Origin of the sequence: Streptomyces mangrovisoli, assembly GCF_000974985.2 — a bacterium.
In the GTDB taxonomy this organism is placed as follows: Bacteria; Actinomycetota; Actinomycetes; order Streptomycetales; family Streptomycetaceae; genus Streptomyces; species Streptomyces mangrovisoli.
The window spans coordinates 1-47,819 of sequence record NZ_LAVA02000089.1 but is presented as its reverse complement, the minus strand read 5'-3'; the positions used below and the strand labels follow the sequence as shown (position 1 = coordinate 47,819).

At 72.2% G+C, this 47,819-nt stretch carries 41 protein-coding genes and 2 pseudogenes; 19 read left to right on the top strand and 24 right to left on the bottom strand.

The genetic code is table 11. The annotated features are described in order from the left end of the window. Positions 1–278: 278 nt before the first annotated feature. On the bottom strand, positions 279–1,640 hold the full coding sequence (locus tag WN71_RS30990) for a glycine cleavage system protein T (RefSeq protein ID WP_046584375.1): 1,362 nt from the start codon (positions 1,638–1,640) through the stop codon (positions 279–281). A gap of 291 nt (positions 1,641–1,931) precedes the next feature. Here WN71_RS30990 and WN71_RS30985 point away from each other — a divergent pair, with 291 nt between their 5' ends. Beyond that, positions 1,932–2,843, top strand: a complete 912-nt coding sequence (locus WN71_RS30985) for an ADP-ribosylglycohydrolase family protein (protein ID WP_046584376.1) — start codon at positions 1,932–1,934, stop codon at positions 2,841–2,843. A 526-nt stretch (positions 2,844–3,369) separates the two neighbouring features. On the opposite strand, the gene WN71_RS30980 is transcribed toward WN71_RS30985, so the two are convergent. Next, positions 3,370–4,335, bottom strand: a complete 966-nt coding sequence (locus WN71_RS30980; protein WP_046584377.1) for a zinc-binding dehydrogenase — start codon at positions 4,333–4,335, stop codon at positions 3,370–3,372. A 96-nt stretch (positions 4,336–4,431) separates the two neighbouring features. On the opposite strand from WN71_RS30980, the gene WN71_RS30975 reads away from it, so the two are divergent. Next, positions 4,432–5,070, top strand: coding sequence for a TetR/AcrR family transcriptional regulator (locus tag WN71_RS30975; protein WP_107469820.1), 639 nt, complete (start codon positions 4,432–4,434; stop codon positions 5,068–5,070). A gap of 126 nt (positions 5,071–5,196) precedes the next feature. Here the strand turns inward: WN71_RS30975 and WN71_RS30970 are convergent, their stop codons facing one another. Then, positions 5,197–7,197, bottom strand: coding sequence for an N-acetylmuramoyl-L-alanine amidase (locus WN71_RS30970; protein WP_046584379.1), 2,001 nt, complete (start codon positions 7,195–7,197; stop codon positions 5,197–5,199). Positions 7,198–7,375: 178 nt separating this feature from the next. On the opposite strand from WN71_RS30970, the gene WN71_RS30965 reads away from it, so the two are divergent. Both WN71_RS30965 and WN71_RS30960 read left to right on the top strand, forming a co-directional pair. Then, positions 7,376–7,801 carry a MarR family winged helix-turn-helix transcriptional regulator gene (locus WN71_RS30965; protein ID WP_046584380.1) on the top strand — a complete coding sequence of 142 codons (426 nt, stop codon included), beginning with the start codon at positions 7,376–7,378 and terminating at the stop codon, positions 7,799–7,801. A gap of 11 nt (positions 7,802–7,812) precedes the next feature. After that, positions 7,813–8,382, top strand: a complete 570-nt coding sequence (locus WN71_RS30960) for a YbhB/YbcL family Raf kinase inhibitor-like protein (RefSeq protein ID WP_046584381.1) — start codon at positions 7,813–7,815, stop codon at positions 8,380–8,382. Positions 8,383–8,578: 196 nt separating this feature from the next. On the opposite strand, the gene WN71_RS30955 is transcribed toward WN71_RS30960, so the two are convergent. Beyond that, the gene (locus tag WN71_RS30955) at positions 8,579–10,072 is read right to left on the bottom strand and encodes an APC family permease (protein ID WP_046584382.1); all 1,494 of its coding nucleotides are present in this window, start codon (positions 10,070–10,072) and stop codon (positions 8,579–8,581) included. A 182-nt stretch (positions 10,073–10,254) separates the two neighbouring features. Here WN71_RS30955 and WN71_RS30950 point away from each other — a divergent pair, with 182 nt between their 5' ends. Further along, complete coding sequence (locus tag WN71_RS30950; RefSeq protein ID WP_046584383.1) at positions 10,255–11,778, top strand: PucR family transcriptional regulator; 1,524 nt, start codon at positions 10,255–10,257, stop codon at positions 11,776–11,778. A 186-nt stretch (positions 11,779–11,964) separates the two neighbouring features. Here the strand turns inward: WN71_RS30950 and WN71_RS30945 are convergent, their stop codons facing one another. From WN71_RS30945 to WN71_RS30930, 4 genes are all read right to left on the bottom strand, one after another. Further along, the gene (locus WN71_RS30945; protein ID WP_046584384.1) at positions 11,965–12,774 is read right to left on the bottom strand and encodes a class I SAM-dependent methyltransferase; all 810 of its coding nucleotides are present in this window, start codon (positions 12,772–12,774) and stop codon (positions 11,965–11,967) included. 18 nt (positions 12,775–12,792) lie between these two features. Beyond that, on the bottom strand, positions 12,793–13,467 hold the full coding sequence (locus WN71_RS30940) for a winged helix-turn-helix transcriptional regulator (protein WP_046584385.1): 675 nt from the start codon (positions 13,465–13,467) through the stop codon (positions 12,793–12,795). 80 nt (positions 13,468–13,547) lie between these two features. Then, positions 13,548–14,339, bottom strand: coding sequence for a class I SAM-dependent methyltransferase (locus WN71_RS30935; RefSeq protein WP_046584386.1), 792 nt, complete (start codon positions 14,337–14,339; stop codon positions 13,548–13,550). Positions 14,340–14,445: 106 nt separating this feature from the next. Next, complete coding sequence (locus WN71_RS30930) at positions 14,446–14,934, bottom strand: GNAT family N-acetyltransferase (protein ID WP_046584387.1); 489 nt, start codon at positions 14,932–14,934, stop codon at positions 14,446–14,448. A gap of 212 nt (positions 14,935–15,146) precedes the next feature. Between WN71_RS30930 and WN71_RS30925 the strand changes: the two genes are divergently transcribed. From WN71_RS30925 to WN71_RS30910, 4 genes are all read left to right on the top strand, one after another. Then, the gene (locus tag WN71_RS30925) at positions 15,147–15,533 is read left to right on the top strand and encodes a GntR family transcriptional regulator (protein WP_046584388.1); all 387 of its coding nucleotides are present in this window, start codon (positions 15,147–15,149) and stop codon (positions 15,531–15,533) included. Continuing rightward, a complete protein-coding gene (locus WN71_RS30920; RefSeq protein ID WP_046584389.1) occupies positions 15,530–16,438 on the top strand; it encodes an ABC transporter ATP-binding protein in 909 nt (302 codons plus the stop codon). Before WN71_RS30925 ends, WN71_RS30920 begins: the two co-directional genes overlap by 4 nt. Continuing rightward, positions 16,435–17,376 (top strand): ABC transporter permease, encoded by a 942-nt coding sequence (locus WN71_RS30915; protein WP_046584390.1) that lies wholly within the window; start codon positions 16,435–16,437, stop codon positions 17,374–17,376. Before WN71_RS30920 ends, WN71_RS30915 begins: the two co-directional genes overlap by 4 nt. Positions 17,377–17,737: 361 nt before the next feature. After that, on the top strand, positions 17,738–18,046 hold the full coding sequence (locus tag WN71_RS30910) for a hypothetical protein (protein WP_046584391.1): 309 nt from the start codon (positions 17,738–17,740) through the stop codon (positions 18,044–18,046). A 78-nt stretch (positions 18,047–18,124) separates the two neighbouring features. Here WN71_RS30910 and WN71_RS30905 read toward each other — a convergent pair whose 3' ends face one another. Both WN71_RS30905 and WN71_RS30900 read right to left on the bottom strand, forming a co-directional pair. After that, positions 18,125–18,538 (bottom strand): S1 RNA-binding domain-containing protein, encoded by a 414-nt coding sequence (locus WN71_RS30905; protein ID WP_046584392.1) that lies wholly within the window; start codon positions 18,536–18,538, stop codon positions 18,125–18,127. Positions 18,539–18,794: 256 nt separating this feature from the next. After that, positions 18,795–19,712, bottom strand: a complete 918-nt coding sequence (locus WN71_RS30900; RefSeq protein ID WP_046584393.1) for an NADP-dependent oxidoreductase — start codon at positions 19,710–19,712, stop codon at positions 18,795–18,797. Between the two features lie 375 nt (positions 19,713–20,087). On the opposite strand from WN71_RS30900, the gene WN71_RS30895 reads away from it, so the two are divergent. Genes WN71_RS30895 through WN71_RS30885 form a run of 3 tightly spaced genes read left to right on the top strand, consistent with a single transcriptional unit; the run spans position 20,088 to position 25,635 of the window. After that, entirely contained in the window at positions 20,088–20,933 is an 846-nt protein-coding gene (locus WN71_RS30895; protein ID WP_052742994.1) for a hypothetical protein, read from the top strand. Beyond that, complete coding sequence (locus WN71_RS30890) at positions 20,933–23,356, top strand: protein kinase domain-containing protein (protein WP_046584394.1); 2,424 nt, start codon at positions 20,933–20,935, stop codon at positions 23,354–23,356. The genes WN71_RS30895 and WN71_RS30890 overlap by 1 nt, the downstream gene beginning before the upstream one ends. Next, positions 23,356–25,635 carry a bifunctional serine/threonine-protein kinase/ABC transporter substrate-binding protein gene (locus WN71_RS30885; protein WP_046584395.1) on the top strand — a complete coding sequence of 760 codons (2,280 nt, stop codon included), beginning with the start codon at positions 23,356–23,358 and terminating at the stop codon, positions 25,633–25,635. The genes WN71_RS30890 and WN71_RS30885 overlap by 1 nt, the downstream gene beginning before the upstream one ends. 33 nt (positions 25,636–25,668) lie before the next feature. Here the strand turns inward: WN71_RS30885 and WN71_RS30880 are convergent, their stop codons facing one another. After that, positions 25,669–26,487: a YwqG family protein gene (locus WN71_RS30880; protein ID WP_052742989.1), complete on the bottom strand. Its 819-nt coding sequence runs from the start codon at positions 26,485–26,487 to the stop codon at positions 25,669–25,671. A 182-nt stretch (positions 26,488–26,669) separates the two neighbouring features. On the opposite strand from WN71_RS30880, the gene WN71_RS30875 reads away from it, so the two are divergent. Beyond that, positions 26,670–29,486 carry a SpoIIE family protein phosphatase gene (locus WN71_RS30875; RefSeq protein ID WP_079178242.1) on the top strand — a complete coding sequence of 939 codons (2,817 nt, stop codon included), beginning with the start codon at positions 26,670–26,672 and terminating at the stop codon, positions 29,484–29,486. Between the two features lie 85 nt (positions 29,487–29,571). Here WN71_RS30875 and WN71_RS30870 read toward each other — a convergent pair whose 3' ends face one another. From WN71_RS30870 to WN71_RS30860, 3 genes are all read right to left on the bottom strand, one after another. After that, positions 29,572–30,099 carry a hypothetical protein gene (locus WN71_RS30870; RefSeq protein ID WP_206300185.1) on the bottom strand — a complete coding sequence of 176 codons (528 nt, stop codon included), beginning with the start codon at positions 30,097–30,099 and terminating at the stop codon, positions 29,572–29,574. 110 nt (positions 30,100–30,209) lie between these two features. Next, on the bottom strand, positions 30,210–30,776 hold the full coding sequence (locus tag WN71_RS30865) for a dihydrofolate reductase family protein (protein ID WP_046584397.1): 567 nt from the start codon (positions 30,774–30,776) through the stop codon (positions 30,210–30,212). Positions 30,777–31,090: 314 nt separating this feature from the next. Beyond that, the gene (locus tag WN71_RS30860) at positions 31,091–31,633 is read right to left on the bottom strand and encodes a YrhB domain-containing protein (protein ID WP_046584398.1); all 543 of its coding nucleotides are present in this window, start codon (positions 31,631–31,633) and stop codon (positions 31,091–31,093) included. Between the two features lie 87 nt (positions 31,634–31,720). Between WN71_RS30860 and WN71_RS30855 the strand changes: the two genes are divergently transcribed. After that, positions 31,721–32,122 carry a YunG family protein gene (locus WN71_RS30855; protein WP_046584399.1) on the top strand — a complete coding sequence of 134 codons (402 nt, stop codon included), beginning with the start codon at positions 31,721–31,723 and terminating at the stop codon, positions 32,120–32,122. A 178-nt stretch (positions 32,123–32,300) separates the two neighbouring features. Further along, positions 32,301–33,512, top strand: a complete 1,212-nt coding sequence (locus WN71_RS30850; RefSeq protein WP_046584400.1) for an FAD-dependent monooxygenase — start codon at positions 32,301–32,303, stop codon at positions 33,510–33,512. Between the two features lie 24 nt (positions 33,513–33,536). Here WN71_RS30850 and WN71_RS30845 read toward each other — a convergent pair. The 3 genes and pseudogenes from WN71_RS30845 to WN71_RS30835 form a co-directional block, all read right to left on the bottom strand. Then, a pseudogene (locus tag WN71_RS30845) lies at positions 33,537–33,749 on the bottom strand (MBL fold metallo-hydrolase); the annotation flags it as partial. Then, positions 33,746–34,267: a hypothetical protein gene (locus tag WN71_RS30840; protein WP_046584433.1), complete on the bottom strand. Its 522-nt coding sequence runs from the start codon at positions 34,265–34,267 to the stop codon at positions 33,746–33,748. The pseudogene WN71_RS30845 and the gene WN71_RS30840, both read right to left, overlap by 4 nt. Positions 34,268–34,495: 228 nt before the next feature. Further along, positions 34,496–36,415, bottom strand: a complete 1,920-nt coding sequence (locus WN71_RS30835; RefSeq protein WP_046584401.1) for a peptidoglycan recognition protein family protein — start codon at positions 36,413–36,415, stop codon at positions 34,496–34,498. 361 nt (positions 36,416–36,776) lie between these two features. On the opposite strand from WN71_RS30835, the gene WN71_RS30830 reads away from it, so the two are divergent. Further along, positions 36,777–37,208, top strand: a complete 432-nt coding sequence (locus WN71_RS30830; protein ID WP_046584402.1) for a DUF8189 domain-containing protein — start codon at positions 36,777–36,779, stop codon at positions 37,206–37,208. 179 nt (positions 37,209–37,387) lie between these two features. Here the strand turns inward: WN71_RS30830 and WN71_RS30825 are convergent, their stop codons facing one another. Next, positions 37,388–39,700: a helix-turn-helix domain-containing protein gene (locus tag WN71_RS30825; RefSeq protein ID WP_107469818.1), complete on the bottom strand. Its 2,313-nt coding sequence runs from the start codon at positions 39,698–39,700 to the stop codon at positions 37,388–37,390. Positions 39,701–40,012: 312 nt separating this feature from the next. On the opposite strand from WN71_RS30825, the gene WN71_RS30820 reads away from it, so the two are divergent. After that, entirely contained in the window at positions 40,013–40,714 is a 702-nt protein-coding gene (locus WN71_RS30820; RefSeq protein WP_046584403.1) for a DUF4232 domain-containing protein, read from the top strand. 160 nt (positions 40,715–40,874) lie between these two features. Here WN71_RS30820 and WN71_RS30815 read toward each other — a convergent pair whose 3' ends face one another. Next, positions 40,875–41,654: an isocitrate lyase/PEP mutase family protein gene (locus tag WN71_RS30815; protein WP_046584404.1), complete on the bottom strand. Its 780-nt coding sequence runs from the start codon at positions 41,652–41,654 to the stop codon at positions 40,875–40,877. A 189-nt stretch (positions 41,655–41,843) separates the two neighbouring features. After that, entirely contained in the window at positions 41,844–42,740 is an 897-nt protein-coding gene (locus WN71_RS30810; RefSeq protein WP_046584405.1) for a LysR family transcriptional regulator, read from the bottom strand. Positions 42,741–42,909: 169 nt separating this feature from the next. On the opposite strand from WN71_RS30810, the gene WN71_RS30805 reads away from it, so the two are divergent. Beyond that, entirely contained in the window at positions 42,910–43,275 is a 366-nt protein-coding gene (locus WN71_RS30805) for a YybH family protein (protein ID WP_046584406.1), read from the top strand. 65 nt (positions 43,276–43,340) lie between these two features. Here the strand turns inward: WN71_RS30805 and WN71_RS30800 are convergent, their stop codons facing one another. The 3 genes and pseudogenes from WN71_RS30800 to WN71_RS42980 all read right to left on the bottom strand — a co-directional run. Further along, a complete protein-coding gene (locus WN71_RS30800; protein WP_240529826.1) occupies positions 43,341–45,248 on the bottom strand; it encodes an FHA domain-containing protein in 1,908 nt (635 codons plus the stop codon). A gap of 394 nt (positions 45,249–45,642) precedes the next feature. Further along, a complete protein-coding gene (locus tag WN71_RS30795) occupies positions 45,643–45,948 on the bottom strand; it encodes a hypothetical protein (RefSeq protein ID WP_420856544.1) in 306 nt (101 codons plus the stop codon). Between the two features lie 222 nt (positions 45,949–46,170). Then, positions 46,171–46,344 (bottom strand): annotated as a pseudogene (locus tag WN71_RS42980) (universal stress protein); the annotation flags it as partial. 123 nt (positions 46,345–46,467) lie between these two features. On the opposite strand from WN71_RS42980, the gene WN71_RS30785 reads away from it, so the two are divergent. Further along, a complete protein-coding gene (locus WN71_RS30785) occupies positions 46,468–46,689 on the top strand; it encodes a hypothetical protein (RefSeq protein WP_052742990.1) in 222 nt (73 codons plus the stop codon). 105 nt (positions 46,690–46,794) lie between these two features. Here the strand turns inward: WN71_RS30785 and WN71_RS30780 are convergent, their stop codons facing one another. Then, complete coding sequence (locus WN71_RS30780; RefSeq protein ID WP_240529825.1) at positions 46,795–47,592, bottom strand: hypothetical protein; 798 nt, start codon at positions 47,590–47,592, stop codon at positions 46,795–46,797. Positions 47,593–47,819: the final 227 nt, after the last annotated feature.

The window sequence follows — 47,819 nt, the reverse complement described above, 5'->3', positions numbered from 1 at the left end:
GCGACCGGAGGGCGACCGGAGGGCGACCGGACACGGGCCGGGCGAAACGGATCGACGTGCCGGGGCCCCGCGTGTGGACGACGGGCCGCCCGTCGTGGCGGGCTGCTCGCCGGCCCGGTTCGCAGCCCGGTTCCGGCAGTTGCTGCCGGAACCGGACGACGTGCACACACCGCCGACGGAGGACGCGGGGCGTCAGGTTGGTCCGTCCGAAACGGCGGCGTGTGTCATGGGGAACCCGCCCGGCCAGGGGCGCGGTTCGAACTCGGTGCCCTGTCGGCCTACTTGGACCGGTAGGCCTCACGGGCGAACTGCACATAGGGGGCGGGCGCCACGGTGGCACGGATCTCGACCTGACGGTGCGCCTCGACGCCGGGCTTCGCCGAGTTGGGGTTCTCCCCCCACACCACCGTGACCTGGGTGCCCGCTTCGCTGTGGGCGAGGTCGACGGTGGCCAGGGAGACCATGGACCGCTCGTTGGCGATGTAGCCGACATCCATCGAGATGCCCACCAGTTCCCCGTCGCGCAGGACCTTGTCGCTCTGGTGGAGGGCGTAACGCGCCTTGGGGAACTCCACGAACTTCGCGGGGAGTTCGTCGCGCCGGTACAGCGAGCCGATCGCGGCGGCGACGTCCTCCGCGTGCCAGACAAGCGTGACCTTGACCCGCGGGGGATTCTGCGTGATCTCCTCCAGAGCGGCCCGGCCGACGAATTCGTGGTCGAACTTCACGATCGATCCGTAACCGACGTCGTAGGGGGTGACGTAGTAGTCCTCGATGTCGGCGGAGTCCATCGAACCGCCGAGCGAGCCCATCGCGGGGGTCTTCAGCCACTCGCGATAGCCCTTCATCCTCTCGCCCGAGAAGACGGCCGGTATCGGTGCCGGAACCCAGGCCGACTCGAGGTTGGCCGTGGAGTATGCCTTCGCCCCCACGCGCACCAGATCGAAGGCCTCGCCCTCCGCCAGGATCGCCTCGCGGACGGCGTCGCCCTCCTCCCAGGGGCCGAAGAGCTCGAAGCCCGGCTGTCCGGCCATGCCGTGGCGCAGGCCGCGGACCCTGTGCCCCGCGATCGTGAAGTCCGCCATGTGGAAGAAGCGGGTCTCCGGCACGGGCACCCCCGTCACCTTCTCCAGCAGCGCCACCGCGTTCGGTCCCTGGAGTTCGTACCGGTAGACCTTCGGCGGACCGGACACACGGTCGTAGGAGTTGTCGTCGCGTTCCGTGGTCGCGTCGTAGTCGCCGGTCTCCAGGTTGTACTGCACCCAGTCCAGCACCGGGGGGTGACCGACGAGGTCGTAGACGTCCTGCTCCAGGTGGAAGAGGACGGCGTCTCCGATCAGCTGACCGTCGTGGTTGACAGCGACGTACTGCTTCGCGCGCCCCGGGCCGAAGTTCTTGAAGCTGTTGACCCCGAGGTCGGAGAGCAGCCGCGAGGCGTCCGGACCCTGGATGTACAGATCCGTCATGTGGTGCGACTGGTCCAGCAGCGCCACCGACTCCCGCCAGGCCCGCTGCTCGGAACGCCAGTTCGTGAACTCGGCCTGCACCGGGAACGTGTGGGGCCGGATCGGGGAGTTGCGCAGCAGCTGCACAGCGGTGCCCGCCCGCTGGATGGCCTGCTCGACACTCTCCTGGCTCATGTCTCACCTCTCTGTACGAGTCCGCACGTCCCGGCCGCCCGGCTCAGGCGAGCGTGGGAAGTACGGTCCCCAGTCGTTCGTCCCAGCCGACCGGGGTACCTCAGCACACCCGCTCCGTCTGTTGTGCAGACTGTTCGTCTGTCCAGCAGAACGCTAGGTGGGCCGTCACGCGAGCGCAACACTCCGCGGCGAAAAAGTTCGGGCATCCGGCAGCCGAGGCCCCGATCAGAAGCCCGTCCACTTCCGAAAAACGGAACGCGCATCGACCGTCCCAGCTGCGAAACTGGCCCGATGATCACCGCGCCCACTGCCGCCCTGGACTCGTTGCACGGCCTCGCGTTCGGCGACGCCTTCGGTGACCGTTGGTTCGCCGTCCTGCGCCACGACGGCCTGGCAGCCCTGGAGCAACGAACGCTGCCCCGCGAGCCGTTGTGGCGGTGGAGCGACGACACCGCGCAGGCCCTCGTCCTGGTCCGGGAACTCGTCGACGGCGGCGGCATCGTCGACCAGGACCGTCTCGCCCTGCGGTTCGCCGAGGCCTACGCCGACGACACGCACCGCGGGTACGGAGCGTCCATGCACGACGTGCTGCGCCGGATCGGCGCGGGCGAGCCCTGGCGGGAGGTGGTCTCCGGACAGTTCGGCGGCCAGGGGTCCTGGGGCAACGGCGCGGCGATGCGCGCCGCCCCGCTCGGCGCATGGCACGGCGCCGACCTCGACACGGCCGCCGAACAGGCCGCCCGCCAGAGCACGGTCTCGCACCACCACCCGGAGGCGGTCGCCGGAGCCGTGGCCGTCGCCGTCGCCGCGGCCCTCGCCGCCCACAGCCGCGGCGGACCGGCCCCGAGCCGGACCGACCTCCTTCAGGCCGTCGCCGCACAACTCCCCGACTGCGACGTCCGGTCCGGGCTGCGCATCGCCGCCCGGATGCCGGAGCACACCTCGGTCCGGCACGCGGCGAAGGTCCTGGGCTCCGGCTACCAGATGTCAGGTCCCGACACGGTCCCGTACGCCCTGTGGTGCGCGGCAGGACACCTCGACGACCTGCACGAGGGCATGTGGTTCACCGTTGCCGGGCAGGGCGACATCGACACCACCTGCGCGATCGCCGGCGGCGTGATCGCCGCCCGCACCGGCGTGGCCGGGCTCCCTCCCGCCTGGCACGCGGCCCGTGAACCCTTGCCGGCGGTGGCGATCGGGTAACCCGGAGGGCCACGAGCACCTTGCAAGATGGTGCAGCGCTCCCATTTGGTACGACGCTCCAACGCCGAGTTCACGCGGCTCGGCCAGGGCCGGCCCACCGAGGTCTCGCCGCTCGCCCTCCCGCCCCTCGACCTCGGCGTCCAGCCGGGCCATTGCTGCGCGCCGGTCGACCGCACCCACGGCCTGCTGACCGATGGCCTGACGCGCCGGGTGGAGACAGCGTGCCGCGCGTCCGGCGGAACCCTGCTCGCCGGACTCCTCGCCGCGACGGCCGCCTCGGTACGGGACGAGGGCGGCCCCGACACCTACCGGGCCCTCATGCCCGTCAACCGATGCGGGCCGGACCGGTTCTCCCACTCGGCTGGTTCGTCAACGCCGTACCCATCGAGATCCCCGCCCCCGCGACGCGCCCCCCTCGACACCCTGCTCGCCGGGGCACACCAGGGCTACGCGGCGGGACGCCGAGGGGCCACCGTGCACTGCACGGCGGGACGCCGACAGGCCGCCGTGCCGGGAGCACACGGGGCTACGGCGTCAGCACGATCCTGCCGAAGACCTCACCCGCGTCCATCTTCCGGTGTGCCAGCGCGGCCTGGTCCAGCGGCAGCAGCTCGTGCACCACCGTTTCGATCTCGCCGCGGCTCGCTGCGGCGAACTGCTCGCCGCGCAGGGCGCTCAGCTCGGCCGGGGCGACGGTGGCCGCGCTGAAGGCGGCGAAGGACAGCGACTTCTGGAACGCGGCCATGATCTTCGTGCCGAAGTCCGCGGGCGGCTGACCCGCGACGGCGCCCACGGCCACCATGCGGCCGTTCGGGTTGAGCCGGTCGAAGAACGACGGCATGTCCGCACCGGCCACCACGTCGATGATGACGTCATAGCCCGCCGGAGCAGCCCCGCCGCCTGCGTCGCCGGAGCGGTCCAGCACGTGGGTCGCGCCGAGTCGGCGCAGCCGCTCGCCGCGCTCGGCCGACGATGTCGTGACCGCCACCGCGGCGGCGCCACCGCGGCCCGCGAGCTGCACGGTCATGATCCCGATACTGCCGGCCGCGCCGCGTACCAGGACCGTCTCCCCCGGAGCGAAACGAGCTCGGCGGAGCCCGAAGTGGGCCACCGCGCCGGAGCTGCCGAGCGTGACCGCGGCAGCGGCGGACAGGCCGGCGGGCAGCGGAAGAACCTGCTCGACCGGCACGGCGGCCTGTTCGACGTAGCCTCCGCCGGTGCCGGTAAAGGCCCACACCCGCAGGCCGATCCACGACGCGTCGACGCCGTCGCCGACCGCGGTCACGGTGCCCGCCACCTCGCCACCCGGGATATGGCCCTCCGTGAAGCCGTAGGCGGCCAGCGCCCCGCTCCGGATCACGGTGTCCACTCCCCCGACGCCGACCGCCTCGGTGGCGATCAGTACCTGCCCGGCGGCAGGTTCGGGTACCGGCAGGTCGACGACGGCCAGACCGTCAGGACTTCCGAACCGCTGGATCGAGATTGCCTTCACTGTGGCCTCCAGGTTCTCGGGCCGCCCGAGCGCGTGGGTCTGCGTACGTCCCGGACGGTAACGGACGGCCCCGTCCGCTTGGCTAAAGTGAGAGCGGTGACCGACCGTTTGCCTCACCCGCTGCGCTCCGACGCGCTGGACAACCGCGAACGCATCCTCGACGCGGCCCGGGCGCTGTTCTCCACCGAGGGCATGGACGTGCCGATGCGGGAGGTCGCACGGCGTGCCGGGGTGGGGCCCGCGACGTTGTACCGGCGCTTCCCCACCAAGCAGCTGCTGGTCGCCGAGGCCTTCGCGGACCAGCTGGACGCCTGTCGCGCCATCGTCGACGAGGGGTGCGCCGATCCTGATCCGCGGCGTGGCCTGTGCCTGGTGATCGAGAGGATCTGTGAGCTGCACGCACGCGATCGGGGCTTCACGGAGGCATTCCTGTCGGCCTACCCGGGGGTGAAGGATGTCGCCGCGGGCCGCGAGTACACGGTGAAGGCGGTCGCCGGTCTCGCTCAACGAGCCAAGGAGACAGGGCACTTGCGGTCCGACTTCGTGCTGGACGACCTGATTCTCGTACTCATGGCCAACAAGGGCATCCACGCCGCGTCGGCCGACGAACAGGTCAAGGCCTCCCGACGCTTCGCGGCACTGGCGATCCAGGCACTCGAAGCCTGCCCCCGGCACGCGTCACTGCCACCGGCGGCACACCTGACGTCCGCGCCACCGCACGGCCGGCCGCGGTGAGTGCCGGGGTCGCCTCACGCGCGGCGACGACACCGCGCACCGGCTGGTGAGGGCGGGCCAGGCGGACGACCGTGGTGGGCCGGCTCGCCCCGGCGGCCGCGCCGCTCGGCCGCCGAGGCGGACAGCTCACCCGCTCGTGGCGGCCTGGGCGGCGGTCGCCTGGACGTCGGCGGCCTTCAGGAAGGCTAGGCGGTGGTTGTAGCGGATCGAGTAGTAGGTGTCCTTGCCGACCACGAGGGTCCGGTCGTCCGGTGCGTCGCCGTTGATGTTCTCGTCGTAGAAGTAGTCGGCCGGATGCGCCACCGGGTCGCCCGCCACGTAGGCCTGCCCGGCCGGGATCGTCGCGTCCAGCGGCTCCACGGCCGGGGCCTTGATGGCGGGGTACGGAGTGTAGGCGGCGGCCTCGGGAAAGGCGCGGCCGTAGACCGGGATCGAGGCGAGTCCGGCGCGCGGGGTCAGCACGACCGGGCCGCCCGGCGCGTCGCCCGGGTGGGTGCGAGCCGTGTGCCCGCCCGCGTTGAGGAACCAGGCCTTCTGGCCGTCGTACCAGATGGCCGTCCAGTCGCCCTGCTGCTCGGCGACCACGTAGCGGGTGCCGGTGACCGCCTTGTCGCTCCAGTCGTCGGCCTTGGTGGTGCCGTCGTTGATGAGCGGGGCGTCGGCGGCCGGGCGGGTGCGCAGGTAGACGAAGTTCTCCGGCCGGGCCGCCACCCCGCTGACCTGCGGCTGGTTGGTCGCGTCGAAGGGAGGGGCGATGGTGACGGTGTCGCCCGGCCGGGGCGGGGTGCCGGAGCCGGCCGGGATCGGCGCGCCGAGCAGCTCCAGGTAGTGGCTCCAGTCCCAGAAGGTCCCCGGGTCCCAGTGCATGTCGGAGATGGCGCCCTGCGTCGGGCCGGGCACGTCCTCGTGGCCGATGATGTGTTCCCGGTCCAGCGGGACGCCGAAGCGGGCGGCGAGGTAGCGCACCAGCTCCGCGGAGGATTCGTAGAGCTGCTCGGAGTACCAGGTCGGCCGGTCGGTGGGGACCGCGAAGCCCTCGTGCTCGATGCCGATGCCGTGCATGTTGACCGTCTTGTTGCCCGCCTGCCAGGCGATGTCCTTGGTGTGCACGAGCTGGGTGACATGGCCGTCGCTCGACCTGACCAGGTAGTGCGCACAGGCCTGTTCGCGCGGGTTCTGGAAGGAGGCGATGGCGCCGTCGTAGTCGCTCTCGGTGTCGTGGATGACGATGTAGCGGATCGTCTGACCGTCCGCGGGGCGGTTGGCCGGGTTGTAGTTTCCGTACGAGGTGGGGTCGTCGGGGTCGGTCAGTGCGTACGCGGCCGGCGTGAAGTCGCACTCGAGCCCGGCCGGGCATTCGGGGGTCTGTCCTGCAGCCGCCTGGCCGGACCCGGTGCCGAGCCCCAGCGCGTCCTGGTCCGGGGGCAGTTCGGAGTGGGGACGCAGCACGATCAGCTGGCCGTCGGACGTGGTCCGGGTGACCCCGTCCCGCAGTGTCGCGTACACCCGGTGGGCGAAGACCCGGCCGGTCCCGGCACCCTCCGCGCCGTCCTGCGGCAGGCCGCCACGCCCGAACCGGGCCACCGCCGCCCTCCAGCGGGCCGGGTCCGCGGACGCCGGTGCGCCTTCCTCCCGCTGGTAGCGGGCGAGCAGCGCGGCGGCGCCACGGATGTTCTGCGCACTGTCGGCGCGCAGTTGCCGCGCCGGCCGGCCGATCAGCCGCGCGGCGGCATCGAGCAGGTGCAGCGCGGGCGAGTCCGTGACGGGTCGGGCGGCCGGGGCCCCCTGCTCAGCGGCCACTCCCGGCGGACGTACCCGGTGCGTGGCCCGCGCGGCGTTCAGGTCAGCCTTGGTGACCCCGGTCAGGCCGAAGACGCCGTAGTTGCCCGTCGTGCTCGGGCGGCCCTGGTGGGACTCCCACCGGCTCTCCTGGTAGGAGACGGCCAGCAGTACGGCGTCCGGCACGCCGAACTCGGCGGCGGCCGCGTCGAACTGACGCTGCAACCGCCGCCCGTCCGCCGTGGCGGTACTGGCCCCGGCCGGCGCCGTCATCCCAGCCGTCGCGGCCATGGCCAGGGCTGCCGACGCGGCCACCATGCGCAGCCGTCGATCCAAGAGCTTGGTCATGTCACGGTCCTACAGGGCCCGCCGACCCCCTGGTCCGCAGACACGACCGGCGGCCCACGCCACCACCAGTACGGCCGAAGGATCGCTGGTCGTGGTGGTGTGCGCGTGCTCGGCCATCCCATTTTTCTAAGTAATACTTAGTAGATGCTAAGGTCTACTAAGTAATAGGAGGTGCGCTGTGAGCGGGGACGTCGACGAGGTGGGCGCCGAACTGCGGCGAGCGGTGGTGCGGCTCTACAGCCGATTCCGCTCCGAACGCGCGGAGGGGGAGGTGCCGGACGCATCCCTGCTCGTGCTCGTCGCTCTCGACAAGCAGGGCCCCCTGAGCCTGAGCGACCTTGCCGCGTTCGCGAAGGTCACGCTCGGATCGATGAGCCAGACGGTGCGACGGCTCGAACAGCAGGCGTACGTCACGAAGTCCCGAGGGGTCGAGGACCGGCGCAAAGTGCTGTTCACCCTGACCGAACAGGGCCGGGAAGCCTCCACCGCGTCGCGCCGCCACCGGCAGGACTGGCTCAACGACCGTCTCGCCGAACTCACCCCCGCCGAACGCGCCGACCTCCTGCGCGTCGCCCCCCTGCTCCTCCGCCTTGCCGACTCCTGAACAGGAACACCATGCACCCCGTAGAGGTCCTTCTCCTCCCGGTCGGCCGACTGCTGCGCAACCGCCGTCCCGACGAGGCCGCGAGCATCGCCAACGCCCCCGGACTCGCGACCGAGAACCGCATCACGCTGACCTCACCGGCCTTCCGGGACGGGCAGGTCGTACCCGCCAAACACTGCGGGCAGTTCATCGGCGACGACACCTCGCCCGCACTCGCGTGGAGTCCGCTTCCCGAGGGAACGAAGGGCCTGGTCCTCGTACTCGAAGACCTCGACGTGCCGACCGCCGCACCCGGCATCCATACGATCGCCGCATTCCCGGCCGTCGACGGCGGTCTGGCGGAAGGAGCGCTGACACCGGACGATCCGCGCTTCCACTTCCTTCCCAACCGCCGCGGCCAGGCCAAGTACGCCGGGCCGCGACCGCTCCCGGGCCACGGCACGCACCGCTACCGCTTCCACCTCTACGCCCTGGACACCGACATCGACTTCACCAAGGTCGCCGACATGCAGGCCGTGCCGGCCGCTCTCGCGGGACACGTCCTGGCCTCCGGGACGCTCACCGGCACGCGGACGAGCTGAGCACCGCGATCCCGCATCACTCCTGATGTACGCCTGCCCTCTGACGACACCGCCTGCGGCGTCGAGCACGCCGTGCGCCTGGCGCTGGAAGCGCTGCATCCTCGATGCACCGGCGCCGACGCGGGCGCACCTCGACCCGACGGCGGCCAGGTCATCCAGCGCGGGGGCACCGCCGAGGTGGTGCCCCCGCCGACCGTCAGCCGGGGATGGCGTCGCCCGCCGGGGCGTCGCTGCGCTGGTCCGGCTTGGCCACGAACAGGTAGACCAGGCCCAGGCCGACGACCAGCACCGCCGAGATGATCACCAGGTAGTTGTCGTACCAGGCGGCGTCCGGGGTGCGCGGCCAGGCCATGTTGACCGCGGCCGCGACACCGTAGACCAGAGCGGCGATGTTCACCGGCAGCCCCCACCTGCCGAGACTGAACGCGCCGCTGGGGCGCCAGCCCTTCAGCCTGGCCCGCAGGGCCGCGAACACCACCATCTGGAAGCCGATGTAGATGCCGAGCGCGGCGAAGGAGACGATGCGGGTGAGCGCGTCCGCGGAGACCGTCGAACCGACGATCACCAGCGCGGGCAGGATCGCCGTCACGGCCAGCGCGTACGGGGGCACGTGCCGGGCCGAGGAGAACTTCGCCAGGTAGGAGCTGCCGAAGATCATGCGGTCGCGGGCGTACGACTGCAGCAGACGGCTGCCCGCAGCCTGCAGGCTCAGGGCGCAGGAGAGGAACGAGATCAGGACGACGCACAGCACGATCCGCGTGCCCACGTCGCCGAACGCGTTCTGCAGGACGGTGTACACGGGGTCGGCGTCCTTGCCGCTGATCACCGCGCCGAAGTCGGGCACCGCCAGCAGCAGGGCGACCGCCACGAACGTCGCGGCGGCGCCGCCGACGTAGATCGTCATGCGCATCGACTTGGGGATGCGCCGGCTCGGGTCGCTGACCTCCTCGGCGACATCGCCGCAGGCCTCGAAGCCGTAGTAGAGGTAGAGGCCGACGAGTCCGGACGCGAGGAAGGCGGAGGTGTACGAACCCGCTCCCCCGGCGCCGAAGGTGTGGAAGATGACGCCCAGGCCGTGCTCGCGGTGCGCGGTCAGCAGCCAGATCCCGACGACGACCGCGCCGGCCAGTTCGGCGGCGAAGCCGAAGATGGCGGCCGACGTCATGACCCTGGTGCCGCCGAGGTTGAGCAGGGTGGCTATGAGGATGACGGCGAGGGCGCACAGGACGGTGCTGGTGGTTCCGGGTGTGAAGCCGAGGATCAGCGCGACGAAGGGTCCGGCGCCGTAGCTGACCGAGGCGATGGTCGCCAGCAGCGCCAGCGCGTACACCCAGCCCGCCATCCATGCCCAGCGGCGGCCCCACAGTCTGCGCGCCCAGGGGTAGATGCCGCCGGAGACCGGGAACTGCGAGACGATCTCGCCGTACACCAGCGAGACGAGCAACTGGCCCACCCCCGCGATGACCAGGCTCCAGATCATCGGCGGCCCGCCGGTGGCGAGGGCGAAACCGAACAGGGTGTAGACGCCGACGACGGGCGAGAGATACGTGAAGCCGAGGGCGAAGTTCCCCCACAGGCTCATCTCCCGCTTGTACTCGGACGTGTAGCCGAGGGCGGCGAGGGCGGCGGCGTCATCGCCCGGAGGAGAGGACTCCGCGTCGCCCGTGCTCAATGCGTTGGTTTCGGCCATCGGTGCTCCCAGGTCTGTTCTTGGGGGCTCGACAGAAGGCTTCGCAGCCCGTTCGAGTGGGCTCATGCTAGGTTTTCGCCACTCGGCGGCAGCCACGCCGAACCGTTGAGATTCAGCCGCGCCGCCGCTCCAACCTGTCCAGGCCGTGGACGCCCTGGATCCGTGATCCCCGGAGCACCCACATGCCGGTGACCGTCGCCGACCTCCTCAACCGTCCCGGCATGGACCTCCGCCTGCTCACCGGGGACCCGAAGCGGGCCGTACGGTGGGCGCACGCCGTGGAGTTGACCGATCCGGCGCCCTGGCTGGAGGGCGGCGAACTGGTGCTCACCACCGGCCTGCGGCTCGGCCGCTCCGCACAGGCGCAGCGCGCGTACGCCGACCGGCTGGCCGCCGCGGAGGTCACGGGGATCGGCTTCGGCACCGGGCTCGGCTACGACCGGGTGCCCACCGCCCTGGTCCGGCAGTGCGCGGCGCACGGCCTGGTGGTGGTCGAAGTCCCTTTGCCCACACCGTTCCTGGCCATCGTCCAGGCGGTCGCCGACGCGCTGGCCCAGGAACAGAACGCCGCCATCAGACGGGTCCTCGCCCACCAGCACCAGATGACCAGGGCCGCGCTCGGCAAGGGCATCCCCGGCATCCTGCGCCACCTGGCCACGGCGCTGCACGCCGAGGCCGTGGTGACCGACCCGCACCACCTGGTGCTCGCCGCGGCGCCCGGGGACGGTGTCGCCCTCCTCGAACGGGTACGGGCCGAGGTCGGCGCCGACGGCGGCCGCGCCGCGGGCCCGCTCGGGCTGCGCGTCTCCGACGGGAGCCGGCACCTCATGGTCCAGTCGCTCGGCGTCACCGGAGCCCGGCGCGGACTCCTCGCGGTCGCGGCCGACACGGAGTTCGGCCCCTTCGACCAACTGCTGCTCACCCACGCCGCCTCGCTGCTGTCGCTGGAACTCGAACGGCCGCGGGAGGTGGTGGAGGCGCACCGGGCGCTGCGCGCGGCCGTACTGGGCACGCTCCTCGCCGGCGGGCTCACCGCCGAAGCCGCGCACCGTTCGCTGCGGCACCTGGGTTTCGCCCCCGAAGAGCGGCTGGTGGTACTGCTGTTGCTCCAGAGCCGGTACCAACGGCTCGCCCTCGCCCAGCGGGTCGCCCGCGACCTCGACGCCCTGAACGGCTGCCCGTTCCTGCTGCGGGAGGACGAGGAGGACGGCGTGGTCGTCGTGATCCGTGCCGTGGACCTGGACACCGCGCTCGCCGCCTTGGACGCCCTGGACGAGACGGACTCGGCGGACGCCGGGGACATGACCGTCGGGGTCAGCGCCGGTGCGGCACCGGACGAGCTGCCCTCCGCGCTGCGCGGCGCGCGTTACGCGGCCGCCAAGGCGAAGGCCGAGGGCCGGCGGGTCGCGCACTTCGACCGGCTGCGGCTGCCGGCCCTCCTCGCGGACGCGCCCGTGCGCGCCGCCGTGGACCGGCTGGCCGACGATCTCCTCGCGCCGCTGGAGGCGTATCCGGTGCTCCACGAGTCACTGGAGGCCTTCCTGCACCACAACGGCGGGTGGGAGCCAGCCGCCCGCGCGCTGGGCGTGCACCGGCACACCCTGCGCCACCGGATGGAGCGGGTGTCCGAACTCACCGGTCTCGACATCGAATCCGCCCAGGACCGGGCGGCGCTGCTGCTGGCGGTGCTGTCGCGGCGTCTGTAGGTTCGCCGGTCCTTTTGGCGCCGGGGTCTGCCCTGCCGTGGCCTGCCGTGCCGGTGTCTGCCGTACGGTCGCCTGCCGTGCCGGGGTCTGCCGTCGCGTGGCCTGCCGTGCCCTGGCCTGCGGTACGGTCGCCTGCCGTACGGTGGCCTGCCTTCGGCCCGGCGTCCGGCGCGCAGGCGCCCCCGGTCACACCCCGGCGGTGAACACCCCGCGCTGCACGGTCACGGCGCCCGTCGCGACCGCCGCCGCGTAGTTGAGCATGCGCGTGGGGCCGTCGGCGAGCAGCGCGGGGAGGGTCGCCGGGACCGCCCCCGCGAGGAGTTCGCGGCCGAGGTCGTCGAACCAGCGCCGCGTCCAGGCGCTCTCGTCGGCCCACTCCACCGGCGTGAAACCGCTGGACCGGATCGTGTCACGCAGCTCGTCCGCGGTGACGAGGTGGCTGTCGGTACCGTCGAGGGACCAGGGCAGGGGCAGGGCCGGCTCGTCGCCGACGCCTCGGGCGACCTCGAAGACCGCGAGCCGTGCTCCCGGGCGCAGCAGTCGGGCGATCTCGGCGTAGAACACCTTCTTGTCCGCGATGTTCATCTGGACGTGCACGGTGTAGGCGGCGTCGAACCCGCTGTGGACGGACTCACCCACGTCGGTGCGGCCGAACTCGCCGATGTCGCTGTGGACGAACCTGGTCCGCTCGCTCAGCCCCGCGGCGTCGCTCAGGGCCTGCGCGGCCGCGACGTAGGCGGGGGTGATGTCGACCCCGATGACACGGCAACCGGCGGTCCGGGCCACCTGCCGTGCCGGACCGCCCAGGCCGGACCCCACGTCCAGCACCGTCGACCCGGGGGTCAGCGCCAGATGCGGGATCAGGCGCTCGATCGCCTCGGGACCGCCCGCGTGGAACTGGTCGATGCCGTCCAGCTGTGCACGGGACAGCGCGGAGAGGCTGGTTCCGGTGAGCCTCTCGACAGTGGCGATGATGTCGGCTTCGGCGTAGGTCATGACACGTCTCCTCCTGGGTCAGTCGGGGCGCGTTGCGGGCGTCGCGTCGACAAGGTCGTGCAACAACTGCCGTCGGCCGGTGATCCGCAGGCCTTGGTCCTCCGCCTCGCCGGGGCTCAACAGACCCGACAGGACGGCACCGATCGGCTGCGCCGCGCCGGTGAGCGTGACGTCGGCGGCCGGATCCCTGCCACGTCGGATCCAGAACCCGCCCGGCCACAGGATCACCCGCAGGTCCTCGCCCTCGCCGCCCTCGCCCTCGCCCTCGCACCCGATGCCCACGACGGCTTCGGTGCCCGGAGCCAGGCGGTCGGACAGCATCAACCCGCCGAGCAGGGCTGCCCATTGGGGCTGTACGGCGTCCTCGGGGGCGGGTCCGGACGTCATCCGGCGCAGCCCCCACTGGGCCAGTGCGAGCAGCACGCCCCGCAGCTCACGGCCGGTGTCGGTCAGCTGGAACAGCACGGCCGCCACCGGCGGCGGCGCGTCGTAGCGCTCGACCAGACCCTCGGCCTCCATGGCCCGGAGCCGGTCGGCGAGCAGATTCGTCGCGATGCCGGGCAGGCCGCGCTTGAGATCGCTGTACCGGCTCGGTCCCAGGGCCAGCAGCTCACGGACGATGAGCAGCACCCACCGGTCCCCCACGACATCCAGCGAGCGGGCGACCGCGCAGTACTGCCGGTAGCTCTTCACATCTCCAAGCTACGCCTGTGGTTGATTTTTTCAAGCCGAAGCTTGAAAAACGGTTGCCGATCAGGCCCCTCGCCGCCGGGTCAGCCCGGCTTGACCGCCAGCGTCGCGAAGTAGTGGGAGAGGTAGGGAGCGGACGCGTTGGACTGGTGCGGCGCCTCCGTGAAGCCGGTGACGAAGAACCCCGCGGCGAGTTGTCCGCCGATCTGGTCGGTGAGGGTGTGGCTGTACTCGAGCGGGGCATCCGCGCCGAATTTCGTGGCGCGTTCCTCGGCGGAGTAGTGCGTGACGTCGCTGTAGGGGAGCTTGTGCACGACGATCAGCTCGCCGCGCTCGTCGAGCGCCTCATGGTCGAACAGGTACACGTCAGGGTTGAGGAAGCCGGCGAGCAGAGTTCCGCCCGGTCGCAGGACGCGGAAGCACTCGCGCCACACCGCTGCCAGGTCCGGTACGAACAGGTTGGACACCGGGTGGAACACGACGTCGAACGTCGCGTCGCCGAAGGCGCCGAGGTCGCGCATGTCGCCCAGGACGGTATGCAGCTCGAGTCCGTCGCGCGCCGCGACCATCCGGTCCTGGCCGAGCTGGCGGGGCGAGTTGTCGAACACGGTGACCCGCGCTCCCGCGGCGGCGAGGATCGGACCCTGCTGGCCGCCGCCGGAGGCCAGGCACAACACGTCCTTGCCGGTGAGGTCCGCCGGCAGCCAGGAGCGGTCGACGGGCTCATGCCCGATGAGGACGATCGACCAGTCGCCCCTGCGGGCGCGCTCGACATCCCCCGAACTCACCGGCGTCGACCACTCGTTGCCCTCCTGGACGTACTTGTCCCAGGCTGCGCGATTGTGGGCAACGGGGTCGACACCTATGTCCTGCACGTTTGACTCCCTGCTACGGCTGAGGGGACACCTGGAGTACCGACAGTAGGCAACGGCACACTGCACACCGGCGCCCACCGGGCCGCCGGGCCACCGGGCCACCGCGTCATTCCGGAGGGACGCGGAACTCGAACTCGGGGCGGTCCCACGGCACGGCGGGCGGGTTCGCGGGCACGGTCCCGGTCCGCACCGCTCCGGCGCGGTGGTAGAACCCCTCGGCCGGAACATGCGACACGACCTTGACCCGGTCGAGCCCGGCGGCACGGGCCTCAGACTGCATGTGCGCGACGAGCAGCCGTCCGATACCCCGTCCCTGCGCTTCGTCGGCGACGAACAACAGGTCCAGCTCCGGCGGGGCGAGGACGAGCGAGTAGAACCCGAGGACGCGGCCTCCGTCCTCGTCCGCGGCGACGGCCACGAAGGTGCGATGGGCCTCGATGTAGTCGGGCCCGACCCGGTAGCCCGCGACCGCGGCCGCGTACTTGCCCGCGTAGGCGCCTGAGCCACGCACGAGCCGCGTGAGCCGCTTGGCGTCCCCCGCGACGGCCCTCCGTATGGTGACCGGCCGACCGGCCGGGGACCTGCGTGAACTCATCAGGACAGTATCCCGCACCGGGGCGCACCGTCGCGCGGCGGGTCGGCCCCCTCCCCGCCCGCGCCGGAGCGGCACGGGTCGCGAGAAGCGCCGAGGAGCCGCGAGAGACCTCCACCACTGGTCCCACGGCGGGCAATTGACCGTCTCCGCTTGACATGAACCCCGTCACCTCACCATCATTTCACTACTTGATTAGTGAAAGGGTGGTTGCAGTGATCGAATACCGGATCGACCGGGGTACCGGCGTAGCCACCTACCTGCAGATCGTCCAGCAGACGAAGCACGCCCTGCGGCTGGGCCTGCTCGAACCGGGTGACCGGTTGCCGACGGCCCGCGAGGTCGTCGAGGCCACCGCCGTCAACCCGAACACCGTGCTGAAGGCCTATCGCGAGCTGGAGCGCGAGGGCCTGGTGCAGGCACGACGCGGCCTCGGCACGTTCGTGACGAAGTCGCTGGGGGCGGCCGCGGCCCAGTCGCCGCTCGCCGACGAGCTGGCCGACTGGATGAAGCGCGCCCGCACGGGCGGACTCGCCCGCGAGGACGTCGCCGCACTGTTCAGCTCCGTTCTGGAGCACGAGTTCACCGAGGGAGAGCAATGAGCAGGGAACCCGCCGCGCTCGAGGCGCGAGGGCTCGTCATGGGCTACGGCCGTCGCCGCCGTCCGGTCCTGCGGGACTGTTCCTTCCGGCTGCCCACCGGCCGGATATGCGCACTGGTCGGCCCGAACGGCGCGGGCAAGTCCACGCTGCTCGCCCTGGCGGCGGGCGTGCTCCGCCCGACAGGGGGCACGCTGCGGGTGCTCGGGGCCGGCCCGGCCGAGGCGCGGCCGCGGATCGGCTACGTGGCGCAGAACCGTCCCCTGTATCCGCAGCTCACTGTCGCGGCCACCCTTCGGCTGGGCGCCGAGCTCAACCGGGGGTGCTGGGACCGGGAGTCCGCGGAACGTGTCGCGTACGGCGCCGGCCTTGACCCGAAGGCCACGGTCCGCAGCCTCTCCGGCGGTCAGCGCACCCGGGTCGCCCTCGCGCTGGCGCTGGGCAAACGCGCCGAACTGCTGCTGCTGGACGAGCCGATGGCGGACCTGGATCCGGTCGCGCGCCACGAGCTGATGTGCGCGCTTCTGGCCGTGGTCGTCGAGCGCGACACCACCGTGGTCATCGCCTCCCATGTCCTGGGCGAACTGGCCGACGTCTGCGACTACCTGCTGCTGCTCGAAGAGGGGCAGATCAAGCTCGCCGGGGAGAGCGAGGACCTGTTGACCGCGCATGCCCGACTCACCGGCACGTCGCCCGACTTCGCGCCGCACACCGTCGTGGAGTCGCGCGCGACCGGCCGCGGCCACACCGCGCTGGTGCGTGTGCAGGGTCCGCTCGACGAGGTCTCGCGACTGGTCGAGCGGCCCTCCATGGAGGAGCTGATCCTGGCCCATCTGCGCAATCCCGGCGCTCCCGCCCTGTTCACCGGGAGCGCCTCGCCCGCACCGAGCCAGGAGGCCGCCGCGTGACCACTCTCCCCTTCCAGCCCCGCGGCCTGACCTGGACGGTGCTGCGGTTGCACCGACTGCCGCTGTGGATCTGGGCCGCGTTGGTCGTCGCCGGTTCGGGCGGCCTGCTCTGGCTCCATCAACTCGGACAGGACGCGGCCGCGTACAGCGGGCACTGCGCGGTGGGCGGAACCGGGACGCCGCAATGCTCCGCAGGACTGCGCTACGCGGGCGACGAACTCGACTTCGCCCAGCTCCTCGCCTGGATCCCGTTCGGCGCCGCCTGCGCCGGCGCCGCGCTGATCGGCCGCGAACTGCAGCACGGCACCTCCGTCCTGGCGTGGACCCAGTCCGTGTCCCCGGCCCGCTGGCTCGCCGCCAAACTGGCCGTCCCGGCGGTGGCGCTCCTCGGCGGCACGGCGGCGCTGACCCTGATGTTCCGGTGGGCATGGACGTCCGGCCCCGACAACGGGGTCAACCGGTGGAGCGGCACCTACTTCAATGCCGCCGGAACGGTGGGCCTGGCGTACGCGCTCCTCGCCATCGTGCTCGGAGCGCTGGCCGCGACGCTGACGCGCCGTACCCTTCCCGCGGTCGTCCTGGCCCTGGCCGGCACCGCGCTGGCGTACACCCTCGGCGCGGCAGTGCGGCCTCACCTCTGGCCGGCGAGCGAGGTGCGGGGCCCGTGGGGCGCGGCACTCAACCATGTCTACCAACTCGACCTCGGGATGATCACGAGATCCGGGAAGCATGTCAGCGGTCTCGACTGCTCCGACCAGGCCGTCCCCGGCGACCTCAACACATGCCTGTCGGACCACAACGCCGTCGACTTCTACGCGAAGATCCACCCGACCGCGCACTACTGGCCGATCCAACTGGTCGAGACCGGCGTCGTCCTGGCGCTGGCGGCCGCCGCGGTGGCGGCCGCGTTCTGGGCACTACGACGCAGGCTTCCCTGAACCGAGGTCATGACCTGTGGGCCGAACTCACGCCCTGTGGGCCGAAGTCGAATCCCGTAGGCCGAACTCGAACCCTGTAGGCCGATTTCAAGACCTACGGCCGGACCAGCCCGCCGCACCGCCTGGCCCGGCCGGCACGTGAGTGAGTGTCAGGTCCATCATGCCTGGTCAAGCAAGCTTTCGGTAGGACCAAGCGCACGCCCGTGCGGCCTTGTTGCGGGTGGTGCCGTGCCCGCAGACTCGTCGTCATCCACTCTCCGGCCACCGTGCCGGCATCCGTCATCGGCTGCCGGGGCGTTCGCCGTGCTGTCTCACCGTGTGACATGCACGGGCCGGGGAGGGGCGGAGACGAAGGGGATCGATGGACCGGGACATGGTCGTGCTGGCGAAGGTCAGGCTGCTCAGCGCCAACAGGCGGGTGGTGCGGGGCGTCGAAGGGCTGTGGATCTACCGTCTGCTGACCCAGGTCGACCCTGAGGTGTACGGATCGAAGCTGGCGTACGTCCTGGTGGAGGAGAGCGGCTCGTCCCTGGTGCGGGAGTTGCCCGAACGTCAACTGGCCCTGCTCGACGAGGCCGTGGAGGTGGCCACAGCGCTCAGCCCGGCGAACCCGTACCGGGAGAAGGTACTGACGAGGGCACTGGCCGCGAGGGCCCGGCTGCTGCCGTAGCCGAAAACGGGGGCCCGGCACAGGCCGGGCCCCCACCCCCGGTTCGCGCCCCTGCAACCGCCCCACCCGCGGCGACTCTCACGCAAAGCCGGTCGGCGGACCGTCGGGCCGCAGCGCGGACCGCATCTCGTCGGAGGTCAGGGGCTCCGGATCAGGAACCGACCGACCCACCTCGGACGACCAGTTCGGACGGATGCGCTCGACGAAGTCGGTGAAGTCGCTTCGCAGATGGCGAGGGTCCGTCGGCTTCAGCCGGATCTGCCGGCGGCTGTCCGCCCACCAGATCTCGAAGTCCGCGACCGTGCCCTCCGTCGGCCAGGCATCGCTTCGTTCCGGGAGCAGCAGGACGTCGACGAAGCCTCCGACGCCCAGACCGATGTCCACGAAGATCCCGACCGCACCGGGTCGGGGAACTTTCACGACCGTGCCCTCGAAAACCTGGCCGTAGCGCAGCCCCCGCCGGATCCGCGTCCACTCGGCATCTGTCACCACGAAGGCATCATCGCAGCCTCGCCCGGATCAACGGCACCACCAACGGGAGGGCCGATCGGCAGGGTTCAGTCGGCCGCGCTGCGGGAGCGATGACACTCGGGGGCGCCGTCGGCGGCAAGGCGGAGCGTCCTCCACGCGAGCCCTTCCGCAGGCGGGCGGCAGGGCGGGGCGGGCCGCACCCGTCACCCGGGGGCGGGCACCGGCCGGGCACCGGTGCCGGCGCCAGCGGCCAGGACCGGTCACGGTTCCCGAGCGCTCAGGGACGCACGCGGATGATCGTCTTGCCCTTGCGTCGCTCGGTCGGGTTGAGGGCCGCGACGGCATCGTCGAGGGTCGCGACGTCGCCGATGTTCGTCCGCAGCCGCCCGTCCCGGGCCCGCCGCACGATCTCACCCAGTTCGGCGCGATCGGCCTCGACGACGAAGTCGATCGCCAGGCCCTCGGCGGGTCGCGCCTCGACCGGGCCGACGATCGACACCAGCGTTCCTCCGGCCCTGACCAGGGCGGCGGACCGCTTCTGGACGTCGCCACCGATGACGTCGAAGACCAGATCGACGTCGCCGACGTCTTCCAGGGCGTCCCTCTCGAGGTCGACGAACTCGTGCGCGCCGAAGTCGAGTGCCTTCTCGCGGTCGCCAGCGCGTCCGGTGCCGATGACGTAGGCGCCGGCCTCGCGCGCGAGCTGGGTCACCATGGTCCCGACCGCCCCGGCGGCGCCGTGGGCGAGGACGGTCTGGCCGGACTGGAGACGGCCATGCTGGAACAGCCCCTGCCACGCGGTCAGACCCGAGATCGGCAGGGACGCGCCCACCGTGAAGTCGACGTCGCCGGGGAGCGGCGCGAGGTTGCGTGCCTCGATCGCCACGTACTCCGCCAGGGTGCCGTCCCGGTGCCAGTCCGCGAGGCCGAACACCCGCTGCCCGACCGACAGCCCCGTCGTGCCGTAGCCGAGGGCGCTGACCACTCCGGCCAGCTCGTGGCCGGGGATCGACGGCGTCTTGTCGCGGCCGGCGCGATCGGTCCAGGTCGACGGCCACTCCATCTCGGTCGGGACGAAGCCCGACGCGTGGATCTGAACGATGACGTCGTTGATCGACGCGAGCGGCTCGGGGCGCTCCGTCAGCGTCATCCCGGCCGTTCCCGCGGCCTGGTCGCTCACCACGATGGCTTTCATGGGAAATGCCTCCTTGGTCATGTGTCTCTCCAGTGGAAATGCCGCCGGGACGGAAAGCCCGTTCGACATCCCTGAGCGCGGCTGACAGCACACGGTCGGCCGACCAGGACAGCGCCGGTGCGACTGCTGTGCGCGCCCGTCGTCATGTCTTCGACCTTAGAAGCGGAGCAGCCCAGGAGTATGGTCCATTCCTACGGCGAAACCTTGGGCCACTTCGGCATGCGCGGGCCGCCCGTGGCGACGCGCGCGTGGCGTATCCCACCCCCTTGTTCGTGCAACCGAACACCCCCGCCTCGCGTCGGTCACTACGATCATCGACTGCGAGCGGGGGCTCGCGACCGAGGGGGAACGGGAATTTTGGACGACAACAGCGGCGTGCACAGAGGGACTTGGCCCTGGAAGCGGGTCGCGGCGTCGGTCGCCGCGTCGGCCCTGGTGCTGGGCGGCTGCAGTGGCGCGGACCACGGCGAGGCGGACGGGAAGGGCTCCGCGGGCGCGTCGACATCGGCCGCCGCGACCTCGTCCGGCTCGCCGTCGGCGGACGGGTCCGGGTCCTCCTCCGCGGGCGGCACGCCGTCCCCGTCACCGTTCCGGGCGGATCCGGCCAAGGTGCCGAAGACCAGGAGCAGGGCGGAGACGCTGGCCGCGGCGGTGGCGTTGAAGCCGCAGGGATGGGGCGCGGACTTCCAGGCGCAGGGGCCCGCCGTGAGCACTCCCCGCACCGTCGCCGTGCTGGACACGCAGTGCCGGTGGGAGCGCCACGAGCTGCCCAAGGGTGTCCTGGCGTCCCTGTCCCGCTACAGCGAGATCCCCGCCGCCGACGGCAAGGGCGTGGTGAAGGTGAGCGCGGCGGTCACCGTGCACACCACCGTGCGCGACGCCGACCAGCAACTGGCCACCACCCTGGAGGAGCCGCTGCGCTGCCGGCAGCAGGAGGTCCGCACCGACGAGTGGATCTCCCAGCTCATCTCGACCGCCACCCCCTACGGCCAGGGCAACAACACCTACTCCGACGACCAGGTCGTGGAAATAGGCAAGTACCTCACCGGGAAGAGCCGGCAGACCTACGGCTGGTACGTCACCCGGCTCGGCACGGTCACCCTGTCGGTGTCGGTCAAGGGCGCGAAGGGCTACTCGGACAGCGAGTTGACCACGTACGCGTCGAACGCCAACGCGGCGATGCTCACCCGCCTGGAGTCCGAGCTCGGAGGAGACAGCTGATGGAGCCGCTGCGTTCGTCGGATCCCGCGCGTATCGCGGACCATCGCCTGCTCGGGCGGCTCGGCGCCGGAGGCATGGGCGTGGTGTACCTGGCTCGCTCGCCGGGCGGCGCGCTGGTGGCGCTGAAGGTGCTGCTCGCCGAGTACGCCGAGGAGCCGGGCTTCAAGGAGCGCTTCCGCCGCGAGGTCGAGGTCGCCCGGCGCGTCACCAGCCCTTCGGTGGTGGCGCTGGTCGACGCGGACCCGGACGCCGAGGCGCCGTGGCTGGCGACGGCGTTCGTGCCCGGCCCGTCGCTGGCCGAGGCCGTGACCGCCTACGGGCCGCTGTCGGAGCGCGGTCTGCGGCTGCTCGGTGCCCGGCTGGCCGAGGCGCTCGGCGAGGTGCACCGGGCCGGGCTGGTCCACCGGGACCTGAAGCCGGGCAATGTCCTGCTCGCCCATGACGGACCACGGCTCATCGACTTCGGCATCGCCCGCGCGCCCGAGGACCGGACGCTCACGGCGACGGGGATCGTGGTCGGCACGCCCGGCTATCTCTCTCCCGAGCAGGCCGGGGGTCGGAGCGGGGACGGCATCGGACCGGCGAGCGACGTGTTCTCCCTCGGCTGCGTCCTCGCCTTCGCGGCGACCGGCCGCGCCCCGTTCGGCAGCGGAGCGGTCGACGCCCTGCTGTTCCGGGCCGTCCACGACCCGGCGGACCTCGAGGGCGTTCCGGCCCGGCTGCTCGGCGTGCTGGAGCGCTGTCTGGACAAGGATCCCGCCCGGCGGCCGGATGTCGGCGCGCTGGCAAGGGAGTTGACCGCCCAGGGGGCCGCCCAGGGGGCCGCCCAGGGGGCCGGTGCGGAGGAAGCGGCCGCGGAGGGCGCGCCCCGGGACGAGGGGGCGGAGGGGTGGCTGCCCGAAGCGGTCGCCCGGCTGATCGCCGAGCGCTCGGCCGCCGCGCTCGCACTGCCGGACATCGAGGACACGCTGGCACCGGTCGAGCCTGCGCCCGGGTCCCCGTCCGAGCCGGCCCTTGGATCCCCATCGGCCCCGGGGCCCGGACACACATCCGACCCGACGCCCGGACCCCTGTCCGGCCCGGCGTCCGGATCCCCGTCCGTCACGCCCTCCGACGTGCTCTCCGGCACACCGGCCGACACGCCGCCCACTCCCGGCCCGGCGCAGTCCGACACGCCCGAGACCCTGGCGGAGACGAAGGACTCCCGCCCGGCCGACCGACGGCGTTTCCTGCTGCTCGCGGGTGGGGTCGTGGCCGTGGCGGCCGGCGGGGGCGGGGCCTGGTGGGCGGCCGCCCGTGACGACGACCCGGGGGACAGCAAGACCTCCGCCGCCGTGTCCTCGCGCCGACCGGTGCACACCCTGGCGCTCCACGGCGACCTCAGTGGCCCGCAGCGCGCGACGGGCCGCGCCCAGGAGCGCGGACTGCGGCTCGCCGTCGAGGAGTTCAACGCGCGCGGCGACGCCCCGTTCACCGTGAAGGTCACGTCTGTCGACGACGGGGGCGATCCGGTCGCCTCGGCCCGGCTCGCCGCGCGGCTCACGGACGACCGGGCGGTCCTCGGCGTGGTCGGCCCGACCACCGACGAGACCGCGCAGGCGGCGCTCGCGAAGTACGACGCCGGGCTGCTGCCGGTCATCGGCGTGTCCCCCGGCTCGACCGCGCTGTCCTACCAGGGGTTCCGCTCGTTCCTCAACGCCCGGCTGCCCGACGCCGTACTGCCCGTCTACGTGAGCAACTACCTGCGTGGCCAGGCACGTTCACGCAAGATCGGGATCGTCGTGGACCGGCCGGCCGGCTCCTACGGCACGACGCTGGCCAGCTCCCTCGCCAACACCCTGAACAACATCCCGTATCCGTCCGTCCCGGAGGTGGTGAGCGCGATGCGCAGCGACTTCGGCAACGTGGTGGACACGGTGCTCTCCGCGGGGGCCGACTCCGTGTTCTTCGCCGGTCTGCCCGACCGGGGAGCGCTGGTCGCCGCCTCGCTGAAGGAGCGCGCCTTCAAGGGCGCCCGGATCTCCGGCCCGGCCCTGCTGGACGAACGGTTCCTGACGCAGGCTCAAAAAAACGCCGAGGGCTGGGTGATGGTGGCCCCGGTCATCGACGCGACCCGCAAGCCCGAGGCAAAGGCCTTCGCCACCGCCTACCGCAAACGGTTCAAGCAGGCACCGCCCCGGTACGCGGCGGAGGCCTACGACGTCACCACGATGCTCCTCAAGGCGCTGGCCGGACTGCCGTCGAAGAACCGCACCCGGCAGAACCTGCTCCAGGCCGTCAAGAGCGGGAAGTACACGGGCATCACGAAGGCGTTCGCCTTCGACCAGTACGGCGCCATGGTCATCGACGGCACCGGCGGCTACCTGTGGCGGGTGGACCGGGGCGAGTTCGTGTACGACGGCCCCGCGCCGCTGACCGTCTGATGGAGCCGCTGCGGGCCGGGGACCCGTCCCGGATCGGCCGTTACCGGCTGCTGCGCCGGCTGGGCGCCGGCGGCATGGGCGTGGTCTTCCTGGCGCGCGCGCCGGGCGGGGCGATCGCCGCGGTGAAGACGGTGCGGTCCTCGTACGCCGACGAAGCGGGTTTCCGGGCCCGCTTCCGCCGCGAGGTCGAGGCCGCCCGTCGGGTCGACAGCCGCTGGGTGGTCCCGCTGCTGGACGCGGACGCCGACGCGGAGACCCCGTGGCTGGCGACGTCGTACGTGCCGGGGCCCTCGCTCGCCGAGGCGGTGGACACCTTCGGTCCGCTCTCGCTCGCCTCCGTAGGGGTGCTGGGGGTGCGGCTCGCCGAGGCGCTGGAGGCGGTGCACGGGGCCGGTCTCGTGCACCGCGACGTGAAGCCGGGGAACATCCTCCTCGCGCCGGACGGGCCACGGCTCATCGACTTCGGCATCGCCCGCGCCCCGGAGGCCACCGCGCTCACCTCCAGCGGGGTGATCGTCGGCTCTCCCGGGTTCCTGTCGCCCGAGCAGGCACGGGCGCGGGGCGGCGAGGTCGGCCCGCCCAGCGACGTCTTCTCGCTGGGGTGCGTGCTGGCCTTCGCCGCCACCGGGGTACGGCCGTTCGGCGGCGGCGGGGCGGCGGGGGTGCTGCTGCGCACGGTGTACGAGGAGCCCGACCCGGCGGCGCTCCCGGACGCTCTGGCCCCCCTGCTCGGCGCCTGCCTGCACAAGGATCCCGCCGCCCGCCCGAGCCTGGCACGGCTGAGTACGACGCTCGCGGAGGAAGCGGCGGCCGACGCCGCCCCACCGTCCGGCTGGCTGCCCGCGCGGGTCACCCGGCTGATCAACGACCGGTCCGCCGCCGTCCTGACCATCGGCTCGATCGAGCCGACCCAGGTGTCCGCGTCCGCGCCCCCGGACAGCTCGAGCACCGGTGGCGCGGCGAAGCCGGCGGGCACGACAGGGGCCGCGGACGCCGCAGGCACCACGTCGCCACAAGACGCGACGCTGACCGCCGTCGTCGTCGGCACCCTCCCGCGCGCGATCGGCCGCCGGGGCTTCCTGCGCCTCGGCTCGACGGCGGGACTGCTCGCGGCCGGCGGTGGCGGGGCCTGGTGGTGGAGCACCCGGGCGGAGCCGGGACCGTCCGCGCCGTCCGGGGGCGGCCGTGCGCGCCCGGAACTGACCGTGGCGTTCCAGGGCGACCTGACCGGCGCGAGCAAGGAAAGCGGCAAGGCCCAGCTCAACGGCGCCCGGCTGGCCGTCGAGCAGATCGCCGCCCGGGACAGGCACCCCTTCCGGTTCACCTTGCGGATGTACGACGACGGCGGCGAGACCGGGCGGGCCGAGGAGCTGGCCGCCCGGCTGGCGAAGGACGCGGAGGTGCTCGCCGTCCTGGGCCCCACGACCGACGCCTGCTTCAGCGCGACCGAGCGGACCTACACCGAGGCGGTGATGCCCGTCGTGTCCGTCTCGGTGGGCGCCGACACCCAGAGCTCGTCGTTCGGCCCGAACACCTTCCACTGCCACGCGGCACTGCACGTCACCTACGGGCTTCTCGCCGCCCCCTGCGTCCGCTATCTCAGCAACCACGTCGACGCCCGGCGGGTGTTCCTCGTGGACGACCGGGCACAGGGCGACTTCGCCTGGACGCTGTGCGACCAGGCCGATCGGGCCCTGCGCCAGGGCGGCCGGGCCACCACAGTGGCCACGGTGGCCGCCGGGCGGGTCGACTACGCCTCGCTCGCCGCGAAGGTGACGGCCGCCCGCGCGGACGCGGTCGTCTTCACCGGCGACGCGGCCCGCACCGCCGGATTCGCGTCGGCGCTCACCGCCGCCCGGTTCACCGGCACCCGGATGGCGACGGAACGCGCTCTCGACCCACGGTTCCTGAAGTCGGCCGGTGCCGCCTCGAAGGGCTGGGTCCTCGCCACCGGCTTCACCGACCCGACGGCCCGTGCCTCCGCCCGCGCGTTCACGGCCGCCTACCGCGCCCGCTTCGGCACCGCCCCCGGCTGGTACGCGGCCGAGGCGTACGACGCCGTGATGTTCCTCGCGCAGGTCTGCGACGCCGACGGCACCCCGGTGCGGGAGCGCGGTGCGATCGCGCGCCGGATGCCCGAGGTCACCTACTCGGGCATCACCCGCACGGTCAGGTACAAGGCGGGGTACGGCTACAACCACGACGCGATGTTCGAGTTCCGGGTCGTCGACGGCGCGTTCCGGTACCTGGGGCAGTACCAGGAGGCCCCGGTCTCGTGAGGCGCACCCGGCGGCACCGGGCGGTGCCGCCGGTCAGTGGCAGTCGAACCGCCAGTCCCACGGGACGCCGGGGCAGCGGCGGCAGTGGAAGAAGTACACGCCTCCGCAGTCGCCCAGCTGGATGTCGCCGGTGATGGTCACCAGGTGTTCCATGCGCTGCCCGCACGCGCAGTCCGGCCAGTCGGCGGGCTGCGTCCAGGCGGGCCAGCCGCCGGCCTTCGTCGCGATGATGTTGGCGTCGGGCGGCCGGACGAAGCGGTTGCCCGGCGACCCGAGACGCTGTTCCAGGTCGCGCCGCAGGTCCTCGGGCAGGTCCGTCCACCTCGGAAGGTCCTCCGCGACGGCGGGGGTCAGCGTGGACGGGCGGGGGATGTTGTCCTCGTCGTACTCCGTCTCCCCCGCCGCGGGGATCTCGGAGAGCAGTCCCCCCGCGACGACCTGGGCCTCGTTGCGCCAGTGGAGCCGCGGTACCACCGGCCCCGGGTCCTCGTCATGGTTCAAGGCGCACCACACGAGCTGGAGCAGGTCCGTGCCCTCCGGGAACTCCACCCCCGGCACGTCCCGGGCGTACAACTGGAGGATCGGCATCATCGGCACCGCACCGGGGAGGATCTCGGTGCGGTTGCGCCAGTCCGGGCCGAACGTCCAGTGGCCCTCCTGGGCGCAGTAGGGCCACGGCTCGTCCGCCGGCCACAGCAGCCCGCCGCCCAGCGAACTCTCCCGCATGTCCGGCTCGCCGGGCTCCGGGTTGAGGACGACGGCCTGACGGGCGAAGCCGCCGTACTGGGGTATCAGCGTGCGCAGGTCGCTCTCGGGCGCTGCGGGCCGGTCTGCGGGCCGGTCTGCGGGCATCGTGGCTCCTCGGGCGGACGAAGATCGACAGAACGCTGGAGGCACGCTAGTCCCCGCCACCGACAGCCGGGCGGACACCCTCCCCCGACGGGACAGCGGCGGGAACCGCGTCTGCACTCCCCTGGCCGGTGACCGGGGAGCGAGGTCTGCGCGAAACGTCACACAAGGGGTGAAATGGGTGCATGACGCGCTTGTTCCGCCGACGGCAGGACCGAGCCGGACCTCAGCACGGGCGGACGGCCGGGGCCGGTCGTCGTGGCGGACTGCGGTCACTGGTGAGCGCGCGCAGCGTCGTCGGGCAGATGTTCATGCTCCAGGTGGCCATCGTGATCCTGATGGCGCTCGTCGCCGTCGTCCTGATCGTGACGACCGTCCGCCGCCAGGCCACCCAGTCGGCGGAGGACCGGTCCTTCGCCGTGGCCGACACCCTGGCGCATTCTCCGGGCGTCACGGCGGCCATGAAGTCGTCCCATCCGACGGCGCTGCTCCAGCCGCGGACCGAGGAGATCAGACACCACGCCCACCTGGACTTCATCGTCTTCGTCGACCGCCACGGAACCCGCCTCACGCAGCCGGATCCGACCCTGATCGGCAAGCGCATCCCCTTCACGCAGGACCTGAACGCCCTGCGGACCGGCCGCACCGTCACCGGGCAGAACGAGTCCGGGAACCGCACGGCCGTACGCACCTTCATGCCGATCAGGGACACGGACGGTTCCGTGCTCGGCGGCGTCGCCGTCGGGGTGCGGGTGGCCCGCATCAGCGCCACGGCCACTCAGGACCTACCGGTGCTGCTCGGCGTCACCGCCGCCGCCATGGCGGTCAGCACCGCGGGCGCGATACTGCTCAGCCGACGGCTCCTGCGCCAGACGCACGGGCTGGGTCCGGCCGAGATCACCCGCATGTACCGGCACCACGACACGGTCCTGCACACGGTCCGGGAGGGCATCGTCATCCTGGACGGCGACCAGCGGGTGGTGCTGATCAACGAGGAGGCACGGCGGCTGCTCGACCTGTCGCCGGACGCCCAGGGCCGTCGCGTGGGCGAGCTGGACCTGGCGCCGCCCATCAGCGAGCTGCTGCTCTCCGGCCGTACGGCCACCGACGAGGTGCACCGGGCCGCCGGCCGGGTCCTGGCGGTCAACCAGCGGCCCCTGGCCGGGGACGAGAGCGCCTCCGGCATCGTCGCGACCCTGCGTGACTCCACCGAGCTGAGTGAGCTGTCCGGCCGCGCGGCGGCGGCCCGCGCACGTCTCAAGACGCTGTACGACGCCAGCATCGGCATCGGCACCACCCTCGACGTGACCCGCACGGCCGAGGAGCTGACGGAGGCGGCGACACCGCAGTTCGCCGATCACGTGACCGTCGACCTGGCGGAGTCCGTGCTGCGCGGCGAGGAGCCCACCGGAAGGGAACGGTCGCTGCGGCGGGTCGCCGCCACCGGCGTCCGCGACGACGTCCCGCTCGCCGCGGTGGGCGAGCGCGTCGCCTTCCTGCCTCCCGCGTCACGGATGGCCGACCTGGCCGCCGGGCAGGGACTGATGGAGCGGGACCTGGGCGCCGTCGAGGGGCACGTCCCCAGCTACGTCCCCGGCTTCGGCTTCCAGGACTTCGAGCGGGCCCGGCGCATCGTCGAAGGCGGCGCCCATTCACTGCTGACGGTCCCGTTGTACGCCCGCGGCGTGATCCTGGGAGTGGCCACGTTCTGGCGCTCCGACAACTCCGCCCCCTTCGAACGCGACGACCTGGAGCTGGCCGAGGAGATGGCGACACGGGCCGCGGTGTCCGTCGACAACGCCCGCCGCTACGCGCGCGAGCACAGCATGGCCGTGGCCTTGCAGCGCAGTCTGCTGCCGGGGTCGCTGCCCACGCCGAGCGCCGTGGAGGTCGCCCACCGCTATCTGCCGGCCGAGGCCGGTGACGTGGGCGGCGACTGGTTCGACGTCATCCCGCTGCCGGGGGCGCGGGTCGCCCTGGTGGTGGGGGACGTCGTCGGACACGGTCTGCACGCGGCGGTCGCCATGGGCCGGCTGCGGATGGCGGTGCACCATCTCTCGGCCCTCGATCTGGCACCGGACGAGCTCATGGTGCACCTCGACGACCTCGTCGCCCGCATCGACGCCGATGCGCCGGGCGGCCCGGACAGCGGTCAGGGCGTCATCGGCGCCACCTGCCTGTACGTCGTCTACGACCCGGCCGGCGGGGTGGCCGGCATGGCACGGGCGGGGCATCCGGGGCCGCTGATCGTGCACCCGGACGGCGCCGTCGACATCCCCGACGTGCCCGTCTCCCCTCCCCTGGGCCTGGGCGCCGCGGAGCCCTTCGAGACGGCCGAGCTCACGCTGGCCGAGGGCAGCCGGCTGGTGCTGTTCACCGACGGGCTGGTCGAACAACGCGGGCGTGACATCGACGTCGGGATCGGCCTGCTGCGCGACGCCCTCGCGAACCACCCCGACGAGGACCCGGAGGAGACCTGCCGGACCGTCTTCCAGGCCGTCCTGCCCGTCCGCCCCCGCGACGACGTCGCCCTGCTCGTCGCACGGACCCGGCTGCTGCCGCCCGACCGCATGGCCCAGTGGGACGTTGCGTCCGATCCGGCGGCCGTGGCACCGGTCCGCGCCGCGTGCGTGGAACGACTTCGGGACTGGGGACTGGAGGACATCGGCTTCGCCACGGAACTCATCCTGTCCGAGCTGGTCACCAACGCCGTCCGCTACGGAACACCACCGATCACCGTCCGTCTGCTGTACGACCGCACCCTGATCTGCGAGGTCTCGGACGGCAGCAGCACCTCCCCGCACCTGCGCCGCGCGGCCATCACCGACGAGGGCGGCCGCGGGATCTTCCTGGTCGCGCGGCTCGCACAGCGCTGGGGCACCCGCTACACCCCCCGCGGCAAGGTGATCTGGACCGAGCAGGCGCTCCAGGACCAGGCGCCGGACCTCGCGGGGGTCACGGACGAGGCCCTCCTCGACCAGTGGAGCGACGAGGGACTCTGAGGGTCTCGGCGGAGCACGAGGACCTGTACTGCCGGCGGGCCGAGGGCGACGACCGCGGCCGCCGCCCCGCCCGCGCGCCGACGGCCTACAACTGGTCCCCCACGCTCGCCGGTTCCGGCGGATGCGGGCCGCCGCCGTCCTTGGGGTCCCGCTCGCAGGTCGGTCTGCCGCCGGACTGGTCATTGGGTACCAGGAGCACTCCGGCGACCTGCTCGGGGTGCTGGACGGTGAGCCAGTCGTCGCCCGTACCGCTGCCTCCCGGCCCGGACACATCGGACGAGTAGACCGTCAGGCACCCCAGCGCCACGCGCTTCTTGTCGACCGCGCAGGCGTCCACCGCGGGGCCGGAGTACTCGTCGACGCCGTCGAAGCGGAAGTGGAAGTGCACCATGTCCCCCGCGTCCGGCGTCTGCGGGTGGGGTGCGAGTCGCCAGTCGACGACCTCCGCCGTGACGCCGAGACGCTGCCCGGAGGCGTTCTCGACCTGCACCCGGACGGCGGCCTGGCCACGCTTCGCCGTCGTGTCGGAGCAGCCCCAGACGGAGGAGCAGCTGGACAGCGCGAGCACCGCCAGAGCCAGCTGAGCACCGGCAAGTAACCGTGCGGTGGACACTCAGGTGACCTCCAGTCAGGTGAAGCGCAGCAGTCTATCCCTGGCCGCCAGACCGCCGGGCCCCCGCCCCCGGACCGTGCGCCGTGCGCCGTGCACCCGCGAGATGCTGCTCAGCCCCTCGTCTCGTACCTCGTCAGGACCACGCCGCCGGGAAACGTGCGCGTCTCCAACAGCCTCAGGTTCACCCAGTTGTCCACCGCGGCGAAGAAGGGCGTGCCGCCGCCCACCAGGACCGGATGGGCGACGACCACGTACTCGTCGATCAGCCCGGCGCGCAGGGCCGCCCCCGCGAGGGTGGCGCCGCCGATGGTCATAGGGCCGCCGTCCTCGGCCTTGAGCCGGGTGATCTCGGCGATCGCGTCCCCGGTGACCAGGCGCGTGTTCCAGTCGACCTTGTCGATCGTCGAGGAGAACACCACCTTCGGCGAGTCCCGCCAGTTCCGCGCGAACTCGATCTCCGCCGGGGTGGCGTCGGGCTGCTGGTCGCCGGTCGGCCAGTAGGAGCTCATCGCCTGCCAGAGCTTGCGCCCGTACAGCGTCAGGCCGCTCGCCTTCTCGTAGTCGAGCCACCACTGGAACAGCTCGGGGCTCGGCGGTCCGCTCCAGCCGATGTCGTCACCGACCGCGGCGGTGTAACCGTCCAGGGTCAGGTTCATGCCGTAGATCAGTTTCCGCATGGCCCAGCCTTCCGTGCGTGGGTGTCCGGCGTGGAGACCAGACCGGCACGGGAAACTCATCGGCACGCGATCTGAGCTCAGCGGCCATCCTCCCCCGCGCCCGGGGCGCAACGTGGTGTACGCGACCGACACGGACGACCGGCCTCATACCGGCCGCTTCGAGAACCACACCGAGCCGCCTCCCAGGCACCCGCATCACCGCAGGTCAAAGCGGCCTCTCCGGAACGTACGCAAGAGAACTCAGGCTGCGCACCCCGCCTGTGCGCCACGCCGGCGTCGTCGAGGGGCAGGCGCAGGGCTTCGGGGGGCTCGGATTACGGCTCCGATCGAACGGTCATCACCGCGTACACCGGGTTGAAGCTCTCCACCAGTTCCTTGGTGGCGACGGCCACGAGGCGCGCGGGTGGATCGCCCTCCAGCAACGCGCTCACGTACTCGACGGCCTCCGCGGGCAGGAGCACAGGCAGCTTTCGGCGCAGTCTCCGCACAGCGTCGAGCCGCCCACGTGCGGTGGCGGTGGCACGGAGCGCATCGTGCAGCTCGTCCACCGCGGTGCGCACCGGCAGCCCGCGTATCCTGGCCCGGTAGTCGGCCTCCCACTCCCCGGATTTCGCGGCGAGGACGCCGATCTGGTGCAGTCGCCCGTCGAGACGGTCGACCAGATACGGCCCGTTGCCCACCAGCGCGTACTTCGAGATGCGGGTGCGGACGAACTCCTCGGACTGCCAGGAGACGATCCACACCAGCGCCCGGACCACAGCCATCCTCACGGCGTCCGCACTCAGCGCCCGCCACTGCTGGAAGTCGCGCTCCAGTTGCTCTTCCACAGCCCGAACCGCGGCTTCTCGCTCGATCACGCGTACAGTCTGCCGTCTCGGCTGCGGATGGCCGGGCCGCGCGCCGGCGCCGTCTGCGCTGTCAGTGGCGGCTGCGATTCTGACGGCATGACAACCCCGTGGAACCTGCTTGATCTCGACAGGGCCCTGCGTGCCGGCTGGGCCGCCGACACCTGTTCGCCCGACGACCAGGCCGACTGGCAGGCGGACAACCCGGCCTGGGGGCACTGCGACATCACGGCCTTGATCGTCAACGACGTCTTCGGCGGTGATCTGATGGTCGGCGAGGTGCATCTTGACGGAACCCAGCACGGTTTCCACTGGTGGAACCGGCTGACCAGCGGGGTGGAACTCGACCTGACGCGCGAGCAGTTCCGGCGCGGGCAGACGGTCACCGCCTCCCGTGTCGTCACGCGGCCGCCGGGCCCGCTGCCCCGCCGCTGGGAGGAGTACCTCCTCCTGCGCGAGCGTGTGATCAAGCGCCTTGGCCCGCTCCCGGAGCCGAGCTGAGGCGACGGGGCAGACGGGCCGGAGCGGTGACGTCGGTGCGCCTCCGCGGCGTCCGGCGAGGCAGCGCTTCCGGCGACAGGACATTTGTCCAAGCCGTCGGCGGACTCCGGCGAGGACAGTGGGCGTCGTCGTTCGCCGCGACACGCGCCGGACGGGCCCGTCGAAAGGACGTCGCACCATGCGGATTCTCGTCTCCGGCGCCAGCGTCGCCGGTCCGGTCGTGGCCTACTGGCTCACCCGGCACGGGTTCTCCGTCACCGTTGTCGAGCGCGCGCCGACGCTCCGCAGGACCGGCGGCCACGCGGTCGACCTGTTCCGGCCCGCGACGGAGATCTCGGAGCGGATGGGCGTCCTCCCGCGCATCGAGGAGCGTGCCACCGGCACGCAGCGGATGACCCTCTATCGGGAGGGCGCACCCCGTCCCGTGCGGGCGGACCTCGCCAAGATCCTGGGCGCCACCTCCGAGCGACATCTCGAGGTCATGCGCGACGACCTGAGCGAGATCTACTACGACGCCACACGCGACGACGTCGAGTACGTCTTCGGCGACTCGATCACCGAGATCTCCGCCGACGGCACAGTGCGGTTCGAGAACGCCGCGCCGCGCCGCTTCGACCTCGTCATCGGCGCGGACGGGCTGCACTCCACCGTGCGCCGCCTCGTCTTCGGGGGCGGGTCCGGCCACAACGCCTTCATCGGGGCCTACTTCGGGGTGCTCAGCCTGCCGAACGACCTCGGTCTCGACGGCGAACTCCTCATCCATGTCGGCGTCGGCCGCACCGCGGGCATGTACGGGGCACGGCACCTCGGCGACGCACGGGCGTTGTTCCTGTTCCGCAGCGAGCGTGAACTCGACTGCCATCACCGCGACGTGCCGCGCCACAAGGAGCTGTTGCGCGAGGCGTTCGCCAGGATGCACCCTCATGTGGACGGCTGGCTCGCCGAACTCGACCGCACCCCGGCGTTCTACTTCGACTCGATCACCCAACTCCGTATGGACACCTGGTCGCGAGGGCGGGTGACGCTCGTCGGCGACGCGGGCTACTGCCCCGGCCCGGCCGTAGGCGGCAGCACGACCTTGGCCGTCGTGGGCGCGTACGTCCTGGCCGGGGAACTGGCGCGCGCGGACGGGGACCACGAGCGCGCCTTCCCCGCCTACGAGCGGGCGATGGCCGCGTACGTGCGCGACAGCCGTGCCGTCGCGCTGAGCGCGGCGAGGACCCTGATCCCCACGTCCCGTCTCGGCGCGTGGGGACTGGCCCGGGGAGCCCGGCTGATCTCCGCCCTGCCCGTGGGCCCCAGTCGCGCCCTCCTTCGCCTCACCACCAAGAGCGCCCGGGTCTACAACTCCCTGACCGTGGACGAGTACCCGCCGTCGCCGGCCGCATAGGCGCGGATGCGGCCCTCAGAGCGTGCCGAGGTTCGCGCAGTCCGGGCGGCTGGCGTGGACGAACGCGTGACGCTCGCCGACCGCCCTCACGCGGAAGCCTGCGGCGGTGAACTCCATACCGGACGTGACCTCGTTGGCCTTCAGCCGTGGAAGGTCCGACGCGGCCGGGCCGTAGACCGGCACGCCCGGTCCGGCCAGGCGGAGCACGTCGACGTGATCGGCGTGTTCGTGCGTCACGGGGTGGAATCCACGTTCCAGCTCTCCGGCAGCTCGCTGCCGCAGAAGACGCAGACGAAGTCGTCCTCGCGCACGATGTTGTGTTCCTGGCAGACCAGGCACCGTCGGAACACCACCTCGTACGTAAAGCCGGAGGGCCGACCGAGACCTACGACGTCCAGTGCACGGGCGACGTCAGGCCACGAGGTGACGTCTGGGCAGTACCCGGTGGAATGGTTGCTGACCTCGCTCACGGCCCACCGCTCCGGCTCGCGCACGAAGCTGATCTCTCCGGCGCTCAGAACCACGTCTCCGCCCGCACAGGCGACGTGTTCGCTGCGCCGCGGCGCCAGCCGGAGCACACCGTCCACGCCGACGACGAAGGTGAACGGTTCGGCCAGCTCCGCCGCCGATCGCTTGGCGATCCAGGCGCCGAACTCAGCCGCCGAGCCGATCGGGCACCCGCCCCTGCCAGGCCGGACCGTGGCCGTCAGCTCGATCGGTCCGACGTATCGATACCTCCGCCCCCCTGTAGTCACGTCAGCCAACCTAAGTGCTGTCCGGGACCGGGGTGTGCTTCTTTCCAGTCCGGCAGGCCGTCCCGGCCCCGCTCGAACCGCTCCTCGATCGCCCCGATCACGGTGGTGGCCAGCTCTCACCGGGCCGGACGTGGCGCTGCCCGCCGCCGCCAGGGCGGTGCACGGGAAGGTCTGTTCCCTGTGCACCGCTCTGGCGGCCGTGTGCGCATCGGTGCGCTCAGCGTGCCGTCATGCGTCGTCGGCCGTGACGTCCGACGCGTAGACCAGGGCGACGCGATGGTTGTACTGGATGGTGAACATGGACTTGGCGCCGGTGACGACCGTGCCGCTGGAGGGGAAGAAGTCGTCGGTGCGGGCTGCGGGGCGCGTGGCCACGTAGGCCTGGCCGGCGGGGACGGTGTACATGTTCAGCGGGGCCTGGGTCGAGGGCGACAGACCCGTGGGGTACTCGGAGGCGTCCGGGTAGCTGGAGCCGTACACGGCCACCGGGGAGGCGCCGGCGGCCTTGATCACCTGCACGCCGTGGGCCGGCGCGGTGTTGCAGCCGTGCGGGTTGTAGAACCACACCTTCGCGCCGCTGAACCAGATGGCGGTCCAGTCGCCGTCCTGGTCGGCGACGACGAACTGCTGGCCGTCCTGCGCCGTGCTGCCCCAGTCGTTGACTCGGTCCGTGCCGGCCGCACCGGGGTGCAGGGCCTGGTCGCCGAAGAGCGGGGCGGTGTCGCTGGGCGCGGTGCGCAGGTGGACGAAGTTCGACGCCTGCGTGGTCTCGGTGCACGCGGTGGTGGCGCCGGTCGGGTCGTCGGCCGGGCAGATCTGCGCGGTCTGCTGGTTGTTCTCGAAGCCGGCGGCGATGGTGACCACCGAGCCGACGGGCCCGACGCCGTGGCGTCCGCTGTCCACCCCGAGCAGGCTCATGAAGCGGTCCCAGTCCCAGTACGGTCCCGGGTCCCAGTGCATGCCCGCGGTCAGTGAGGAGTTGGGCCCCGCGACGTTGTCGTGCCCGACGATGTGCTCGCGGTCCAGCGGGATGTCGTACCTGGCGGCGAGGTACTTCACCAGTTCGGCGGTGGCCTCGTACTGGGCCTCGGTGTACCAGGTGGCGCCGTGCGCGGCGTACCCCTCGTGCTCGATGCCGATCGAGTGCATGTTGGTGGAGTAGTTGCCCGCGTGGAAGCCGAGGTCCTTCGTCGGCACCATCTGTGTCACCGCGCCGTCGGAGGACCGCATGACGTAGTGCGCGGCGCTGCCGCCCGCCGTCTGGAAGGTGGTGATGGCGGAGGCGTACGAGCTCTCCGTGTCGTGGATGACGATGGTGTCGATGCGGATGCCGTTGGCGGGGCGGTTGGAGACCTGGCCGTTGGACGCGGCGGCCGGGACGAAGGTGCAGTCCACGGTGGCGGGGCATTCCGTGTCGGTCGTCGCCGCGGACTTCAGGTTCAGGGCGGCCAGCTGGCCGGTGGCCGGGCGGACATCGGCGTCGGGTCGCAGGGTCACGCTCTCGCCGTCGGCGGTGGTGCGGTGGGCGCCCTTCTTGAGGGTGGCGAAGACACGGTCGGCGAAGGCCGCGGCACCCTGCTTCCGGGTGGACTGGCTGTAGCGGGCCACGGCCGCGTACCAGTCGCCGGCATCGGCGGACGTGCCGCCCACCGCCTTGTGCTGGTAGGAGGCGATCAGCGCGGCGCCGCCGCGGATGTTGGCGGCGGGGTCGCCGCGCAGTTCGTCGGCGGACAGCCCGGTCAGCTTCGCGGCGGCCTGGAGGGTGTGCAGGGCCGGGTCCGCGGCCATCTCGGCCAGATCGGCGCGACCCGCCGCGCCCGCGTCGCCGCCGGCCATCATGGCGGGTGTGACGTCGGTCAGGTGCATCGGCCCGTAGCCGCCGTCGGTGCTGTGCTCCCCCTGGTGCGTGTCCCAGGCGGACTCCTGGTAGGCCACCGCCATCAACACCTGGCGGGGCACGTGGAACTCGGCGGCGGCCGCGGTGAAGTCCCCTTCCCGGGTGGCCGCCTGTGAACCGGTGTCACCGGTCGCCAGGGCGGTCATCGGTACGGCCATCGTCCCCGCGACGGCCACGGCGGCGCCCGCGGCGAGCAGCGCCGTTCGACCGCGCCGCGACACGGGGCCGCGGACGGAACTTCCAGTGGTCATGAACAAATCCCCGAACGTGAAGAGCAATCAACTACGCGGACTCGGATGCCGGTTCGCTGGAAGCGAGTTCGGCGACCGCGTCCGCGCCATGGTCGGGTGTGGATGATCCTCTTCCGGGTGAACGGGAGTCAACTCGGCTTGAACTGAAGCGAGTTGCGGTGGACCGATCACTCAGCTCTCCGATGGTGATCGGATGCGACGGGACACTTGGCGCCGTCGACGTCCTTAGTTCTGCCGGTCGTTCTGCATGGTTCGGGTCCATGGGTGCGTGGTCGACTCGTCGTGGCGCCGGGGAAGCCGATTCTCTCTTCTCCCCGGCACGACCAAGCCACTCGGCGAAGGATGCAGAAGGAGCACGCACATGCGCAGACTGAAGAGTGCCGTCACGGCGGTCGCGGCCCTGGCCGCACTCACGGGGGTGAGCGTGGCGGCGACGCCCGCCCAGGCGGCGACCTACTGTTCGACCAAGGGCCAGAAGTACTTCTGCGCCTACGGCGTCGCCTCCACGCAGTTCGAGAACGGGACGACGGAGGAGTTCGTCGTCGGCAGCGATCACGCGGTGTGGACGAACTGGACCTACCCCGACGGGTCCTGGAACGGCTGGGTGTCGATGGGTGGTTGGGTGCAGAGCCAGATCAGCATCGACCATCTGCAGGGCAGCCTCTCGAACTTCACCATCGCGGCCATCGGCAAGGACGGCAACTACTGGTTCCGGCTGCGCTCCAGCGACGGATCGTGGACCGCTTGGCGGGTGAGCTGCGCCGTCGACGACTCCGGCCCCCTCTGCCCGTGACCGTGGCGTGCGAGCCGTCCCGGCGCTGACGGGCGGGTGACGCGCGTTCGTCGTGAGCGGCTCGCCCACGTCCGGCCGCGCCGCGAGCAGCTGCCGGGCCCGGCCGCTCCTCTCCTCGGGGACCGGCCGGGCCGCACGTCGTCCGGGGCGCAGGAACGGACCGGCCGGGCGGCCGGTCCTCAGCCGTCCGGGGCGGACCGGTCGAGCGTGGCGAGTGCAGTGGCCGCCTCGGCCTGCCGGGGGCTTCTCAGTGCGGCGAGGGCGTCGTGCGCGGCGGTCAGCGTCGCGCGGGCCTCCGGGTGGCCCATGGCGCCCAGCACCTGGCCGAGGTCGAGCCGTGCCTGTTCGGTCCAGGCCGGCATCTGCGCCGTCTCGAAGAAGGCGAGGGCCTGCCGCAGCAGCGGCTCGGCTTCGTGCCAGCGGTCCAGGGCCACCAGGTCGTTGCCTATCTGCTGCCGGGTGACCGCGTGGTACAGGGCGATCAGTTCGTCCGGACGTCCTTCGACGCCCGCCCGGCAGATCCGTTCGCTGCGCCGGTGGATGTCCAGGGCCTCCTCCGCCCGGCCGGCCTGGCGCACCAGCGCGCCAAGGGTGTTGAGGATCGTCAGCTCGGCGAGCCTGGCCTGTGGGGACCTCTGCAGGGCCAGGCAGCGGGCCGCGTCGCGCAGCCGCGCCTGGGCCTCCTCCGTGCGTCCCAGTCGGTGCAGTGCGCCCGCGCCGTAGCCGAGCGCCCAGCCCTCCTGGAGTCCGTCCTCCCCGCCGCGGGCCGCCGCGAGTGCGGCGTCGGCGGTGGTCAGGGCGGAGCGGGGGTCGTGGACGCAGAGGTTGTAGGCCCAGGCGAGGTAGTTGAGGTGGGTCGCCTCCTCGCTCCTGCTGCCGAGCGCCCGGGCGCAGTCCGAGGAGCGCCGGAACACCTCCACCCACTGTTCCCAGTGCTGGTTGAGGTCGGAGAACCAGTGCATGGCCTTCGCCGTGTCCAGGACCTGCCGGTGCCGGCCGGTGTCATGGGCCCGGCGCAACGCCGCCAGCCACTGGGCGCGCTCCGCCTCCAGCCAGGTCCGGGCCTCCTCACGGGTGGTGGGTCCGGTCTCCGGGTCGGGGTCTGCGGAGGGGGCCGTACGGTCGTGTTCGGCGTCGAAGTGCAGCGCGGCGGCCGTGGCCCGGCGCAGCATCCACTCCGCGGTGCGGTCGAGGGCGGCGTCGCGGACGCCGGGCCCGTCCTCGGCCTCGACCTGTTCGGCGGCGTAGAGCCTGAGCAGGTCGTGAAAACGGTAGCGCTCCGCGCTGGGGTCGCTCTGGAGCAGCCCTGCGTCGGTGAGTTCCTCGGCGCAGGCGACCGCGTCGTCGTAGGGCAGGCCGGACAGGAGCGCGCCGGTCTCCGGGCTGAAGTCGGCGCCGTCGGCCAATGCGGCCCGTCGCAGGAACGTCCTTGTTCTGCCGGACAGTTGACGGTAGGAGAGGGCGAACGCGGCGCGCACGCGCAGGCTTCCGGCCTGGAGTCCGTCCAACCGCCGCCCCTCGGCGGTCAGGCGGGCGACGAGTTTGGCCAGGCGTTCGTGCGGGCGGCTGAGGAGCCGCTGTCCGGCGATGCGCACGGCGAGCGGCAGATGCCCGCACAGATCGGCGAGGTCGCGCGCGGCCTGCGCCTCCGCCCCCACCCGTTGCGGGCCCACGATCCGGGTCAGCAGCTCCACCGCTTCCTCGCGCCGCAGCAGCGCCAGGTCGCAGCGCTGGACGGACGGCAGGCCGGCCAGGGCCTGCCGGCTGGTGACGATGGTCAGCGACGCGCCGGTGCCCGGCAGCAGCGGGCTCACCTGGGCCTCGTCGACGGCGTTGTCCAGCAGCAGGAGCAGTCGTCGGCCGGCGGCCAGCGAGCGCCACAGGCTTGCACGGTCGTCGACGGAGGCCGGCAGCGCCGCGTCGGCGATCCCCATGGCGCCCAGCAGCCGGGCCAGCGCGTCCCGGGGCGTGGTCGGCTCGGGGTCCATGCCGCGCAGATCCAGGGCGAGTTGTCCGTCGAGGAAGTGCGGGGCCAGACGGTGCGCGGCGTGCACGGCGAACGCGGTCTTGCCCAGTCCGGGCTGCCCGGCGACCACGCTGACCGACGGCCGGTCCGGCCCCGTGTCGACCGCCAGGTCCAGCAGTGTCGCCAGCGCCGCGTCACGGGCGGTGAAGTCCTGGATGTCGCGCGGCAGGGCCAGCGGGACGGTCACGGCCGGGCCTTCGGCCGTCCGCGGACGGGGACGGGGACGCCCGAGCGCGGCCGCCCCCTCCAGGCCCGCCGCCTCGTCACCGTCCAGTCCCAGGGCTTCGGCGAGCGCCTCGACCGTACGGCGCTGCGGGCCACGCGTACGCCCGCGCTCCATGTCGGCGAGCGCTCTGACACTCACCCCGGCGGCGTGCGACAGCGCTTCCTGGCTCAGTCCGGCGCGGGCCCGCAGGGAGCGCAGCCGCTGCCCGAAGTCCTGCGTGGATGGCGTGCCTCCGAGCACGTCGACTTCCCCCGTTCATCCGTCCCGTACGGCTCGTCCTGGACGGCCGGCTCGTCGAAAACGGCCGACACGTCATACCCGTACGGCTGGTCCGGCTCGTACGGGTCCGCCCCGCAGGGCTCGTTGAGCACCGGGCAGAAGTATGACGGACGGTAGTTCTGCCGGGTGAACCGCCTGGGGTCCGCGGGTGGTTGGTGGTCGACTGAGGACCGGCACGGGGCGAGGCCTCCCGGCCGCTCGATCGCAGCGCCTCAAGACCACATCGGCCGTCGGCACGAGCCGCGGCCCCGCACCACTCACGGGGAACGTTCCATGAAGCTCTCGCGTCACCACCGTCTGCTGCTCGCCACCGCGGGCACGGCTCTCGCCCTGTCCCTCACCGCCTGCCAGAGCGACGGATCGGCCACGTCGGCCCCCGCGGCGGCCGCTTCGGCGAGCGGTACGGCGGCCGACGGCGATCCCACGAGCGGGTCCGGCACGACGGACCCGGTCGCCGGGCAGTCCTCCGTGGCCTCCTCGAAGGGCTCGACGGACCAGGCCGGGAGCGCCGCGGGCGGCTCCGCCGACTCGTCGGGCGAGCAGGCGTCCGCCGCCACCCGGGTCTGCACCTCGCGGGACGTCCGCGTCAGCGCGGCCACCCAGGGCGGGCCTCCGTACACCCACATCGTCCTCACGGCGAAGAACACCTCCGGCCACTCCTGCCGGCTCACGGGTGCGCCGCACATCCAGTTCCTGGAGAGCCACAAGCAGGACGTCCCGCCCGTCGCCAAGAGCAAGCCGGCCGCGCCCGTGGTCCTCACGCCCGGAGCGCCCGCGTACGCGCTGGTGAAGCTGTCGGACGGCGGGGTCGACGAGGACGCCGAGCCCGTGTCGGCGTTCTCCGTCGTCCTGGAGGGCGACTCCGCGGTCATCGCCGTCCGGGCGCCCGGCAGCGGCGGCATCGCCGTCGACCCGGCGAACGCCCTCACCGGCTACTGGACTCCCGAACTCCGCAACGGAGCCGACGACTTCTGATCGGTACCCGGGAAGCATCCAGCAGGGCCCGCTGGGCCCGGAGTGAGGGCCCGGCGGCGGATGTGCGGGGGGTGCGACGGGGGTGACCGCCCGTCGAGGGCGGCTGTGGAAGGCCGGGGGCGGAGCCGCGCCCGTCGCGCGCCCTCCCCCGGCCGCCGGCTCAGCCCTCGTGCGGCTTCGTCTCCTGGAAACGGACGAGCCGCTCCTGCATCGCGTGGTAGCTGGTCGCGGCCGGCGGTGTCGCGCCGTCGCGCAGGTCCGTCGCCACGCGTACGGCGGCGTCGACGGCGGCCCGGTAGGGCAGCGAGCCGGTGCTCACGCGCCGTACCCCGAGTTCGCCGAGTTCGCTCAGGGTGAGCGTCGGGTGGGCGAGGACGTTGACGGGGGCCTCGACACCCCCCGTCAGACTCCGCAGATCGGCGGGTGCGATGGTGCCGGGGACGAACACCCCGTCGGCGCCGGCCGCCACGTACGCGCGGGCCCGCTCCAGCGTCCGCTCCACTGTCGCCTGCCGGCCGAACCAGTACGTGTCGACGCGCGCGTTGACGAACAGCTCCGGCGCCTGCCGCTTGATCGCGGCGATCTTGGCGACGAGCACCACGGGATCGACGAGTTCGCCGTCGGCGCTGTCCTCGATGTTGATCCCGGCGACCCGGAGACCGGCCGCAAAGGCCGCCACGCCCTCCGGGTCGTCGCTGTAGCCGTCCTCGATGTCGACGGTGAGGTGTACGGGAAGGGCTCGCAGCGCCTCCACGAGGGCGAGCGTGGCCTGCTGGGACGCCCGGCCGCCGTCCGGCCTCCCGCCCGCGGCCGCGAGGCCGAAGCTGGTCGTACCGATCGCGGGGAAGCCTGCCGCGGCGTACGCCAGGGCGGAGGAGACGTCCCAGGCGTTGGGGAGCAGCAGCGGCACGGGCTGCTGGTGAAGGGACTTGAACGTCATGCTCGGCGCCTCTCTCGTCCGGTCCGTCGCGCCAGCCCGGCCCCGCGATGGATCGGGGCGTGAGCACCGGGGCGCCCTCCGCGCGATGTCGTACCGCTGCTCGGTTCTCGCTCGACGGTTACGGCTCGACGGTACGGCCCTGGGTCGGACCGCGTGCCGGGTTCGGCGCCCGGCGCGGCGCACCGGCCGCTACGGCCGGGACCCGGAGAACGCCGTGAACGCCCGTCGGCTGTGCACGAGCAGCTCGCGTACCGCGGGGTTGTGGGCCCGCTGCCAGACCAGGGCGAGCAGGGCCGGTGCGTCGACGCCGTCGAGGGGGCGGGCGGTGAGCCGATCGCGGTGGCGCGCGGCCATCGATTCGCTGAGAAGCGCGACGCCGAGCCCGCGGACGGCGAGATCCGCGATGGCGTCCGGGGCGCTGGCCTGCAGCGCGATCGAGGGCTGCACACCCTGTGCGGCGCAGGCCCGGTCGAATACGGCGCGCAGGCCCGTGCCGGAGGGCATGCACACGATCGGGTGGGCGGTCAGGTCACGCAGGGCGACCTGCCGCCGCTCGGCCAGGGGGTGCCCGCCCGGAACCGCCACGACCAGCCGCTCGCTGATGATCGTCAGCGCGTCCAGCCCCTCGGGGGTGTCCGTCGCGGTGCCGATGAGCGCCAGGTCGACGGCGCCGGTGCGCACCCCTTCGGTGAGCCGGTCGGAACCGTCCTCCAGCAGTGAGAGCTCGACACCGGGATGCGTCTCGTGGAACGCCGCGAGCGCGTCGAAGAGCGGGGTGAGGGTGCAGCCGGTGACCATCCCGACCGTGAGCCGCCCGCGGATCAGGTCGGTCACCTCGCCCACGGCCTGGCCGACCGCCCCGGCCGCGGCGAGCGCCGCGCGGGCGTGTTCGAGCGCGGCCTTGCCCGCGACCGTGAGGGTGACGGTGCGGGCCGACCGGTCGAACAGCTCGGCGCCCAGCTCCCGTTCGAGCTGGCGGACCTGGGCACTGACGCCGGACTGACTGATGTGCACCCGTTCGGCGGCACGGGTGAAGTTCCGCTCGTCGGCCACGGCGACGAAGTACTCCAGCTGCCTCAGTTCCATGACTGGGAATTCTAGTTTCCATAACATCCATCTGTTGGATTTCTGGCCCGGGAGTGACCAGCCTGGGAGACGACGGAGCGGTCCACCGGACGCCCAGCGGGCGCCCACCGGCCGCACGCACCAGACGCACCCGACGCACCAGACGCACCAGACGCACCAGGAGGAATCCATGCCGGAGTACGAGAAGGCCATGCGGCCCGAAGACATCACCCGCCTGTTCGTCGAGCGGTCGAATTCCGGTGACGCGGCGGGGGTCGCCGCGCTGTACGAAGAAGATGCGGTGCTGGCGTACCCGCCCGGTGCGCGGACGGTCGGGCGGGACGCGATCCGCGCCCTCTGGGAGAAGGTGCTGGCCAACCGTCCCCGCTTCGAGCCGGAGGAGCCGCTGCCGACCCTGATCAGCGGCGACATCGCCCTCACCTCGACCCCGCCGAAGGACGGCGCCGGCGCCCGGGCACAGGTGGTCCGGCGCCAGCCGGACGGGAGCTGGCTGCGCGTGCTCGACCAGCCCGAGTTCACCCCGCCCACTCGTTGATCACATCCCGTCACGAGCGCCTTCCGCTCTTGCACCGCGGGCAGACCGCCGATCCGGTCGCTCGTTCAGTGTGCGGCGGCCGGCTCCAAGGCTTCGACGGCCGCCGCGGCGGCGGCGGAGTCCTGCCCGTAGAAGATGTCGATGTCGACCTCTTCCCCGCCCATCGTGAGCGTGTCCCACGCACCGCTGAGCACCAGCATCCGCAGGGTCCTGTTCTCCAGGGTCCCCAGCCGCTCCAGGATCGCCTCGTCGTCCGGCAGGCCGGGCATGCGCTTGGCCAGCCGGGCGCGGATCCCCCGCAGCCGCTCCAGCAGCGTCGCGGTGTCGGCCTCGCGATCGGGCTCGTCGGCGATCCCGTCGATGCCGTGCGCGATGATGTCCTTGATGGCCCAGGTGACGCCCTGGTCGTCGGTGGTCACCATCGCCTTCCAGGCGCGGCTCTTGTGGCGGTACTGGAGCATCGACATCGCGGCCTCGTGGCGCAGGAAGTCCGCGTCACGGAAGGGCTTTCCGTTCCATGCCGCGTTGAGGGACCGGGCCAGCGAGATCGCTGAGGCCAGGCCGCTGTTGAGTCCGCGCCCCGGCCAGAAGTGGATGGCGTTGGCGGCGTCGCCCAGCAAGAAGCCGTACGTCCCAGGGGTGTTGGCCGTGGGCGGCAGCAACTCGGCGGTGAAGCGGGGGCGTTGGACCATGTCCAGGCGGAACGAGGTGACCGCGCTCAGATCCTCCGGCTCGACGCCGAACAGGCGCAGCCCTTCGCCCACCCGCTTCCACAGGGAGGAGCTCCTGATCATCGCCGGGAGGAACAGGGTGCTGTGCGTGGAGCAGTGGAAGTCGCCGTGCTCGTCGCGTCCCATCACGCAGGGTCGGGAGGCGATGCACTCCTCGAAAACGCGCCGGACCGGATCGATCCCGACGACCTCCGCGGCCTCCGCGTCCGTCAGGCGCATGTTCAAAAAACCCTCACCGCGCAGGGAGTTCAGCAGGAACCGGTTCTGCCCCACGGTCAGCAGCACCGCCATGGGGTCGCTCAGCCGGGACTTCACGCGCAGGCCGAGGACCACGTCCTGGAGGTGGCGGTCGTCGAGCGAGTAGATGGACTCGTCGGCCTTGCCGAACTTGGCGGCGAAGGTCTCCCGGGTGTGCGACCGGCCTCCGTCGCAGATCGCCAGCACGTGCTGGCCGGTCAGGGCGTCCTGCTGCTCGTCGGCGCTGAACCGCGCCGGAACGAGCCGGATCCGGTCCCGCTTCTCGTTGGCCACTTCCAGCAGCCTGTCCTCGATGTAGGCGATGCGCATGTTGCGCGGGTGGTGGTCGCCGATCGAGTCGGGGCCGGACGGCCACATCTCGGTGTAGTGGTCCGGGTCGAACAGCCGGGCCTGCGCTTCGGCGGGAAGGCTGAGGTACTGGCGGCTCTGCACGGTCACCACCTGCTGGCGGCGTACGTTGCCCTGGCTCGCGTCCTTCCACACGATGGTGCGGCCCTGCTTGCGCCAGCGGCCGTCGTAGACGGTGATCGCCACTTGAGCGCCGAGGAAGCGCTCCAGGAGGAGGGCGAGCGACAGGCCGACGGGGCCGCCGCCCGCGATGGTCACCCTCAGCACCGGACCTTTCGCGGCCTCGTCCTCGCCGTGGGTGAGGGACCTCGGCAGGGAGAGCGCCATGATGGTCTCCATGGCGTCGGCGACCTCGAAGCCGAACTCCTGGTCGCCGATGGTGATGGTGTCGCCGGGCGCCAGGAGCCGCGTGTCGACCTCCTCACCGTTCACCAGGGTTCCGTTGCTGCTGCCGCAGTCGCGCAGGACGTAGCCCTGGGTGTCGTCGAGGACGATCTCCGCGTGGAAGCGCGAGACGCTCAGACTGGGGATCACCACGGTGTTCTCGGAGTTGCGCCCGAAGGTGACCTTGGTGCCGATCACCGGTATGCGTTCTCCGGCCAGTATTCCCTCGTGCCCGACAAGCACCGGCGCCACAGCACTTCCTTCCGACGTCCGACTCCATGACCGCTGATCAAGGCGCCACCGGAACGCGCCGCCGCTCGGGCGGGGGCCGGGGCATGTGACGGGTGGGGCGAAAGAACTTCCGCACGACGTTGGGGACCGGTGAATGGTTCGGTTGTGACGACGTTCGGTTCTGACGACGTTGGGATCTGACGACGTTCGGTTCTGACGACGACGCAGCCTCGCCCCGACTGGGGCAGATCACCCATCATGCCGGATTCCGGAGCCGTACGGGAGGGGCCCTTCACCCAACGGGCCAGGCGCACAAGGGCGTTCATCGGCGCGGCTGCACCCGGCAAGGCGGCAGGACGCGCCGGACGCCGTCGCCCGGCCACGGGCAAGTGCCCGCCGCCCCCGTCGACTCACGTCAACGTCCGGTCTCGCCCACCCACGCAGAGATCTCCGCGGCGCCCCGACGGACAGCTTCTTCCGGGTCGCGGGCGAGCTGCCCGCAGACCGATCCGACGCCCGGCGCGCCGCCCGGTCCCTCGATGGCGTCCTGTATCCCGGTCTGCAGCCAGTCGGCCTGGTTGTCGTCGGCCCCGGCAACCGCGAGAGCGATGACGCGTACGGCGGCCGGCGTCCCCACCCGGGCCAACGCCTCCGCCGTCTGCCGCGTCACCGCCGTGTCCTCGATGTCCGACAGCAGCACCAGCAGCGCTTCCGCTGCCACGGGCACATGGGCGAAGGAAGCAAGGTCACGCCCGGCACTAACACGATGCGTCCATGAAGGGGACGACGCCTCAGCCAAGGCTGCGGCCCACCCGGTCGTCATCTCCGGCACGACCAGACAGTCTCATGCCCCACGACGAAGATCGAACCCCGGACCGGAAACCCCGGACGCGTGGCCCGGAGATGCAAGCCTCCCGGCGGGGCGTCGGGCCCGCCCGTCCCGTCAACCGCGGGTGCGCGGCACCACGAAGACCGGGCAGTTTGCATGCCGCAGCACGCCCTGGCTGACGCTGCCCAGCAGAAGGCCGGTGAAGCCGCCGAGGCCACGGGTGCCCACCACCAGACCGGCGGTCCCCGCGGAGGCGTCGGCCAGGGTCTTCACCGGATGGCCCCGTACGGCGTTCGTCGTATCGGCTCTTGAACCTCCACGCCCCACCGGCCCCGCCGGCCGTCCGGTGGAGCGCACGCAGGGGCGTAATCCGATGGCCGTCCTCGCCGCCGAGTCCGTACGGTCGGTGCCGTGACCCAGAACCCTGTGGACCCGGCGGCGATCACGCACGAGATGGCCGCTCGAATCCGCGCCTGGCGCGTCGACGAGGACCTCAGTTGGCGCTCAGTGGCCCGGGCCGCGACCGGACTGTGGGGCTCGGGGTGGGGCAGCAACCAGATCTACGGCCGTGCCCTCTGCGTGGCTGCCGCGAAGAAGCTGGGTGAAGACCCCGACCGGGAACCGTGGAACTGACACCCGCCGGACAGGCTCCCGGGAAGGGTGGCCTGGCGATGCACGGTGAGCCTCCCCGGCGGGCCGTCCGGACGTGACGCCGGGCGGCGGTGATGCGGCCGGGGTTCAGGTGCGGGGCCAGTCCGTGCCGAGGGTCACCTCGCGGGTGATGCGACGCCACGCGCCTTCCCCTCCGGGCAGGGGCCAGGCCCAGGTCGGCTGTTCCGCGGTGTCCAGGTCGTGGAGGAGGCGGACGAGCTGTGGGCCGGCGGTGGCGGCGCCGTCCGGGACGGCGGGGCCGTGGGCGGCGCGGAGTTCGGCGAAGCGTGCCAGCTCCTGCTCGTAGAAGTCCACGGCGTCGTCGACGCGCGCGGCCAGATCGTCGCGCGGCACGGTGCGGTGCAACTGCAGCAGCGGCGGCTCGGCGGACTCGGCGATCGCCGCGGCGAGTCGTGCGTGACCGTCCAGGATCACATGACAGTCCAGACCACTGACCCACCACACCAGAACGGGTGGGAGCGTCCCCTCGCGGACCCGCTTGCGGTACGCCTTCACCCGGCTGTCCCCCGGTCCCGGCATCGGCCGTAGCGGCAGAACCTCCCACGATGTGGAGTGCATGAACCAGTCGATGTATCCGTCCGGATGCCCCTCGACGAGCATCGAGCTCCAGTACTCGGCATGGGAAGTGGTGGCGTGGCGCCAGCGCTGGAGCGGGCTCTCGCAGGTGAGCAGCCACCGGCCCTCGTGCAACGGGCTGCCCGGCGATTCGACGAGGTGGCGCGCGAAGCGGTGAGCCCAACGCGCCGGGCTGCCCGCCAGGGCACGCCCCACGTCGGCGCGCAGCGGGGGGACGAAGGAGCGGTACGCGTCGCTACGCCAGAAGTCCACGCCCTGGAGGGGCTCTTCGACGATGGCCAGCAGCACAGGGCGTGACGACTGGGAGACGAGCAGGCGCGCCCCGGCGCTGAAAAACGCAGAGCTCCGGCTGGTGGCGGTCCTGTACGTCCAAGGACAGGCCCACCCATGTGCCGTCGTCCCTCGTGACATCCCCGCGCCGAATGTCACGAGGGTAGACGGCGGCGGCCGGCAGCTTGTCAGCGCCTCCTCCACGCGCGACCTCTACTGACTTCGGCGCTTCAAGGTGAGGCGAG

Excerpts from the sequence above, each read along its gene's own strand:
- WN71_RS30990 (WP_046584375.1), bottom strand. The coding sequence starts at position 1,640 with ATGAGCCAGGAGAGTGTCGAGCAGGCCATCCAGCGGGCGGGCACCGCT.
- WN71_RS30985 (WP_046584376.1), top strand. The coding sequence starts at position 1,932 with ATGATCACCGCGCCCACTGCCGCCCTGGACTCGTTGCACGGCCTCGCG.
- WN71_RS30970 (WP_046584379.1), bottom strand. The coding sequence starts at position 7,197 with ATGACCAAGCTCTTGGATCGACGGCTGCGCATGGTGGCCGCGTCGGCA.
- WN71_RS30960 (WP_046584381.1), top strand. The coding sequence starts at position 7,813 with ATGCACCCCGTAGAGGTCCTTCTCCTCCCGGTCGGCCGACTGCTGCGC.
- WN71_RS30955 (WP_046584382.1), bottom strand. The coding sequence starts at position 10,072 with ATGGCCGAAACCAACGCATTGAGCACGGGCGACGCGGAGTCCTCTCCT.
- WN71_RS30950 (WP_046584383.1), top strand. The coding sequence starts at position 10,255 with ATGCCGGTGACCGTCGCCGACCTCCTCAACCGTCCCGGCATGGACCTC.
- WN71_RS30945 (WP_046584384.1), bottom strand. The coding sequence starts at position 12,774 with ATGACCTACGCCGAAGCCGACATCATCGCCACTGTCGAGAGGCTCACC.
- WN71_RS30930 (WP_046584387.1), bottom strand. The coding sequence starts at position 14,934 with ATGAGTTCACGCAGGTCCCCGGCCGGTCGGCCGGTCACCATACGGAGG.
- WN71_RS30920 (WP_046584389.1), top strand. The coding sequence starts at position 15,530 with ATGAGCAGGGAACCCGCCGCGCTCGAGGCGCGAGGGCTCGTCATGGGC.
- WN71_RS30910 (WP_046584391.1), top strand. The coding sequence starts at position 17,738 with ATGGACCGGGACATGGTCGTGCTGGCGAAGGTCAGGCTGCTCAGCGCC.
- WN71_RS30900 (WP_046584393.1), bottom strand. The coding sequence starts at position 19,712 with ATGAAAGCCATCGTGGTGAGCGACCAGGCCGCGGGAACGGCCGGGATG.
- WN71_RS30890 (WP_046584394.1), top strand. The coding sequence starts at position 20,933 with ATGGAGCCGCTGCGTTCGTCGGATCCCGCGCGTATCGCGGACCATCGC.
- WN71_RS30885 (WP_046584395.1), top strand. The coding sequence starts at position 23,356 with ATGGAGCCGCTGCGGGCCGGGGACCCGTCCCGGATCGGCCGTTACCGG.
- WN71_RS30880 (WP_052742989.1), bottom strand. The coding sequence starts at position 26,487 with ATGCCCGCAGACCGGCCCGCAGACCGGCCCGCAGCGCCCGAGAGCGAC.
- WN71_RS30875 (WP_079178242.1), top strand. The coding sequence starts at position 26,670 with ATGACGCGCTTGTTCCGCCGACGGCAGGACCGAGCCGGACCTCAGCAC.
- WN71_RS30865 (WP_046584397.1), bottom strand. The coding sequence starts at position 30,776 with ATGCGGAAACTGATCTACGGCATGAACCTGACCCTGGACGGTTACACC.
- WN71_RS30855 (WP_046584399.1), top strand. The coding sequence starts at position 31,721 with ATGACAACCCCGTGGAACCTGCTTGATCTCGACAGGGCCCTGCGTGCC.
- WN71_RS30850 (WP_046584400.1), top strand. The coding sequence starts at position 32,301 with ATGCGGATTCTCGTCTCCGGCGCCAGCGTCGCCGGTCCGGTCGTGGCC.
- WN71_RS30835 (WP_046584401.1), bottom strand. The coding sequence starts at position 36,415 with ATGACCACTGGAAGTTCCGTCCGCGGCCCCGTGTCGCGGCGCGGTCGA.
- WN71_RS30830 (WP_046584402.1), top strand. The coding sequence starts at position 36,777 with ATGCGCAGACTGAAGAGTGCCGTCACGGCGGTCGCGGCCCTGGCCGCA.
- WN71_RS30820 (WP_046584403.1), top strand. The coding sequence starts at position 40,013 with ATGAAGCTCTCGCGTCACCACCGTCTGCTGCTCGCCACCGCGGGCACG.
- WN71_RS30815 (WP_046584404.1), bottom strand. The coding sequence starts at position 41,654 with ATGACGTTCAAGTCCCTTCACCAGCAGCCCGTGCCGCTGCTGCTCCCC.
- WN71_RS30810 (WP_046584405.1), bottom strand. The coding sequence starts at position 42,740 with ATGGAACTGAGGCAGCTGGAGTACTTCGTCGCCGTGGCCGACGAGCGG.
- WN71_RS30805 (WP_046584406.1), top strand. The coding sequence starts at position 42,910 with ATGCCGGAGTACGAGAAGGCCATGCGGCCCGAAGACATCACCCGCCTG.